Genomic DNA, 56,136 nt, shown 5'->3' on the forward strand with positions numbered 1-56,136 from the left:
TCACAGGAGCGGGTGGAGTCGTAGTGCTCGCCGGTCTCTGCGTGAGTGATGCCATCGGGGCTGATCTCCTCGTACAGCTCCACGCAGGCGGTGAAGGCTGCGTCGTACGGGTCAGCCGGTGTAGAGCCACAGCCGGTGAGGAGGGCAAGGAGGCTTAGCGGTACAGCGAGAGTCAGGATATTTTTCTTCACTGCTCCTCCTCCTCCTCACTCGGTGCGAGCGGGTCAGTGGCGTGCCAGTCCTCCAGGAGCTGGATGGCCTCATCGAGTGCAGATTCCAGGCGGGCCTTGGAGCCCAGTGCGGCGGTCATCGCTTGACCCCCGTCACAGCGGTCATGAGGCGAGGAATGCGCGGGTCATCCAGCTCGATCAGGTGGATGAGGAGAGCCAGCTCGATGGCCTCAGGCGTGTGAATGCTGAAGGCAAGATCGGAGATCATCCGCTTCAGTGTCTCTTCGGTGGTCAGAGCTTCTTCGTAGTCTGCGAACTCGTCCACGTCACACCTCCAGGAGGTCATCGAGATCGGCCATCAGGCGGGCGGCACCCTCGGCTTCACGCTGAGCGCGGAGGGCGTCCCCACCTCCGGACCACCACGGCTTGGACTGCGGGTCCAGTTCCTCGAAGACCCGCTCGATCTGCTCCTCGACAGGGGCGGTGGGCTCGGCATCGTCCTCGGGCGCAGAATCTTCTTTCTGTGCCTCTTCGGCCAGGCGTGCGTCGATCCACACCTGATCTGCGTCGAGCTGGCCGCGCTCTTCACGGCGACGACGGATGGTGCTCTTCGACACGTTCAAGGCTCGTGCGGCTTCAGCGTGCGAGAGGCCCTGTACGGAGACCAGCTGCTCGTCAGTGATCTGGATGGAGGCGGAGCCGCCCTTGGCTGCTCGGGTGTAGAAGCCAGGGTCATAAGCCGTCAGCGCCCAGCGTGCGGCACTGGTGACCTTCTCGGCCACGTCGTCGGCGTCGAAATGCTTCTGTGCGTGGGGATCGCAGGCTTCCAAAATCCACGCGGCGAGTTCGTCTTCAGAGGGGAAGGGCATCCCGTGAAGCTCGAACTGGCGAAGCTGACGAAGAGCATTTCGGCCCATCCACCGGATGACGCGAGTGCTGTGATTCCAGAACTGCTCAGGGTTCTTCACTCGGGCTTCGGGAGAGCCGGTGCGGCGGTAGTAGCCGGGCTGCGGGTAGGGAAAGAGTTTGATCGGATACATCGTGGCCAAGGTCCTGCGTTGAGTTCGGATGACTCCACGGGACCTGCTCAACGCATCTCAGCTCCCGGAGGGTTATTTCTCGTACGGGAGGCGACTGCGGAGCTACGCGCTGGTGCGTCTTGACCTTCAGCCCACTGTTTCAGGGCCTGTTGTGTTGTGACTCGAAGATTACATGAAGTCCCCGACATTGGCAACGAATTGTGACCGCGAGTTGTGCATACATTCGTGAGGCACTTGTCGGTACTAATGAGCTGCACACGGCTGCTCCATGATGACTGCCTGTTCTTCTTCCCTAGGGCTGGAATGATATCCGGAGGATACTTGTGAGCATAGGCAAAATCCTCTACTTGTGAGCACCCTGCTTAGCGGTTACAGATACCTGCTTAGTGGTAACAATGCACAGTTCTTGTCTACTTCTGAGCACCCTTAGAATGGACACAGGCATTAATGAAATGAGAGACTGAACTCGCTTGATACTGCCAAGGTCGAAGCATTCGAGAGGGCTCCGGTGATGACTCCGCTGGAGCCCTCTCGTCACGTCTAGGCGAAGATGTCGGGAGCATCCACGGGATCGAGCTGACGGCCTGAGAACACGTCGATCAGAAGCGGCTCCATGGACAGCGGGTCCTGGAGGAACGCGGCTTCTCCGTCTGCGATCAGCTGACGCAGGAACGCAGTGCGCTGAGCTGCGGTGCGGCGAGGACCAAGCGGAGGCAGCTTCGGGCGTCGCTGGTTAGTTCGGCAGGTGTCACACCGGCACCCTTCCCGATAGCTCGTCATCGTCGTCTTGCCCGAGATGGGGCACCGGGGCGTAGAAGCCACCAGGCGGGCCTGTACGCGGTCACCACGGCGTCGCCGCTGCTTGGCGCTGTGCTGGCTGTTCCAGGCCTTGCAGGCGCTACAGCGGCACCTGAGCGCGTTGTAGCTGGTGTTGCACGACCGGCCAGTCTCAGGGCATCGAGCGGTCACGCTGCGGCTTCCTCGTTCAAAGCCACGGCGACCAGGTGCTTGATGTCGATGCGGTCAGTGCCGCGACCAGGATGGACCTTAATGATGAGGTGCCCACGAACTAGCTCCCGCTGGTGATCCAGTGGCAGCTCATCGAAGCGCTGAGCAAGGGCCTTCTTCAGATCGACTGCCGCCTGGATCGACGCTCGGTGCTGCGCGTCGATGATTCTTTGACGGAGGTCAGCTAGCACCGACTCTTGGACCGACTGCGACAGCACCTCTGCTCGCTGGAGAGCGAGAGATTCTGACTCCTTCGCTACGGCGTCCAGCTCGTGCTGCACGGCCTTGTAGCCCACGCTTCGGACAGCCTTCACCAGCTCGGCCTTCTCCAGCTCCAGCTCGGCCATGCGCCGGTCGATGGTGGTGACGGTGTGCGACTCGTGCGTCTGGACAGAAGGCGCGAAGAAGAGGGCTTCCACAATGGCCTTCCGGATCGTGTCATCCAGGTACGCCTTCTTGATCGTGGGGTGACTCAGGTCCTGCAGGCAAAGATACGAGTTGCGGTAGGACAGCCTGCCGTCACAGACGCCACAGATGGCGATTCCAGAGGCCAGATGGCGGATGGTGGCCCCTGGAGAGGTGCGGCGACCCGGAGCGCTCAGAATCGCTTGAACCCCCTCGAAGAGATCGCGGTCCACGATGCGCGCGACGGACTCATGGGCTTCAAAGCGTTCGCCATTCCAGACCACCCACCCTGCGTAGCCAGGATTCGCCAGAGTCTCCCGAACTCGGAGCGTGCGCCATCCCAGATTCTTCGCCAGCGAGCGGATGCTGGAGCCGTCCAGGAAGTCCCGGAAAAGGTTCTGAACTGCCCTCGCCTCCTCCGGGCGGGCAGTGATGTTCCCCGGCTCGAAGCCGAAGCGGCGACGCCCCGGCACAGGCATGCCAGTGGCGGCGAGCTGTCTGTTCTTCGACAGCTGACGCAACGCCTTCTGTTCGCCCTCGTACTGTGAGAAGGCGGCGACGGTGCGCGCCATCATGCGGCCCTGGGGTGTTGCGAGATCCAAGATGCCGCCTGAGACAGAGTGGATGTTGACGTTCAGCGCGATGACCCGCTCCAGGTCCGTGCCCTTGCGGACAAGCCTGTCCTGATGCCAGACCACGATGGCCTTGGGCTTCGCCTTCAGCATCGCCTCGAAGTCCTTGCGAGTCTTGCCGGTGGTCGCGCTGATGTCGTTGTCAACCCAGACCTTGCGAACGGTGAGTTCCAGGCTGCGCGCAAGCTCGCGGCACTCCTCCTCCTGCCGCTCGACGGCCAGGCTGCGCCCGTCCTTGTCGATGCTTACGCGGCAGTAGATGTCGCAGTCAGTCATGATCATGACCCTTTCCACGGGGTTCTACGCCTCTGGGGCGTCGATCACAACCTCGCCTAAGTGCAGCGAAACCGACTGATCGCAGCGATCGCAGACGCCACGGTGGTCGTCGAAGCGGGCTGGCGAAGCGGGTCGTTGAACACGGCGGCCCACGCCGCCGCCCTCGGTCGGCCGCTCGGAGCGGTGCCGGGGCCGATCACCAGCACGGCGTCGGCGGGATGCCACCGGTTGCTGCGCGAGTACGACGCGCGGTGCATCACGTCCGCCGCTGACGTCCGGGAGCTCCTGGGATGGGAGGACGGCGCGCTCCTCTCCATCGAGGAGGACAGGCGCACCGATCGGACCACGCGTGTCCTGGACGCGCTCAGCGTGCGGACGGAGAGGGACCTGGTGCACATCGCCCGGTCGTCCGGTCTCGCGCCTGCCGACGTCGAGGCGGAGCTGGGCATCCTTGCGCTCACGGGCGGAGTGGAGCGCGGTCCGCGCGGATGGCGCAGGGTGGCTTCGGCGACGAGATGAGCTCGGCGCCGCGCGCCAGCAGGGGGATGCGGGCGTTTCGGGCATCCTGGGGTGATGCGGCTGTCCGCGGTCATCGAGCGCTACCTCGCGCACCTGCGCGACGTCCGGCGACTCTCTCCGGCGACCGTGCGCGCGTACCGGGCCGACCTGCGCGACCTCGCCGATGTGCTCCAGGATGCCGAGCTCGCTGAGATCTCGCGCGAGGATCTGCGCGAATGGCTCTGGCTCAGCCAGCAGAACGGCGCATCCCGGGCGACTCTCGCGCGCCGAGCGGCATCGGCGCGCGGCCTGTTCGCGTGGGCGGTGTCCGTCGATGACCTGCCGGCGGACCCCGCCGCCCGTCTGGTCACGCCCAAACGGGGGCGCTCGCTGCCCACGGTGGCCGCCGCCGATGCGCTCGACCGGATGCTCGCCGAACTCGGTGCCGCGGCCGCCGAGACGGGTGACCCGCTCGCCCTGCGCGACCACGCGATCCTCGAGATGCTGTACGGCGCGGGCATCCGGGTCTCAGAGCTCTGCGGCCTCGACCTCGACCACCTCGATCGGGAGCGACGTACGGTGCGGGTCTGGGGCAAGGGGTCCAAGGAGCGCGTCGTCCCCTTCGGCGCCCCGGCCGCGGGAGCGGTCGACGCCTGGATCGTCCGCGCGCGACCTGTCGTCCTGGCACGGCAGACGCAGCGAGACGCGGAGCAGCCGGCACTCTTCCTCGGTGCTCGCGGGGCCCGGCTCGGTCCGCGCACCGTCTACGGCATCGTCTCGCGGACGGTCGCTCCACTCGTGGGCAGACCCGTCGGTCCCCATGCGCTGCGCCACAGCGCCGCCACCCATCTCCTGGACGGCGGAGCGGATCTGCGGAGCGTGCAGGAGATCCTCGGCCACGAGAGCCTGGGTACCACGCAGATCTACACCCACGTCTCGCACGAGCGTCTCACCGCCTCGTACCGCCTCGCTCATCCGCGGGCCTGAGCCGGCGCCGTCAGCAGCAGGGGAGGAGGACGGCGCGGGGGATTCCGCCGAGCAGCAGCATCGGATTGATGTAGACGCCGTCACGGCGCACACCGAAGTGGAGCGTCCCGGGGTCGCTGTGGCCGCCCCGGGAGAGGGTGGCTACCACCTCCCCGCGGTCGACGGTCGTCCCAGGCTCGAGGAGGCCGGCGGCGGGTTCGAGCGTCGAGACGAGTCCCTCCCCGTGATCGATCGTCACGACCGGGCGTCCGGCCACCTGTCCACGGAAGGCCACGACTCCGCCCGTAGGCGCGACGATCTGCGCATCCGACGGCGAATCGATCGGGGCGATGTCGAGGCCTCGGTGACCGGGGGCGTACTCGTGCGCCGGGGCGAGGAAGGGATGGACGAGTCGGAACGGGTCCAGTGGCCATTCCCACCTCCCCGCGTCCGGAATCGACACGACGTTGCCCGGATCCGCCCCCGGCAGCGCGGCATCGGCCGGAGCGAGGCCGGCGACCGCCAGTGCGACCCCGACGACCACGGCCACCCGCATGCGTCCGCGGGGGGACGGCGGGGGAGAGCGCGGAGGTGACGACACAGTCGGTGACATGAGTCCCAGGCTCGCCCACCCACGGGCGCTTCGCCTGCGTCATCCCGGATCTGTGCACTTCGCCGAGCAGCGCCACCTGTGGGGAGGAGAGGACGCCGGCGCGTCGACGCTGATAGACTTCCTCCTGCACCCCGACATCGGGGTGACTACGCGTGCCCTCAGCGCGAGGCGACGACTCCGGTCCCGCAGCGCGCGGCATCCTTCCCACGGTCTCACACTCGGCTTCGTCGCGTGCGGGCGGAAGGCGGTCGGGTACCAGGCACACCGGTCCGATCGACCGGGACGAAACCGAAACGGCGCAGACGCGCCAGAGAAGGAGAACGGCCATGGCCGTCGTCACCATCCGCCAGCTGCTCGACAGCGGCGTTCACTTCGGACACCAGACACGCCGGTGGAATCCGAAGGTGAAGCGCTTCATCCTCACCGAGCGCAGCGGCATCCACATCATCGATCTCCAGCAGTCGCTGTCGTACATCGACAAGGCCTACGAGTTCGTCAAGGAGACCGTGGCCCACGGCGGCACGGTCCTCTTCGTCGGCACCAAGAAGCAGGCCCAGGAGGTCATCGCCGAGCAGGCGACCCGTGTCGGCCAGCCCTACGTCAACCAGCGCTGGCTCGGTGGTCTGCTGACGAACTTCCAGACCGTGTCCAAGCGCCTCGCCCGAATGAAGGAGCTCGAAGAGCTGGACTACGACGACCCGGCAGCCAGCGGCTTCACCAAGAAGGAACTGCTGCTGAAGAAGCGCGAGCTCGACAAGCTGCACAAGTCTCTCGGCGGTATCCGCAACATGTCCAAGACGCCGTCGGCGATCTGGGTCGTCGACGCCAAGCGCGAGCACCTCGCCGTCGACGAGGCGACGAAGCTCGGCATCCCGGTCATCGGCATCCTCGACACGAACGCCGACCCGGACGAGTTCCAGTACCCGATCCCCGGCAACGACGACGCCATCCGTTCGGTGTCGCTGCTCACACGCATCATCGCCGACGCCGCCGCGGAGGGCCTCATCCAGCGCCACCAGCCCTCTGACGAGGCCGAGGCCGCTGAGCCGCTCGCCGACTGGGAGCGCGAGCTCCTCGAGCAGGGCACCACGGTCACGGGTGATGCAGATGTCTCGGTCGCTGCGACCGAGACCGCAGCAGACGAGGCCGGTGCCGACGCCGCCGAGCAGGCCGTCGCCGCCGAGAACGCCGCCACCGCCGACGCTTCCGAGGCCGACGCCGCCGAGGCCACGGCCGACGAGGCGGAGAACACCGAGAAGTAAGCCGTCGTCGGTCGGGGCGGGGCCTCTTCGCAGGCCCCGCCCCGACCGACGCCCATGCACACGACAGCACCCGCCACATAAGGAGCCGCCACCCATGGCAAACTTCACCATCGCCGACATCAAGGCTCTTCGCGAGCAGCTCGGCACCGGAATGGTCGACACCAAGAAGGCCCTCGAGGAGGCCGACGGCGATGTCGAGAAGGCCGTCGAGATCCTGCGCCTGAAGGGCGCGAAGGGCAACGCCAAGCGCGCCGATCGCTCGACGAGCGAGGGCCTGATCGCTGCTCGCGAGGAGGCCGGCAAGGTCACCATGATCGAGCTCGCCTGCGAGACCGACTTCGTCGCCAAGAACGACCGCTTCGTCGCCCTCGCGGACAAGGTCGTCGAGGCCGCCGCGAACGCCGGGGCCGATTCCGTCGAGGCGGCGCTGGCGGCTCCCGCCGGGTCGCAGACCGTCGCCGAACTGATCTCGGACGAAGCCGCGATCATCGGCGAGAAGGTCGAGCTGCGTCGCGTGCGTACCCTCGCCGGCGAGCACTTCGAGGTCTACCTGCACAAGACCAACAAGGACCTGCCGCCGCAGGTCGGTGTCGTGCTGGCCTACTCGGGGGACGACGCCGAAACCGCCCGCAGCCTCGCCCAGCACATCTCCTTCGCCAACCCCTCGTACCTCTCACGCGACGAGGTTCCCGAGGAGGACGTGGAGAAGGAGCGTCAGATCGTCACGGAGATCTCCCGCAACGAAGGCAAGCCCGAAGCGGCGCTGCCCAAGATCGTCGAGGGGCGCGTGAACGCCTTCTTCAAGCAGGTGTCGCTCCTGGACCAGGACTACGCCCGCGACAACAAGCAGTCGGTGGCCCAGGTCGCGAAGGACGCCGGCCTGACCCTGACCGGGTTCGCCCGGTTCAAGGTCGGCGCCTGAGACGCCGCAAGGGCCCGCATCGATCCGCCGTCGATGCGGGCCCTTTCTCACGCTTCGATAGTCTGCGTTGGACGAGAGGATGACCTGTGATCGATGAGACGAGCCACCGCCGTCGAGTACTGCTGAAGCTGTCGGGGGAGGCGTTCGGCGGAGGGCAGCTCGGGGTCAACCCCGACATCGTCAGCCAGATCGCCCGCGAGATCGCCGCCGCGGTCGACCGGGTCGAGATCGCCGTGGTGGTCGGCGGCGGGAACTTCTTCCGCGGCGCCGAACTCAGCCAGCGCGGAATGGACCGCGGCCGTGCGGACTACATGGGCATGCTCGGCACGGTGATGAACGCCCTCGCATTGCAGGACTTCCTGGAGCAGGCCGGAGCCGCGACACGCGTGCAGTCGGCGATCTCGATGACCCAGGTCGCCGAGCCGTACATCCCGCGCCGGGCCGAGCGCCACATGGAGAAGGGTCGGGTCGTCATCTTCGGCGCCGGAGCCGGGCTCCCCTACTTCTCCACCGACACGGTTGCCGCCCAGCGTGCCCTGGAGATCGGTGCCGTCGAGGTCCTGGTGGCCAAGAACGGCGTGGACGGCGTCTACACCGCGGATCCGCGGAAGGATCCCACGGCGACGCGCATCGATCGCATCACCTACATCGATGCTCTCCAGCGCGGCCTGAAGGTGGTCGACTCGACGGCGTTCAGCCTGTGCATGGACAACGGCATGGACATGCGCGTGTTCGGAATGGAGCCGGAGGGCAACGTCACCCGCGCCCTGCTGGGCGAGTCCATCGGCACGCTGGTCACCGTCTGAGCGCGGCGGGCCCGCCACCGCGTGCTGCTCCGGCCCGGCCGGGGGCGCGCACTAGACTTCTGATGAGTTCGGAGAATGGAGTTCCTGTGATCGCCGACGTACTGGCAGATGCCGCTTCCCGCATGGATCGTGCGGTCGAGGCCGCGAAGGAGGACTTCGCGACCGTTCGCACGGGACGCGCCAACCCGCAGCTGTTCCAGAAGATCCTGGTCGACTACTACGGCTCGCCCACGCCGCTCGCGCAGCTGGCCTCGCTGAACAACACGGAGGCACGTACCCTCGTCGTCACTCCCTACGACAAGTCGGCGCTGAAGGCCATCGAGCAGGCGATCCGCGACACGCCGAACCTCGGGGCCAATCCCACCAACGACGGCAACATCGTCCGGGTGACTTTGCCCGAGCTCACCCAGGAGCGCCGCAAGGAGTTCGTCAAGATCGTGCGCTCCAAGGGTGAGGACGCCAAAGTGCACGTGCGCGGCATCCGCCGCAAGGCCAAGGACGACCTGGACGCCCTGAAGAGCGAGGTCGGCGAGGACGAGATCTCCCGCGGTGAGAAGGAGCTCGACGCTCTGACGCGCACGCACGTCGACGCCATCGATGACGCGCTCAAGCGCAAAGAGGCTGAGCTGCTCGAAGTGTGAGTCGGTCATGACAGACACCGCGGGCGGAGAGCGGGGCAGCGACGCCCCCGAGGCTCCCGCGACCCGTCGGGAGGCCGCCGCAGCGCGACGCGGACTGGCGGCCGGCGAGCCCGGATTCCAGACGCACGTGCGGGCCGCCCGGAGCGAACTGGAGACCCAGCTCGCGCATGCGCGAGCGGAGTTTGAGGAAGCCAACGCCCGGATCACCCAGCGCACCGGGCGGAACCTGATCCTGGCGATCCTCATCGGCCTCGCGATCGGCGTCGTCGTGCTGGCCTCCCTCATCTTCTTCAAGCAGCTGTTCGTCCTTTTCGCGCTGGCTGCCAGCACCCTGGGCACCTTCGAGTTCAGCCGCGCGCTGCGCACGTCGGGCCGAAAGGTCGACGTCGTCGCCCAGCTGATCGCGGGAACCCTCCTGGTGCTGGCCGGATTCTTCCTGCAGCCCTGGCTGCACTGGATCGGCGCCTTCGCCGCGGTGGCGCTCGTGGTGGTGTGGCGCCTCGTGGGTCAGCTGTTCGCCGACGACGGCAGATCGCACGGGCGTGTGCTCGGGGATGTCCTTGTCGCCGCCTTCGTACAGCTCTACGTCCCGTTCCTGGCGAGCCTGTGCGTCGCCCTGCTCGCCCAGGACGGCGGTCAGTGGTGGGTCCTCGCGTTCATCATCGTCGCCGTGGCCTCCGACACCGGCGCCTACGTCTCGGGACTCACGCTCGGGCGGAGCGGTCGGCACCCGATGGCCCCGCGTATCAGCCCGAAGAAGACATGGGAGGGCTTCGCCGGGGCGGCGGTGGCCGCGGTGATCGCGGGACTGCTCCTCGCCCCACTCATGCTGGGCCTGCCGATCTGGACGGGCGTCGTCATCGGATTGGTGATCCTCGGCACGGCGACGGCCGGCGACCTCGGCGAGTCCATGATCAAGCGCGATCTCGGCATCAAGGACATGAGTTCGTGGCTCCCGGGTCACGGGGGAGTCCTCGACCGCCTCGACTCGATCCTCCCGTCCACGACCGCCGCGCTGGCGCTGTACTACCTGCTCTCGCCGTTGGGAGTCGCATGACCGAGCTTCGATCGTCCGAGACCGCGGCGGGAGACTCCAGACCCCGCGCGGCATTCCCTGTCACTCACGGCCGCGAGAAGGGATACGACCGCGACGCCGTGGATGACTTCCTGCTGCGTGCCCGTGAGTCCTTCGAGGGGCGGGCGGCCGATCCCCTGAATTCGTGGGATGTCCGCCACGCCGCCTTCGCGCTGGTGCGCGGCGGCTACGTCATCGACGCGGTCGACTCGGCCCTCGGCCGGATCGAGGATGCCTTCGCGGCCCGCGAACGCGAAGCCGAGGTCGGGCGGCTCGGTGCCGCCGGCTGGGTCGGGCGGACGCGAGAACTCGCCCAGGAGGTGCTGGATCGACTCTCGCGCCCGGAGGGACGACGCTTCGACCGCGTCAGCGTCCTCCGTTTCGGCTACCGCATCGACGAGGTCGACCTGGTCGCAGACCGCATCTGCCGCTACTTGGAGTCCGGTCAGACCGTGACGGTCGAGCAGGTTCGCGCCGTCGCCTTCCGCATGCAGCGCGGCGGGTATCGCGAGCAGCAGGTCGATGCGGTGCTCGACGCGGTCGTGGAAGTCATGCTCGCGGTGTCGTGACGGCCCGCCGGCGGCTCGTGGCGGGATGGCAGCCGGATCGGTAGAATCGGCGGCACTGTGACTTCCGACGGCACCGCTGATCACGACCGGACGGCACCGAGCGAGGATGCCGCGGAGCCCCGCGCCGTCGTTCCCGCTCGCCGCCGTGACATCGCTGCGCGCCGTCATTCCACGGTGCAGAGCGCGGTGGCCCGGCCCTCGGGGCCGCGTCCGAGTGCTCGCTGGTCTCGCCGACGGAGCACGGTGGCCACGTTCGCAGCATTCGCGGCGGTCGCCTTCGCCGCAGCGTGGATCGGTCCGACCGGGGCCGCGCTGACACGGGCGAACGCCGAAGAGGTGCCGCCGATCTCGCTCTACGCGAGCACCCTCGGCGACGTTCAAGCGGTCACCGTGGACGCCGACGCCGAGGCCCGGGAGGACGCGCCGTCCCTCGATCGCAGCGGATACACCGTGTACGTCACCCCCACCCCGACGCCCACTCCCACCCCGACAGCGACACGGTCGGGATCCTCGGCGTCCTCGTCGGGATCCGGGGGATGGGCGCCGCCCTTCGTCACCCCCGATCCGGGAAGCGCTCAGGCGATCGCTTACGACATGGTTCTCGCGCGCGGGTGGGGCGATGATCAGTTCAGCTGCCTGGTGGCGCTGTGGAACAAGGAGTCCGGGTGGCGGGTGAACGCCTACAACGCCTCCAGCGGGGCGTACGGCATTCCGCAGTCGCTCCCCGGCAACAAGATGGCCTCGGCCGGCGCCGACTGGGAGACCAACCCCGCGACGCAGATCACCTGGGGCCTCGGGTACATCGCCGGGCGCTACGGGACGCCGTGCGGAGCGTGGGACCACTCGACCCGTACCGGGTGGTACTGACCCGATGCCCCGCTCGCACCGTCGTCGCCCCGATCCCGCTCGCGACGACTCCTTCGAACGGCTGCTCGCCGGGTGGAAGCGCACTGAGGACCGTCGCGGTGCGACCTGGACAGTCCAGCCCATCTCGGCGGCGCAGGCGGTGAAGACCTATTCCTGCCCGGGATGCGCGCAGGAGATCCCGCCGGGGACGGCGCATGTCGTGGTGTGGCGGGCCGACGGCATCCTGGGCGACGCCGCGGCACTCGCCGATCGGCGCCATTGGCACACGCACTGCTGGAGGATCGGCTGATGGAGATCCGCGGACCTGTTCTGCTGCCCGCACGCCGCGAGGACGTCGAGCTTCGCACAGTGGACGGACTGACCCTCGTCGGCGAACTCGCCACTCCGGAGCACGCGGCGCCTGTCGCCACGCTCGTGACGCTTCATCCCCTCCCCACCGCCGGCGGATTCATGGACTCCCACATCCTGCGGAAGGCCGCCGGCCGACTTCCGGCTCTGGCCGATCTCGCCGTTCTCCGTTTCAACACCCGGGGGACCACCTCGGTCCGCGGAACGAGCGAGGGCTCCTTCGACGGCGGCCGGAGCGAAGCCTTCGACGTCGCTGCCGCGATGGAGCTCGTCCGAGAGTGCGGCCTTCCCCGGCCCTGGCTGGTGGGATGGTCGTTCGGCACCGAGCTCGCGCTGAAGTACGGCCGCGATCACGACGTCGAGGGGATCATCCTGCTGTCGCCGCCGCTGCACCGGGCGACCGAGGCCGATCTCGCGGGCTGGGCCGGGGATCTGCGCCCTGTGATCGCCCTCATCCCCGAGTTCGACGACTATCTGCGTCCGGATGCCGCTCGGGAGCGGTTCGCGGCGATCCCGCACGCGACGCTCATCCCCGTCGAGGGCGGCAAGCACCTCTGGGTCGGCGAGAATCAGACGCGGCGCGTGCTCACCGAGATCGTGGCGGTGGTCAATCCCGATGCGCTGCCCCTGCCCGTCGAGTGGGACGGTCCGGTCGCCGACCCGGCATGAGCGCTCGGGGGCGTCACAGCTCGTTCTGCCGGGGGATGATCACCTGCCGGTAGATGATCAGGATGCTGGCGGCGACGGGGATCGCGACCAGCGCTCCGAGGAGTCCGAGCAGTGACCCGCCCGCGAGAGCCGCGATGACCACGACGGCGCCCGGGATCGAGACCGCGCGGTTCATGATGCGGGGGGAGATGACGTAGGCCTCGATCTGCATGTAGATCAGGTAGTAGATCGCGGCGACAAGCGCGGTCGTCGGCGAACCCAGCCCTGGGATGAGACACGTCAGGACGATGATCGCCGACCCGGTGAGGGTCCCCACGAGCGGGATCAGCGAGAAGAAGAAGGCGATGACGGCGAGGACGGCGGGGAAGGGGGCCCGGATGATGGAGAGGAAGATGAAGCTCAGGATGCCGTTGGTGACTCCGAGGCTCAGCTGGCCGATGACGTAAAAGCCCACGGACGCGGTGATCTGCTCGGCGAGGTCGATGAAGCGCGGCCGCTTGGAAGCGGGCACCAGCTGGTAGACGGCCTTCTTCAGGTTCGGGGTGGAGGCGGTGAAGTAGATGGTCAGGATGAGCACGATGAAGGCCCCGCCGAATCCGGCGATCACGGCGCCGACGGTCCCGAGGACGCCCTCGCCGATCGTGCTGCCGATGGACCCGAGGTCGAGAGAGGTGTACCAGTCCTCGATGTAGTTCCACACCTCATCGACGCGGATGCCCGGGAAGGTGTCCTGCGCCCAGCCGAGGATCCCTCCGATGAACTCCTCCCACGTCATCGTGGAGAACAGGTCCTGGATCGCGGCGATCAGTTGCGCGACCTGCGCGACGATGATGGGCACCACCATCAGGATGATGCCGGCGAAGATTCCGAGGACGCCCAGAATGGTGATGAGCACCGCCGCCCAGCGCGGCAGACCTCGCCGCTCGAGCCAGGAGATGATGGGATCGAGCCCGAGCGAGAGGAACAGGGCGGTGCCCACGTAGAGGAGGATCGTCGAGAGGGTCTGGATGCTCGCGAGAAGGAGCAGCCCCAGACCCACACCGAGGGTGGCGACCAGCGCCACGCGGAACGGATTGTGGATCTTCATCGGCAAGCGCCCTCTCTCGGCTGAACCGCCGCTCGCGCGTCCGGCCTTGTCAGGATACTGATAGGCGGTCGTCGCTCCCGCCATCACTCGCTCCCGGGCGACATCCAGGCGCCCTTCGGTAGTCTGGAACGTCGAGTTTTGCGCTCCACCGCGTCCTGATCGGTTTCGGAGCGAGGAGAGGTGAGGCTTTCGTGCGTTTCGTGTGGGCCGTCGCGGCCTTCGTCCTGGCCGCCCTGATGATCGGCGCGGGCATCGCCCAGCGGACGGTTTTCCAGGGGGCCGACACCGAGACCGCCGCCGTCTCCATCGAGGACGAGACGCCCTACGTACTCGTCGAGGGCGATGTGCTCAACAGCCGACCGGGCGCGCAGACTCTCCGTGCGCAGGGCGAGGGCACGATCTTCGCCGCGTACGGCCGGACCGCCGACCTCGAGGCGTGGCTGTCCGACACTGCGTACACGCGGGTCAGCGTCGACGAGGAGGGGGCACTGGAGGCCGACGAGGTCACGCCGAGCCTCGCCGTGACGGACGAATCGACGCAGAGCGCGACTCCGGCGCCGGAGGAGACCGCATCGGCGGAGGGCGAGGCAACCGACGACGGCGCGACGTCGGACGCGGTCCGGAGCCCCGTGGGGTCCGATCTGTGGCTCGACGAGTTCCAGCAGGAGGACGTGCTCATTGCGCCACTGCAGCTGCCGGAGGACATGAGCGTACTGGTCGCAGCAGACGGCGCCGCGCCGGCGCCGGCGGACATCACGGTCTCATGGCCGATCGCCAACGCCACACCCTGGGCCGGACCCCTCATCGTCGCCGGCGGCGTCATGATGGCTGTCGGCGTCTTCCTCTACATCCTCGCGATCCGCCACCTGCGGCGCTCGCGGGGACCTCGTCGCAAGGGTCTGCCCGTGCCCGTCACCGAGCCGATCGACCTCGCCGTCGAGGGGAAAGACAAGGGCGTGATCAGCGCCGGCGGTCGCCGCGCGCTCACGGGCGGCCGACGCCGCCTCATCGTCGTCCCCGCCGTCGCGGTGTCGGCGCTCCTTTTCGCCGGATGCTCCTCCGAGGCGTGGCCGCAGTTCGCCCCCTCACCGACCCCGTCGCCGTCGGCATCGGTGATCGTGCCCGAGGGGCAGCAGGCGCCGGCGGTGACGGAGGCGCAGGCCGACCGCATCTGGACGCGGATCGCGGAGACGGCCGCTGCCGCCGACGAGGCGGCGGACGAGACACTCGCGTCGACCCGCATGGATGGAGCGGTTCTGGCGGCACGATCGACCAACTACGCCCTGCGCGCGGCGATCGGCGACTATCCCGCCCCCGCTGCACTGCCGGCCGAGCCGCTCACACTGGTGCTCCCGCAGGCGTACGACGAGTGGCCGCGTTCGATCGTGGGCGTCGTCGACGACCCCGGCTCCAACACCTCCAGCATCATGATGCTCACCCAGCAGGACCAGTGGTCGCCGTACAGGCTGACGTACCTCGCCAGCCTCGAGGCGGCGACCGAGCTTCCCGTCGTCGCTCCGGCCTACATCGGCGCCGTCCAGCCTGCTCCCGATTCGCCGTTCCTCCTCATGCCGCCGGCGCAGCTCGCCGAGGCGTACGCCGACATCCTGAACAACGGCGAGCAGAGCCAGTACTTCGACATGTTCGACGCCGCCAGCGATCAGTTCCGTGTGAGCGTGGCCGGCGACCGGCAGAAGCGGTTGGACGAGTTCAATCAGACCGGCGCGTCCACGGGGGAGCTGACCTTCCAGGCGGCCCCAGGCGCCTACGAGCCGCGCGCACTGGCGACCCTCCAGAGCGGGGCGATCGTCGCGGTGAACATCGACGAGATCGACACCGTCAAGCCCACCAATCCCGATGCGGTGATCAAGCTCGACAACAACCCCACGGTGCGGACTCTCTCGGGCGCCGAGCAGTCGTCCACGGGGTTCACCACGACGTACACCGACCAACTGTTCTTCTATGTGCCCGGCCAGGGATCGACCGAGAAGATCCGCTTGCTCGGGTACGCATCCGACATCCTCAACGCGAAGGTGATCCCGTGACCGACGTCTCTCCCGGTGCGACGCTGCGTGGCGCCGTCGACCTCTCCTCGTTGCGCAACCGACCCACAGCGCCCGCGGCGGGCGCCGCCGCACCGCCGGCCGACGGAGGACCCCCGGCGCCCTCCGGACGTGTCGCGTCGCTGGTCATGGATGCCACCGACGCCACGTTCGGTCAGGTGCTCGAGCTGTCGCGGACCGTCCCGATCGTCGTGGATCTCTGGGCCGAGTGGTGCGGTCCCTGCAAGCAGCTGAGCCCGGCATTGGAGCGCGTCGTGCGCGAGCTGGACGGCCGCATCGTGCTCGCCAAGGTCGACGTCGACGCCAATCCGCAGCTCGCCCAGGCGTTCCGTGCCCAGTCGATCCCGATGGTCGTCGGAATCGTCGCGGGCCAGCCGGTGCCGCTGTTCACCGGCGCCGTCCCCGAGCAGCAGGTGCGTGAGGTCTTCGCCCAGTTCCTCCAGCTGGCTGCGCAGAACGGGGTCACTGGGACCGTGTCCGCCGACGGCGGAGACGTCGACGATGACGCGTCCTCCGAACCGGAACTGCCGCCGCTGCACGCCGAAGCGGCGGACGCGATCGAGGCGGGCGACTTCGCCCGGGCCGTCAGCGCCTACGAGCGGGCGCTGGCCGAGAACCCGCGGGACGCCGATGCCCGGGCCGCTCTCGGCCAGGTGCGCCTGCTCCAGCGCGTGCAGGGACTGGATCTCGTCGCCGCCCGCGACGCGGCGGCCGCCGCTCCACGGGATATCAGGGCGCAGTTCACGGTGGCGGACCTCGATGTCGCCGGCGGCCACGTGGATGACGCCTTCACGCGTCTCCTCGATCTCTTCGCCGTCCTCCCCGACGACGAGCGCGCCGACGTGCGCGAGCGTCTGGTGGAGCTGTTCGGGGTGGTCGGCGACACCGATCCCCGTGTCATCCGCGCCCGCGGACGACTGGCCTCGCTGCTCTTCTGACGATCCCGCGCGGACCTTCGGAGGGGGGGCGGGCACATGCCCGCCCCCCTCCGTCGTCTCAGCCCCGGGTCGGGGAGGGGATGTGCGCGGGGGTGCGGTGACGCAGCCAGAGCACGCCGAGCGGCGGGAGGACCATCGTCGCGCGGCCGTTGTCGTCAGCGTGGACGATCCCCATGTTCCCCACGCCCGAGCCGCCGTACTCGCCGGCGTCGGAGTTGAGGATCTCCTCCCACACGCCGGGCGCGGGCAGATCGAGGGTGAACGGCTGGAGGGGCACGCCGGAGAAGTTCGCGATCACGGCGACGGTGTTGCCGTGGTGGTCGCGGCGGGAGAAGGCGATGACGTTGGGATCCCACGAGGGCGCCCCCAGGCGGTGGAACGCCGACCCGTCGGCATCCCTGGACCACAGCGGCGAGTGGGCTCGGTACTGCCTGTTCAACTGGGCGACGAAATCCTGCAGCTGACGGTGCGGAGGCTGCTCGAGCAACCACCAGTCCAGTCCCCGGGACTCCGACCACTCCGACAGCTGGCCGAACTCCTGGCCCATGAACAGCAGCTGCTTGCCGGGGTGGCCCCACATGTAGGCCAGGTAGGCGCGGAGGTTCGCCAGCTTCTGCCAGTAATCGCCCGGCATGCGCTGGAAGAGACTTCCCTTGCCATGGACGACCTCGTCGTGGCTGATCGGAAGGATGTAGTTCTCGCTGAACGCGTAGACGAACGAGAACGACATCTCGCCCTCGTGGTGACCGCGGTACATCGGATCCCGGGCGATGTACTGCAGGGAGTCGTTCATCCACCCCATGTTCCATTTGAAGCCGAACCCGAGACCGGCGTGGTCGGTGGGTGCGGTCACACCGGGGAAGCTGGTGGACTCCTCGGCGATCATCGAGATGCCGGGATAGCGCCGATAGGCGGTGGCGTTGACCTCCTGGAGGAACGCGATCGCGTCCAGGTTCTCGCGCCCGCCGTAGACGTTGGGGAGCCACTCGCCCTCGTTCCGCGAGTAATCCAGGTAGAGCATCGAGGCGACGGCGTCGACCCGGAGGCCGTCGACGTGGAACTCCTGGAGCCAGTACAGGGCGTTGGCGACGAGGAAGTTGCGGACCTCGCGGCGGCCGTAGTCGAAGATGTACGTGCCCCAGTCCTTGTGCTCCCCCCGGCGCGGGTCGGCGTGCTCGTACAGCGGCTCGCCGTCGAACCGGGCCAGCGCCCAGTCATCCTTCGGGAAGTGACCGGGCACCCAGTCCATGATCACGCCGATGCCCGCCTGGTGCAGGCGATCGATGAGGTAGCGCAGGTCGTCGGGCGTGCCGAACCGCCCGGTGGGGGCGAAGTATCCGGTGACCTGGTAACCCCAGGATCCTCCGAAGGGATGCTCGGCGAGGGGCATGAACTCCACGTGGGTGAAGCCCTGGTCCGTCACGTACTCGATGAGCGGATCGGCAGCGTCGCGGTAGGACAGCCCCGGACGCCACGAGCCGAAGTGGAGCTCGTAGATCGACATCGCGCTCTCGGCGGGCCGGGATGCGGCGCGCTCCTTCATCCAGGCGTCGTCGCCCCATGAGAAGGAGGAGTCGTCGATGACCGAGGCGGTGCCCGGGGCGACTTCCGCGCGACGCGCCATCGGGTCCGCCTTCATCACCCAGGCACCGTGCCGAGAGAGGATCTCGAACTTGTACCGGTCGCCGGCGCGGAGGCCCGGGACGAACAGCTCCCAGACTCCGCTTCCACCCATCGACCGCATCGGGTGGCCGGTGCCGTCCCAGCTGTTGAAGTCGCCTACGACGCGAACGGCCTGCGCGTTCGGCGCCCACACGGCGAACGAGGCCCCGTCGACGCCGTCGTGCGTGCGCAGGTGCGCCCCGAGGGCGTTCCACAGTTCCTCGTGGCGGCCTTCGCCGACGAGGTGGAGGTCGAGCTCGCCGATCGTCGGACCGTGCCGGTACGGATCGTCGGCGGTGTACTCCGATCCGTCCGGGTAGGTCGCGGTGATGACGTACGAGGTCGGGCGGGACGTGAGGAGCCCCTCCCAGATCCCGGCGTGCCGATGCGTCAGGGGGACACGGACACCGTCGTCGAAGACCGCCACGACGGTGTCGGCCAGCGGCCGGCGGGTGCGGACGACCCAGTCCGTGCCACCGTCACCGTCACCGGTGGCGTGGAGACCGAGGACGGAGTGGGGATCGTGATGGGCGCCGTGGGCGACGGCGTCGAGGAGTCCGGCATCGAGGGGCGGGGGTGTGGCGGTCATGCGCGGTCCTTTGCGATGTGGAGGATGTGCACGGGCTCGGTGAAGGCATCGAGGCGCACGAAGTTGTGATCCGACCAGGTCCAGCGCGCCCCGGTCACGAGGTCCTCGACCTCGTAGGGCTCGCCGGGCGCGACGCCCCACACCCGGGTGTCGAGATGGACCATGGTCTGACGCGTGGAGTGAGGATCGACGTTGATGACGACGAGGATGGTGTCGGACTCTCCGGTCGGCGACAGCGCGGCATCCAGGTGCTTGGAGTAGACGAGGATCGCCTCGTCGTCGCTCCAGTGCACCGAGAGGTTGCGCAGCTGCCGCAGCGCCGGGTGGTCGCGCCGGATCTCGTTGAGACGGCGCAGCCACGGCGCAAGGGAGTCGCCGCGAGCCTCGGCGCCCTCCCAGTCTCGGAACTTGTACTCGTACTTCTCGTTGTCGATGTTCTCCTCCGAGCCCGGTCGGGCGACGTTCTCGAACAGCTCGTATCCGGCGTACACCCCCCAGGTCGGCGATGCCGTGGCGGCGAGGGCGGCGCGGATCCGGTACCCCGGCCGGCCCCCGTACTGGAGGTACTCGGTGAGGATGTCGTGGGTGTTGACGAAGAGGTTCGGCCGCATGAAGTCGGACGTCTCGTGCGAGATCGAGGTGAAGAACTCCTCGAGTTCGGCCTTGCTGTTGCGCCAGGTGAAGTAGGTGTAACTCTGCTGGAAGCCCGCCATCGCAAGCCCGCGCATCATGGCCGGGCGCGTGAAGGCCTCGGAGAGGAAGATGACGTCGGGGTCGGCCTGGTTGACGGTCGCGATCAGCCACTCCCAGAACTGCACAGGCTTGGTGTGGGGATTGTCGACGCGGAAGATCTTGACCCCGAGGCCCACCCAGTGCTGGACGACGCGCAGGATCTCGGCGTAGATCCCTGCGGGATCGTTGTCGAAGTTCAGCGGATAGATGTCCTGGTACTTCTTCGGAGGGTTCTCCGCGAAGGCGATCGAGCCATCGGGCAGGGTGGTGAACCACTCCGGATGCTCGGTGACCCACGGATGATCCGGAGAGGCGTTCAGCGCGAGGTCGAGGGCGACCTCGAGCCCGTGCGTGTGCGCCGCGTCGACGAACGCGACGAAATCGACCTCGGTTCCGAGGTCCGGGTGGATGGCGTCGTGCCCGCCGTCGGCAGATCCGATGGCATAGGGCGAGCCGGGGTCGCCGGGCTCGGAGGTGAGGCTGTTGTTGCGACCCTTGCGATTGGTGGTTCCGATCGGATGGATGGGCGGGAGGTAGATGACGTCGAAGCCCATGCCCGCCACACCGGGCAGCCGATCGATGGCCGTGCGGAGCGTGCCGCTGGTGACCGAGCCGTCGTCGTTGCGGCGGGCTCCCTCGGATCGGGGGAAGAACTCGTACCACGAGCCGACTCCGGCCCGCTCCCGCTCGACGAGCAGCTCCAACTCCTCGCCGGCGCTGACGATCGCCGAGGTGGGTCGAGCGGCGAACGACGCCGCGATCGCGGTGTCGCGGACGATGTCCAGAGCTTCGGCGTCGGAGACGTCGTCAGAGCGCAGACGCGCCGCCGCGGCGGTCAGGAGCTTGCGGTCGGCCGCGGGGCGGCCCTTCTCGGCGATGGCCGCATCGAACAGGCGAGCGCCGGATTCGCGCATCACGAAGGGGTCGAGCCCGGCCGCGAGCTTGATGTCCGCGGCGTGCTGCCAGGTCGCGAAATCGTCGCTGAAGGCCTCGAATCGGAAGCGCCACACGCCGGTCTCGAGGGGCGCCACGGTCGTGGTCCACCGGTCGAAGCCGTCGTTCAGCGGCGCCAGCCGGTGAAGGGATTCATCTCCTGAGGGGGAGAAGAGCCGGACTTGGACGCCGATCGCGTCGTGCCCTTCGCGGAAGGCGGTCACGGTGAACGGGACCGCGTCGCCGACATACGCCGAGGGGCGGTATCGCCCACCGGGGACGCTCGGGGAGGGGAGGGTGAGCGGGATGCGCGGTGTCACCGTGGGCGCGGGCGCGATGGTCGGGAGGACGGCGCGCATCGGGATCGCCGATGCCGAGCGCCAGGGACGGGGACGGAGGGAACGAGTCGTCGTGGCCACGACTCGAACCTACCGCCCCGCATCGGACGGCCGCAGGGCTTGCGCGTGGGCCGCGGATCACTCCACCCGGAACAGCCGCATGCTCGTCGAGGGGATCTCCAGCTCGTCACCGGGCTCGAAGAGGCCGTGGTGAGCGGCCGGGTTCTCGTCGGCGCTGGACCACAGCGACACCAACCGCTCGGCCTCGTCGAGCTCGGGGAGGGCGACCGTCGTCGGGTGTTCGACGCCGTGGACGATGAGGAGGACCCGGTTGAACGGCTCGTTCTCGGGTGTCGACGCGGCGACGTACTGCAGGGTGCGATGGCCGGGGTCGGTCCAGCGGTCAGGCGACATGGTGTGGCCGTTCTCGTCGTACCACTCCATCACCGAGGCCGAGGGAATCCGTTCGCCGAGCCTGGCGAACCGGATCGGGCGAAGCGCCGGGTTCTCGCGCCGCAGCCGGGTGAGGGTTTGCACGTGGGCGAGGAGGTCCTCCTGCCACGGAGCGTGCTCCCACGACAGCCAGGTGAGCGGCGAGTCGTGACAGTAGGCGTTGTTGTTGCCCCGCTGGGTGCGGCCGAACTCGTCGCCGGCTGTCAGCATCGGGATCCCGGCCGACAGCAGCAGGGTGCCCAGGAGGTTACGCATCGCGCGGCGGCGGGTGGCGAGGATCGCCTCATCGTCGGTGCGGCCCTCGGCGCCGTGGTTGAAGGAGCGGTTCGTGTCCGCGCCGTCGCGGTTCTGCTCTCCGTTTCCGAAGTTGTGCTTGACGTCGTAGGACACCAGGTCGCGCAGCGTGAATCCGTCGTGGGCGGTCACGAAGTTGACGCTGGCGAGAGGCCCGCGCTCTTCGCTGAAGGTGTTGGATGATCCTGCAAGCCGGGTCGCGAAGCCGCCGATGCCGACCGGCGGGGTGGAAGCGCGGCGCGCGTAGTCGATGTCGCTGAGCCAGAAGTTGCGCACGCGGTCGCGGTAGCGATCGTTCCACTCCTGCCAGCCGGGGGTGAAGTTGCCGGTCTGCCAACCGCCCATTCCGACATCCCACGGCTCGGCGATCTTCTTGACGTCCGCGAGCATCGGATCGTCGGTGATGGCCTGGAGCAGGGGGTGGTCCGGGGTGAAGGCATGTCCGGCATCGCGGCCCAGGGTCGCCGCGAGATCGAAGCGGAACCCGTCGATCTGCACCTCGCGCGCCCAGTAACGGAGGGAATCGAGGACGAGACGCGCCGCGGCGTCCGTCGAGGTGTTCACACTGTTCCCACAGCCGGTCACGTCGATGTACGTGCCGTCGTCCTGCTGGCGGTAGTACGACCGGTTGTCGATGCCGCGAAGGCTGGAGCGAGGACCACCGATGCCCTCCTCGGCGGTGTGGTTGTAGACGACGTCGAGAAGGACTTCGATCCCCGCCTCGTGCAGCAGGCGCACCATGCCCTTCACCTCCCGCAGCACCGCCTCAGGCCCCTGGCGCTGAGCCTCCGCCGTGGCGTAGGCCGCGTGCGGGCTGAAGAAGTTGACGGTGTTGTAGCCCCAGTAGTTCGACAATCCATGCTGGAGCAGGCGCGGCTCGGAGGCGAAGGCGTGGATCGGCAGGAGCTCGACGCTCGTGACGCCGAGGCTCAGTAGGTGCTCGATCATCGCCGGATGCGCGAGTCCGGCATAGGTGCCGTGAAGGGCGGTCGGGATCCTCGGATGACGCTTCGTCAGACCCTTGACGTGACCTTCGTAGATGACGGTGCCATCGAGCGGGATCCCCGGCTTGGTCACGCCGCCCCAGTCGAAGCCGCCGTCGATGACGACGCAGCGCCAGTCCTCCAGCCCGCTTCCGATGATGCCCCTGGCGTACGGATCGGTGAGAAGGGTGGCGCTGTTGAAGACGTTCCCGGGACCGGAGGGTCCGTCGACGCGGAGGGCGTATCGGGCCCCCGGGTGCAGTAGCGGGGTGGTCACCGCCCACACCCCTCCGCCTTCGGGCAGGAGCGAGGCGGTCGCGACGATCCAGTCGATGTCGTCGCGATCGAAGAGCACCAGCTCGATGGCCTCGGCGTGTGCCGACCAGACCCTGAGGGTTCCCCCGTCGGGGCCCTGCGTCACACCGAGATCGTCGAGGTGCGGGCTCAGAAGCGAGGGGGCGGGGGAGAGGGGGGCGAGGGGGTCGATGCTGACCATGCGAACTACGATAGTGAGCGCGTGTGTCCCGGAGATCACGGCTCATCCTGACGGGAGGAGGGACCGGCGATGACGGTGTACCTCGATCATGCGGCGACGACCCCCCTGCGTCCCGAAGCCCGGGAGGCGTGGGTGCGCGCCCACGAGGTCCTCGGCAACCCGTCGTCGATCCACGCGGCGGGCCAGACCGCGCGTCGTCTTCTGGAGGACGCCCGGGAGCGGGTCGCGGCGCTTCTGGACGCCGACCCCATCGAGATCGTGTTCACGTCGGGGGGGACGGAGGCGGTGAACCTGGCGCTCAAGGGACTGTGGTGGGCGAGGACCCCGGACTCGGTGGCGATCGTCCTGCCCGGTGGCGAGCACCACGCGACCCTCGACACGGTGGAATGGCTGACGCGTGTCGCCGGGGCGGAGGTGCGCGACGTGCCGTTGGACGAGGTCGGCCGGATCACCGTCTCGGACTTCGCCGACGCAGCCCCGGGCGCGGCACTGGCGACGGCTCTCGTGGCGAACAACGAGGTCGGCGCGCTGAACGACGTCGCCGCCCTCGCCGCCGCCGCCGCCGCGGCGGGTGTCCCCCTTCACGTCGACGCCATCGCCGCCCTCGGGCGTGTGCCGGTCGTGTTCCGCGGATGGCGCGGAGAGGCGTCCGGTCCCACGGGACTGGTGGCCCTGAGCGTCGCTGCCCACAAGGTCGGGGGTCCGGTGGGGGTGGGAGCGCTCGTGGTGTCGCGCCACGCGCGGATCGAACCCCTCCTCCACGGCGGCGGCCAACAGCGGGGCCTGCGTGCCGGCACGCAGGACGTCGCCGGGAGCGTCGCCTTCGCGGTCGCGCTGGAGGCCGCCGAGCTCGAGCGCCTCCGCGAGGTCGAGCGATTGCGCGAGCTGTCGGATCGACTGATCCGCGGCATCCTCGAGACCGTCCCCGATGCCCAGATCCTCGGCCCGCCGTCGGTCGGCGGGCCTGTCACGCGTCTTCCGGGGAACGTCCACGTGCTGTTCCCCGGAGCGGCGGGGGAGACGCTGCTGTTCCTGCTCGACCAGGCGGGAATTGCCGTGTCGACCGGGTCGGCCTGCCAGGCGGGGATCGCCGAGCCGTCGCACGTCGTCCTGGCGCTCGGCCGCACCCCGCTCGAGGCCCGCCAGGTGCTGCGGTTCTCTCTGGGACGGACCAGCACCCCGTCGGACGTCGACGCGGTGCTGGGACACCTGCCGGCGGCGGTCGAACGGGCGCGCGCGGCATCCGGAGTCCGCACAGCGACCCGTTCGTAGACTGGAGCGATGCGAGTACTGGCGGCGATGAGCGGCGGCGTGGATTCGGCCGTCGCCGCAGCGCGCATGGTCGATGCGGGTCACGACGTCGTGGGGGTGCACCTCGCGCTCTCCCGGGCGGGTGGCACCCTCCGCACCGGCAGCCGCGGCTGTTGCACTATCGAAGACGCGATGGACGCCCGTCGCGCAGCGGACCTGCTCGGATTCCCCTTCTACGTCTGGGACTTCTCCGAACGATTCCGCGACGACGTGATCGAGGACTTCGTGACGGAGTACCGGGCCGGCCGAACTCCCAACCCGTGCATGCGGTGCAACGAGCGCATCAAGTTCGCCGCGCTCCTCGAGCGGGCCGTCGAGCTCGGGTTCGACGCGGTGTGCACCGGGCACTACGCCCGGATGGTCGATACGCCGTCCGGTCGCGAGCTCCATCGGGCATCGGACGCCGCGAAGGATCAGTCCTACGTGCTCGGCGTCCTCACCCCCGATCAGCTGAAGCACTCGCTCTTCCCGCTGGGCGATACCCCCTCCAAGTCCGTCGTGCGCGCCGAAGCGGAGCGCCGCGGCCTCACCGTGGCGCAGAAGCCTGACAGCTACGACATCTGCTTCATCCCCGACGGCGATACCCGCGGCTGGCTCGCCGAACGCGTCGGAGCCGCTCACGGCGACATCGTCGACCGTGCGGGCGACGTGGTCGGCCGTCACGACGGCGCACACGCCTTCACGGTCGGACAGCGCCGGGGTCTGGCGCTCGGCGTCCCCGCTCCGGACGGCAAGCCCCGGTTCGTTCTCGAGGTCCGCCCTGTCACGAACACGGTCGTGGTGGGTCCGAAGGAGGCCCTCGCCACCGCCCGCATCGCCGGCGACCGCTTCAGCTGGACCACGCACCCGCCGTCGGCGGGGTCGTTCTCGTGCGATGTGCAGATACGCGCCCACGCCGATCCGGTCCCGGCGCGGGGTCGATTCGACGGCCGGGAGATCGAGATCACGCCGGACGAGCCGTTCGACGGGGTCGCCCCGGGTCAGACCGCCGTTCTTTACGAGGGGACGCGCGTGATCGGTCAGTTCACCATCGCGCGCACGGTCTCGACTGTTCCCGTGGACGCGATCGCCTCCTGACGAGGATCGTCTGAGGATCCAGGCGGTGTCGGAGGCACTGCCTAGACTGACGGCGTGACAGACCCGGTGAGCAGCTCGGCAGATCGTCTTCCCGTCCCGGATGACCGGGCGTCCCTGTCGCCCGCGGCGGCTCGCACGCGGGCCGGGGAACTGACCGATCATATCCTCCGCGCACGCGACGCCTACTACGGCGAGGACGCCGAGATCGTCGACGATGCCACCTACGACGCGTGGATGCACGAGCTCGAGCAGCTCGAGCGGCTGCATCCCGAACTCCAGGGTCAGGACTCGCCCACGCAGAGCGTCGGGGCCGCGTCGGCCACGCTGTTCGCCCCGGTCACGCACGCCGAACGCATGCTGAGCCTGGACAATGTGTTCAGCGAAGAGGAGTTCTTGGCTTGGGCAGCGCGGGTCGAGCGCGATGCTGGACGCCCGGTGCGGTATCTCTGCGAGCTGAAGATCGACGGACTCGCCCTGTCGCTCCGGTACGAGCGCGGCCGGTTGACCAGTGCGGCGACACGCGGTGACGGTCGGGTGGGCGAGGATGTCACCGAGAACGTCCGTCGGATCACCACGATCCCGACGACGCTTTCGGGCACGGGGCATCCCGATCTCGTGGAGGTCCGGGGCGAGGTTTTCTTCACGGTCGCCGACTTCACCGCCCTGAACGCCTTCCAGCAGGAGCAGGGCGATCGGCTGTTCGCCAACCCCCGCAATGCGGCGTCGGGATCGCTCCGGCAGAAGGCCGAGGGGAAGACCGAACGGCAGCTGCGGGCCATGACCGAGAGACTGAGCCGGCTGCGGATGACGGTGCACGGCGTCGGTGCCTGGGCCGACCCGCCGGTGGCGGCCCAGAGCGAGGTCTACGATCTGCTGAAGGGCTGGGGGCTTCCGGTCAGCAGCTATTTCCGCGTGGTGGAGGATGCGGCTGAGGCGGCCGAGTTCATCCGGCACTACGGCGAGCACCGCCACGACGTCGAGCACGAGATCGACGGGATCGTCATCAAGGTGGACGACCTGGCTCTGCACGACGAGTTGGGGGCCACCAGCCGAGCACCGCGATGGGCGATCGCCTACAAGTACCCGCCGGAGCAGGTCAACACCACGCTTCTAGACATCGTGGTGTCGGTCGGGCGCACCGGTCGCGCCACCCCCTTCGCCGTGATGGCGCCCGCTCAGGTGGCCGGCTCGGTCGTCCGGCAGGCGACGCTGCACAACCAGGACGTCGTCAAGGCCAAGGGCGTCCTGATCGGCGACACGGTCGTCCTGCGCAAAGCGGGCGACGTCATCCCCGAGGTCCTCGGGCCGGTGGTGGAGCTGCGCGACGGGAGCGAGCGCGCGTTCGTCATGCCGGTGCGATGCCCCGAGTGCGGGTCGCCACTGGCGCCCGCCAAGGAGGGAGACATCGACCTGCGCTGCCCGAACTCCCGCTCCTGCCCCGCGCAGGTGCGCGGACGCGTCGAGCACATCGGCTCACGGGGCGCTCTGGACATCGAGGGTCTGGGCGAGGTGTCCGCCGCGGCGCTCACTCAGCCGGTGCGGCCCGAGATCCCGCCGTTGGTCACCGAGGCCGGGCTGTTCGATCTCACCGCCGGCGATCTGTTCCCGATCGACGTCGTGGTGCGCGACGCCGAGACGGGATTGCCACGCCTGCTCGAGGACGGCACAGCCGACACCCGGTCCCCGTTCCGTCGTCAGCGCAAGAAGTCCGATCCGCCGTTCGACCCGGGCGGGGCGTTCGACGGTGATGCCACACACATCGTCTCCCGAGCGGCCCAGGAGCTTCTGGCCAACCTCGAGCGCGCGAAGACGAAGGAACTGTGGCGCTTCCTGGTCGCCCTCAGCATCCGTCATGTCGGCCCGGTCGCAGCCCGCGCCCTCGCGCAGTGGTTCGGTTCGATCCGAGCGATCCGCGACGCCTCGCGGGATGAGCTCGCCGCCGTCGACGGGGTCGGCGGCATCATCGCCGACGCGGTGACCGAGTGGTTCGAGATCGATTGGCATTGCGAGATCGTCGACCGCTGGGAGGCGGCGGGCGCGCAGCTCGCGACGCCGGGGCATCCCGGTCCGGGTGCCGCGGCTGCCGGCGGCGGTGTCCTCGACGGTGTCACCGTCGTCGCCACGGGAACGCTCGAGGGCTACACCCGGGAGGGTGCCCAGGAGGCGATCCTGCGGGCCGGCGGAAAGGCGGCGTCCTCGGTGTCGAAGAAGACCGACTTCGTGGCCGCAGGCCCCGGCGCCGGCTCGAAGCTGGCGAAGGCGGAGGAGCTCGGCGTGCCGATCATCGACGCGGCGCAGTTCCACCTGCTGGTGACCGAGGGGCCGTCCGCGCTGTCGGGACAGGGGCCCTCCTCGTCGTGATCACACCGCGTCCGGCTCGTCCGGGCCCGACGCATGGAGGAGCCGCGTCCGTACCTCGCGTCGCTGCACCTTGCCGATCAGCGATCTGGGGAGCTCGTCGACCACGACGACACGGCGCGGCACCTTGTACGCGGTGAGGATCCCCCGCGCGAAGGAACGCACGTCCTCGGGATCGAGCGGATCCTCTCCGGACACCACGACGGCGGCGACGACGTCCTCGCCGGAGTGGGACGAGGGGAGGCCCACGACGGCCGCATCGCTCACCCGAGGGTGCTGACGCAGCGCGTTCTCCACCTCGGTGGGAGCGACATTGAAGCCTCCGGTGATGACGAGCTCCTTTATCCGGTCGACGATCCGGACGAACCCGTCGTCGTCGATCGTGACGATGTCGCCGGTACGGAACCAGCCGTCGACGAAGACCTGCTCGGTCTCATCGGGGCGTCCGTGATAACCCTCGAAGACCTGCGGTCCCCGGACGACGAGCTCACCGGGACGACCGGGCGCCACGTCGCGACGGGGATCGTCGGGGTCGACCACCCGGCACTCGGTGCCCGGCAGGGGCAGACCGACCGTCCCGGGTTTGCGGTGGGCGGCGACGGGGTTCGCCATGAGCACCGGGGAGCATTCGCTCAGCCCATAGCCCTCGACGAGATAGCCCTTGCTCGCCCGCTCGAAGGGCACGACCAGCTCGTGCGGGAGCGCCATGGCACCCGAGATGGCCACCTCCGTACCCTCCAGGGAGATCCCCGCGTCCTGGGCTGCCGCGAGGAGTCGCTCGGCGATCGGCGGGACGAGGGGGAGGAAGGTCGCAGGCCGCTTCCTGGTCACCGCCAGCACGAGCTGAGGGTCGAATCGAGGGAACAGCACGAGCCGCGCGGCCATCGACATGGCGAACGTGAGGCACAGGGTCAGACCGTAGGCGTGGAACATCGGGAGCACGGCGTAGACGACGCATCCCTCGCCGAGGATCACCTCCGGAACCCACGCGCGAGCCTGCGCGGCATTGGCGAGGAGGTTGCGGTGGCTGAGCCGGACGCCCTTCGGCGACCCGGTCGTCCCACTGGTGTACTGCAGGATCGCGAGGTCATCGGTCGTCGGCCCGGGGTGGCCGGGATCCAGGGGGTCGGAGGCGGTCAGCTCCTCCCAACGGTCCGGCGCTCCCGCACCTCGGACGACGGTCGAATCCAGCGCCATCCTCGCTTGGCGCGCGCGCAGGATGGGCAGGCGGAGGGCTGCACGCGTGCGCCACGGCATGGCGCGGTGGATCTCGACCGACACGAGCGTCTGGACCCGAAGATCCTCGGGGAAGGCGCGGACGGTGTCGACGACTTTGCTCCAGACGATCGCGTGGCGGGCCCCGTGATCCTGGAACTGGGTGCGCAGCTCGCGGGCCGTGTAGAGCGGGTTGTGTTCGACGACCACGGCGCCGAGTCGGAGCACGGCGTAGAACGCGACGATGTGCTGCGGGCAGTTCGGCAGGACGATCGCCACGGCGTCGCCGGCCTTCACGCCCCGGGCACGAAGACCCTCCGCGACAGCGACGATCTGCGCCTGCAGCTGCCGGTAGGTCGTCTCGCGACCGAAGAACTCCAGCGCCGGCGCATCCGGATACTCGCGGGTGGCCGTGTCGATGATGTCGACGAGCGACCCCGTCACCGCGGGCAGATCGGCCGGCACCCCCTCGGCGTAGCTGGCGATCCAGGGACGGGGTGGGTCGTACGTCGTCACGCCCGACACTCTACGGGGGCGACGCGGGCTCGCCTCGCCCCTGGACCGGAGGGCGGTGGGGCGAGCACCTAAACTGATCGGGTGTCCGAAATCACACCCGACCTCGTGCGTCATCTCGGCGTTCTCGCCCGCATCCAGCTGAGCGACGAGGAGGTGGCGCGCCTCACCGGGCAACTCGATGTGATCGTCGACAACATCGCGAAGGTGTCGGAGGTCGCCACCGCCGACGTCCTGGCCACCAGCCACCCCATTCCGCTTCAGAACGTCTTCCGGGACGACGTCCCCGCCGACGTCCTCACCGTCGAGGAGGTTCTGCAGAACGCCCCCGAGGCTGCGGACGACCGCTTCCGCGTGACCGCCATCCTGGGGGAGGAGCAGTGAGCGCCGGGGACGACATCATCCGACTCACCGCCGCCGACCTGGCGTCGCGACTGCGCGCCGGCGAGATCTCGAGCGTCGAGGCGACCAGGGCGCATCTGGATCGCATCCGAGACGTCGACGGCGACGTCCACGCGTTCCTCCACGTCAACGACCAAGCCCTCGAGGTGGCCGCCGACATCGACCGCCGCCGCGTCGCCGGCGAGGAACTCGGTGCGCTCGCGGGGGTGCCGCTGGCCATCAAGGACGTCCTGGTCACGACGGATATGCCCTCCACGAGCGGATCACGCATCCTCGAGGGGTACATGTCCCCGTACGACGCCACCGTGGTCTCACGCTCCCGCGCGGCCGGTCTCGTCCCGCTCGGCAAGACGAACATGGACGAGTTCGCCATGGGGTCCTCCACCGAGCACTCCGCCTACGGCCCCACTCGCAACCCCTGGGACCTCGACCGGATCCCCGGCGGCTCGGGCGGTGGCTCCGCCGCCGCGGTCGCCGCGTTCGAGGCGCCGCTCGCGCTCGGCTCCGACACCGGCGGCTCCATTCGGCAGCCCGCGCACGTCACGGGAACCGTCGGCATGAAGCCCACCTACGGTGGGGTCTCGCGTTACGGCGCGATCGCCCTCGCCTCGAGTCTCGACCAGGTCGGTCCGGTGACGCGGACGGTGCTCGATGCCGGACTTCTCCACGACGTCATCGGCGGTCACGATCCGCACGACGCGACCTCGCTCGAGGACGTCTGGCCGTCGTTCGCCGACGCGGCCCGCGACGGCGCGACGGGGGACGTCCTTCGCGGTCTCCGGGTCGGTGTCATCGCCGAACTCCCCGACAGCGGGTTCCAGCCCGGGGTCTCCCTCCGCTTCCGCGCGGCCCTCGACGCGATGGCGGCGCAGGGCGCGGAGATCGTCGAGGTGAGCGCTCCGCACTTCGAGTACGGCGTCGCCGCCTATTACCTGATCCTCCCCGCGGAGGCATCGAGCAACCTCGCAAAATTCGACTCGGTCCGGTTCGGCATGCGGGTTATCCCGCACGCCGGTGCCACCGTCGAAGAGGTCATGGCTGCGACGCGCGAGGCCGGTTTCGGCGACGAGGTCAAGCGACGCGTCATCCTCGGCACCTATGCCCTGTCCGCCGGCTACTACGACGCCTATTACGGCAGCGCGCAGAAGGTCCGCACCCTCATCCAGTCCGATTTCGACGCGGCGTTCTCCCAGGTCGATGTTCTGGCCACCCCGTCGGCTCCCACCACGGCGTTCCGCTTGGGCGAGAAGCTCGATGATCCGCTGCAGATGTACCTCAACGACGTCACCACCATTCCCGCCAACCTCGCGGGGGTTCCGGGAATCTCGATTCCTGCGGGCCTCGCGCCGGAGGACGGGCTGCCGGTGGGGATCCAGTTCCTCGCTCCCGCGCGCCAGGACGCCCGTCTCTACCGGGTCGGAGCGGCGGTCGAGGCGCTGCTGGTCGAGGAATGGGGCGGTCCGCTGCTGGATCGCATGCCGCTGCAGGGAGGGGTGGCCTGATGGCCCGCGACACGCTGATGGACTTCGACGAGGCCCTCGAGCGCTTCGAGCCGGTGCTCGGGTTCGAGGTCCACGTCGAACTGAACACCCGCACGAAGATGTTCTCCGGCGCACCCAACCCCGCGAACAGCGCCAACCACGATGCGGCGCCGAATACGCTGGTCGCCCCGGTCGACATGGGTCTCCCGGGCGCGCTTCCCGTGGTGAACGAGGAGGCCGTCCGCGCCTCCATCAGCCTGGGGCTGGCGCTCGGATGCCGGATCGCGCCCTCGAGCCGATTCGCGCGCAAGAACTACTTCTACCCCGACCTCGGAAAGAACTACCAGATCTCACAGTACGACGAGCCCATCGCGTTCGAGGGTTCTGTCGAGGTGGAGCTGGAGGACGGGACGGTCGTGACTGTTCCGATCGAGCGCGCGCACATGGAGGAGGACGCCGGGAAACTCACGCACATCGGCGGGTCGACCGGCCGGATCCAGGGCGCGGAGTACTCCCTCGTGGACTACAACCGCGCGGGCGTGCCGCTGGTGGAGATCGTCACCAAACCGATCTTCGGAGCGGAGCATCGCGCACCGGACATCGCCAAGGCCTACGTCCAGACCATCCGCGACATCGTGCTCGCGCTGGGCATCTCCGACGCGCGGATGGAGCGCGGGAACCTCCGCTGCGACGCGAACGTCTCGCTGCGGCCGCGTGGCCAGGAGAAGCTCGGCACGCGAACCGAGACCAAGAACGTCAACTCGATGCGATCGGTCGAGCGCGCCGTCCGTTATGAGATCCAGCGGCAGGCGGCGATCCTCGCCGCCGGCGGCACCATCACCCAGGAGACCCGGCACTGGCACGAGGACACCGGCACGACCTCGCCGGGCCGGCCGAAGTCCGACGCGGACGATTACCGGTACTTCCCGGAGCCGGATCTCCTCCCCGTCGCCCCCCCGGAGTCGCTCATCGACCGGCTGCGCGAGGCCCTGCCGGAGCAGCCGGTGGTGCGACGCCGACGTCTGAAGTCGGACTGGGGGTTCGCCGACATCGAGTTCCGCGGCGTGGTCAACGCCGGTCTGCTCGCCGAGGTCGAGGCGACCGTTGCCGCGGGTGCGACGCCGGCGGCCGCTCGGAAGTGGTGGATGAGCGAGATCAGCCGCATCGCGAACGCCGACGGCCGGGAGCCGGGCGAGCTCGTGACCCCCAGGCAGGTCGCCGAGCTCCAGCGCCTCGTCGACGAGGGGACGCTCACCGACAAGCTCGCGCGCCAGGTGCTCGAGGGGGTCATCTCGGGCGAGGGCGACCCGACCGAGGTCGTCGCTTCGCGGGGCCTGGCGGTGGTCTCGGACGACACGGCCCTCATCGCCGCGATCGACGAGGCGTTGGCCGCACAACCCGACGTGATGGACAAGATCCGCGACGGGAAGGTCCAGGCCGCGGGCGCCGTGATCGGTGCGGTGATGAAGGCGATGCGCGGACAGGCCGATGCCGCGCGCGTCCGCGAGCTCATCCTCGAACGCGCCGCGCAGTGACCGGATGTCGGCGGCACCGTCGACAATGGACTCATGGGTCGCGGTGACGGCAGCGGCCGGCTCGTCTCACCGGAGGGCGCGGATGACACGGGAGCCGGCATCCTCCACGTCGACATGGATGCGTTCTACGCATCCGTCGAGGTGCTCGACGATCCGTCCCTGCGCGGCAAGCCGCTGATCATCGGCGCGCCCGAGAGCCGCTCGGTCGTCTCCAGCGCGTCGTACGAAGCGCGACGTTTCGGGGTGCGCTCGGCGATGCCGGTCTCGCAGGCGCTGCGGCTGTGCCCGACGGCGCTGGTCGTTCCCCCTCGGTTCCCGCGATACGCCGAGCTGTCGGCCGAGGTGATGGCCCTCTTCCGCGACATCACCCCGCTCGTCGAGCCGCTGTCGATCGACGAAGCCTTCCTCGACGTCCGCGGGGTCCGGCGTCTGTGGGGGAGCCCGGGGGACGTCGCGCGCCTCCTGCGCACGCGGGTTCGCGAGGAGGTCGGCCTGCCGTGCTCGGTCGGCGCGGCGGCGACCAAGCACGTGGCGAAGATGGCGTCGACGCTGAGCAAGCCGGACGGCCTCCTCATCGTTCCCGAAGCAGCGACTGGGCGGTTCCTCGCCGGCCGCCGGGCCAGCGATCTGTGGGGCGTGGGCCCGAAGGCCACCGACGCGCTGGGGGCGCGGGGCATCCGGACCGTGGCCGACATCATCGACACTCCGGCGGCGGTCATCGATCGCGTCCTCGGCGCGTCGCTGGGGCTCCGGGTTCGTCAGCTGGCCCGGGGAATCGACCCGCGCGAGGTCGAGACGACGAGAGTGGAGAAGAGCGTCGGGCACGAAGAGACCTTCGCCGCCGACATCGATGATCCGGTGGTCCTGCGAGTGGAGCTTCGTCGTCTCGCCGACCGCGTCGGAGCGCGCCTTCGGGAGCACGGCTGGGAAGCGGCGACGGTCTCGATCAAGGTGCGTTTCTCGGACTTCGGCACGGTGACCCGGGCGCAGACCCTCCCGGAGCCGACGGCGGTCGGTCAGCGGATCGGCGCCGCGGCGATCGAGCTGTTCGATGCCCTCGAGCGCCCTCTTCCGATCCGTCTCATCGGCGTCCGAGCCGAGAAGCTCTCCGCGTCGGCGAACGCGCTCCCCGCGCTCTGGGATGACGATGAGGACTGGCGGCGGGTCGAGGGAGTCCTGGACGGTGCGGCGGCGAGGTTCGGCCGGGGGAGCATCACGCGCGCAACACTTCTCGGCGGCCAGGTCAAGGGGCCGGGCAAGGCTGGGCAATGACGGTGCCGCCGGGTACCGTGGGGGCATGCCCAACATCGCACTCGACCTCGGCAAGCAGTCCGCGGACTTCGGCGTCACATCCGTCTACGGCGAGCAGCAGGACGTGGACGGCGTCCGGCTGGTCCCCGTCGCCCTGACGTGGACCGCCTTCGGCGGCGGCTCCGATGAGGCGGGCAACGGCGGGGGCGGAGGCGGCGGATACGCCGTTCCGCTCGGCGCCTACATCCGTCGTGGGGACGATCTGCGATTCGAGCCGAACGTCGTCTCGCTCCTCGCCGTCGGCATTCCCTTCGTCTGGGTGGCCGGTCGTGCGCTCAGCCGTGTCATCCGCGCCCTCAAGAAGTGAGTCCGACCCGGTCGGGCGGGCACTGAGAGCAGCGGTCGACCACACGCGCGACGCGGTCGTCTCGGTCGCCGCGGCCAACCCGGTCATCCTGATCGATGGTCGAAGCGGCGCGGGAAAGACCTCCTTCGCGCGAGAGCTCATCGCCGCCTGGCCACTTCACGGTCGTGTGCAATCCGTGGCGCTCGATGCGCTCTACCCGGGATGGGACGGGCTCGCCGAAGGCGTGCGCACCGCGCAGGAAGCCATCCTCCGGCCGCACGCCCGAGGACTGATCGGTGTGTGGCAGCGCTGGGACTGGGAGCGGGGAGAATACGCTGAAGCGCACGCCGTGGATCCCTCGCTGCCGCTCATCGTCGAGGGGTCGGGTCTGCTCACCGCGGGAACCGCGCCCCTCAGCGACATCCGCATCTGGCTGGAGTCCCCGGCGCGCGCTCGACGGACCCGCGCGCTGGCGCGAGATGGTGAGACCTACCGGCCCCACTGGGACAGATGGGCGCGGCAGGAGGAGCAGCACCTGGCCGATGACGGGCCTGCGCAGCGCGCCACGCACGTCTTCGTCATCCCGTGACGACTCAGTGCTCCGCGGATCTCGTGGCCTCGATCGCGCGGATGAGTCCTTCCAGTCGGTACCCCAGCCAGTCGTACACACCGAACCGCGGGTCGTCCCCGTCGTGCTGGTCCTCGTCGGTGATGCCGAGCCGGGAGGCGATGACCAGCCGCACCGCGGCCAGGGTGCGCATCCAAGCCTGCACGGATTCGGGGTCGAGGGCGAGGTCGACCTCCTCCCATCCTTCCGCTCCGGCGGTGGTGACGGAGGTAAGGGTGGCTGCGGGCGAGAGGCTGCGTCGGACGAGCTGCGCATCCCGGTGACGGCGGCGGAGGAGGTCGCGCTCGGTGACGTCCCGGAACTCCTGCGCAGCCTCAGCATCGTCGGCGTACGCGTCGGGGACGAGGCGGAGGACGGCCGGATCATCGCCCGGAGGGGATCCGTCTTGGACGAGTTCGATGAACTGGTCGATCAGGTCGACGAGGTGCGTCGCCTCCAGGCGGGTGATCTGCAGAGTGAGCGGGACGGTGTTCATGCCGCGGGAGCCCGTCTCACGGTCGCCCACAGGCCGTAGTCGTGCATGACCTGTGTGTGGAGTTCCATCTGCTCCCTGGCACCCTCTGCCACGACGGCATGTCCGTCGTGGTGGACGGCGAGCATGAGGCGCTCGGCGGTGGCGGCGGGGAATCCGAAATACTCCCGGAAGACGTGGGCGACATAACTCATCAGGTTCACAGGGTCGTTCCAGACCACGGTCTGCCACGGACCGTTCGCCGACTCCTCAAGTATCTGATCGAGGCGCTCCTGGGTCTGCATCATTCCCGCCATCACGCCCACCCGAGTTCGTGCAGCTTGTCGTCGTCGATGCCGTAGAAGTGCGCGATCTCGTGGACGAGGGTCGTGTGCACCTCATCTCGCAGAGACCCCTCGTCGGCGCACGCGGCCAGGTGCGGCTCGCGATAGAGCACGATGCGATCGGGGAGTTCGCCCATGCCGTATCGGTCGCGCTCGGTCAGCGCCCATCCCTCGTAGAGGCCGAACAGCTCCTGCGACGGGTCCTCGGGCCGGTCCTCGACCACGAAGACGACGTTGTCGAGGCCGTCGACCATGTCGTCGGGGAGAAGGTCCAGCTCCTCGATCACAAGACGCTCGAACGCCTCGGCATCCATCTCGAGCATGTCTCCACGATACGGGCACGCAGACCCTGGAGATTTGGGGTGGCTGACGGGACTTGAACCCGCGGCCCCCTGGACCACAACCAGGTGCTCTACCGACTGAGCTACAGCCACCGTGGGCCCCGCCTCGGCGGGACAACCCAACGATTCTCTCACACGCCGGGCGCGAACGCGGACACCACAGATGCGGCGGCGGCACGGGCGCCGTCACTGGTCGGTCCCGGCTCGGGAACGAAGACCGCCTGGCGGTAGTAGGCCAGTTCGGTGATGGACTCGCGGATGTCCGCGAGCGCGCGATGACCGCCGTTCTTGGCCGGGGCGTGGATGTAGGCGCGGGGATACCAGCGACGGGAGAGCTCCTTGATGCTCGACACGTCGACGTTGCGGTAGTGCAGCCACCGATCGACCCGGGGCATGTACTTGGCCAGGAACATCCTGTCCGTTCCGATCGTGTTGCCGGCCAGCGGTGCCTTCCCCTCCTGCGGCGCGAAGCGCTGGATGTATTCGAGGGCCTGGAACTCCGCCTCGGCGACCGTCACCCCCGCGGGGATCTCATCCAGGAGTCCGGAGGTCTCGTGCATGGTGCGCACGAAGTCGCTCATGTTCTCCATCGCCGAGGCATCGGGCTTGATCACCACCTGGAATCCGGGATCCAGTGGCCGCAGTTCGAAGTCCGTGATCACGATCGCGATCTCGACCAGCTCGTCGACCGCGAGGTCGAGGCCCGTCATCTCGCAGTCGATCCACACGAGCCGGTCGTTCTCGGAAGCTCCCACCATGGGCCCATCCTAATGACGGGCGCAGACCGTGGCCGCGACCTCCTCACTCGGTCCCCCAGGCACGATTCGAACGTGCGACCGGCGGATTAGAAGGCCGCTGCTCTATCCACTGAGCTACTGGGGGTCGCCAGACCAGGGTAGCGGCCGGGACGACGGGGTCGGGAATCGCCGCCTGCCATCTGGCGGCGAGTCCCGGCGAGGCGTAGCGTCGAAGCATCGGAGGGAGTTCGACGATGAGCACGACCGACACGCACTCGACCCTGTGGGTCGCTTACGGAACAGGCGGAGTGGTGGGCAGCATCCGCAAGGTGGCGGACGGCTACACCGTCACCATGGCCGGGGCGGATTCGACGGCCGGGACCTACCCGACCATGGATGTCGCGAAGAACGCGCTGCACGCGCGGATGCGACCGGGGAGCGAGTGGCCGACGTTCGAGGAGCACTGAACAACCCGCGCCGTCATCGCGCCGGGGCGTTCATCGTGTCGTCGATGACGAGGTCGCCGGCGCACGGCCTTCTCGCGCGGTGTCGAACAGGGGCAGCGTGATGTGCACCAGGGGTCCGATCGTCACGGCGAAGACCAGGGTGCCGACACCCACCGTTCCGCCGAGCACCCATCCGATCAGCAGCACGCTGAGTTCGACGCCGCCGCGACACGCCCAGATGGGCCAGCCGAAGCGCGCATGCATGCCGGTCATGAGACCGTCGCGGGGACCGGGACCGAACCGGGCGCCGATGTAGAGCCCGCACCCGACGGCGACGACAAGAATGCCGACGATGAGCAGGGCCGCCTGTACCCCGAGGTGGTTCGGGGCGGGCGGCATGATCCAGAGCGCGATCTGCATGCTTGTGCCGACGAGAAGGATGTTGGCGACCGTGCCGATCCCCGGTCGCTGGCGCAGGGGGATCCATAGGAGAAGCACACCGACACCGACGAGATTGGTCACCCAGCCGATGCCGATGCCGGACTGCCGCGAGAGGCCCTCCGCGAACACGGTCCAGGGATCCACGCCCAGACCGGCCTCGATCGTCAGAGCGCACCCCGCGCCGTAGAGGACGAGGCCGAGAAGCAGGCGGATGGCACGGTCGGTCACCCCGACATTCCACCATCTCATTGGACTGCACGTAGCAGGCCAATCCCCCTAAAGTGGTCGGATGGACTCCAGGATGTCGGCGCGCGCCCTCTCCCACGCCCTCGGGGGGTGGCGCACGCGCGAACCGACGTACGAGGCGCTGGCCGACGGCATCCGCCTGCTGTGCCTGGACAACAGGCTTGCACCGCGGACGACACTTCCGGCGGAGCGCGAGCTCGCCGCAGTCCTCGGTCTGAGTCGGAGCACGGTGGCGGCGGCCTACGCGAGCCTTCGTGGGACGGGACACATCCACAGCGTGCGCGGATCGGGGAGCATGACGCTTCCCGTCGCGCGGAGGGACCCGGGCATCACCTCCCGGGTCCACCGGGATGACATCGACCTCCAGCAGGCCAGCCCTGCGGCGTGGCCCGGCCTGGCAGGTCTCATGGCCGAGACGATCGCCGACGCCCCCTCGATCGTCGCGCGAAGCGGCTACGACATCGTCGGACGGCACCAGCTCCGTGTTCGCGTGGCCGAGCACTACACCGCTCGCGGCGTGACGACCTCGCCCGATGAGATCCTCATCACCACGGGCGCGCAGAGTGCGATCCACCTGCTGGCCCGCTCCCTCGTCACCCGCGGCGACCGCGTGCTGATCGAAACGCCCACGTACCCCCATGCGGCAGACGCGCTCCGGCAGGCCGGTGCGCGCCTCACCGCGGTTCCGGTGACCATCACGGACGGCTGGGATCTCGAGCGGGCCGAGCAGGTGTCGCAGCGTACTCTTCCGGTCGCGGCGTACGTGATGCCCGACTTCCACAATCCGACAGGTCGATCGATGAGCGCTCACGAGCGCGCCGCGCTGGCTCGGTCGTGCGAGCGTGCGGGGACCACGCTCATCCTCGACGAGACGACGGGAGATCTGGACATCGACCGGGGGCCGCTGGATCGTGGGTTCGACCGGATGGATCCGCGCCTGGTCGTCCGCATCGGCTCCCTGGGGAAGACCGTCTGGGGCGGACTCCGCATCGGATGGATCCGCGCGACGCCGGAGCTGATCCGCCGTCTTGTCGCGCTGCGCAGCGCGCAGGATCTCGGGACGCCTGAGCTCGAGCAGGTCATCGCGTCCGCCGTCCTCGGCCGGTTCGGCGACGTGGTCGACCAGCGTCGGCACATGCTGCGGGCAGGACGCGACGTCATGAGCGCCGCCCTGAACGAGCGCCTTCCGCGATGGACCGTTCCCCGGCCTTCGGGCGGAGTCTCGCTGTGGATCGAGATGGATGCACCTCTCAGTGCGGCGGTGGTCATGGATGCGCGCCATCGCGGACTGCTCCTGACCTCGGGGCCCCGCTTCTCGGTCGACGGCGGTCACGACAGGTATCTTCGGGTGCCCTTCACCGCGGCACCGGAGACGCTGGTGCGTGCGGCGGACATCTTGGCGGAGTCGTGGACGACGGTTTCGCGCGCTGCCCCTCCGACCCTCATGCTGCGCGAGGACGCGATGGTCTAGTGTGACCGCCGCGGTCTCATCGGCAGGGGCGTTGGCCGCATGACGTGCGGGGTCAGCGCACGTAGTGAAGGCACGAGACCGCGTCATCCAGACTCCAGAACCGACCCACCTCGAGGAAGCGTCTGATGCGCGCGGAGTACCGGAGCGCGTGGAATCGCAGGGCGTCCGCCTCCTCGCTGGTCTGGATGTGACCCACGACTCGACCGGCGCGGTCGACGACACGCCAGAGGCGCGTCCCCGCGCCGACGAGCCGCAGTCCGTGCGGCACCGCCGATGTCGTGGTGGGGATCGAGGGATGGGTGAGAGCGGTCATGTCTTCCTCCTGCATCGAAGATAGATACGACCTCCGACATCGCGTCGAAGGGTCGTCCTCTCCTGCACAATCCCGGCTCGTCGTCGATTCTCCACCGATCAATGCCGGGCCCATCCTGGGCGGACGCCCGGCCGTCACGATGGGGTCGTGCCGGTGCCCGCCGGGCACCCGGGCACCGGCACAACCGAACATCCGCACGGAGCAAGGAGAATCATGTCCGACACCATCACCCTCACCGGGAACATCGCCACCATCCCCGAGCACAAGAAGATCCTCGACGGGGTGGCGGTGACGTCCTTCCGCCTCGCCACGTCGCATCGGCGACTGGATCGGGCCACGGGGCAGTGGGTGGACGGCGATACGAGCTACTACACCGTCCAGCTGTTCCGACAGCTGGCCGAGAACGCCGTCCTCTCGCTGAGTCGGGGCGACCGCGTCATCGTCACGGGCCGCGTGAAAGTGCGCGAGTGGGACACCGGGACCCGACGGGGGACCACCGTCGAGGTCGAGGCGGACGCGATCGGGCACGATCTGAAGTTCGGGACGTCGCGCTTCACGCGCGGCACCGCGTCGCGGTCGACGGCCGAGGCGGCACCGGCCGATGCGTCCCCGGCGGACGCGTGGTCCACCCCCGGTGTGCCGGCCGACGACGCGGCCGAGGCCGTGTCCGAGGGGTGGGCGACGGATGCCCCCGGATCACGCGACGGATCGGGGGACGCCTCCGAGGATGCGGGTGAGCCGGGCCCACCCGTTCTCGTCGGAACAGGGGAGACGCCCTTCTGAGGGCGGTTGCAGGGGGCGTTCGCAGCCACGCCGTAGACTCGGCGCGTGCCTCTGCGGAAACCGGATCACCACGACCGTCGCCCGCTGTCTCCTCTGATCGCTCTCCGCGGCATCCTGATCGGCGGAGTCCTCGCTCTCCTGCTGGCCGGCTGCACTCCGACACCCTCTCCGTCGCCGACGCCCACGGTGCCGGTGCCGGAGTCCACGTCCTCGGTGGAGCCCCCCGCCCCGGCGGGACCGGCTCTCGTTCCGGACGGATCCGCCGAGGACAACCTCCCGTTCTTCACGCAGATCATCCAGGCGGTGTGGAACAGCGACGGACGCGGCGCCGGACGGGCGTACGTGGACGCCCTGGTGGCCGGCGGGTTCGACAAAGCCGCCATGCAGGTCACCGCCGACACCTCCACGGTCGGAAACCCCGCCGAGAGCATCCAGGTGTCGGTCCGCTGGGGAGAGCAGTGCTTGATCGGGCAGGTGGGCGACGCCACCGGGGAGCCGGTCGCCACCGTCCTCGCGGCCCTTCCCGACGGTGCCTGCCTCCTGGGGGAGACACGGCCGATCGACTGGTGAGAAGGGGCGGGGGCCAGGGGCGGGTGAACCGGTGACCGGGTCGCCGACCGACTAGGCTGGGACGCTGACGTCGGGACGTGAAGAGGAGCTGCGAACGGTATGGCTGAATACATCTACTCGATGGTCCGGGCCCGCAAGGCGGTCGGCGACAAGCTCATCCTCGACGACGTCACGATGGCCTTCCTCCCGGGAGCCAAGATCGGCATGGTCGGCCCCAACGGAGCGGGTAAGTCGACGATCCTGAAGATCATGGCGGGGCTCGACACCCCCTCCAACGGCGAGGCGAAGCTGAGCCCCGGATTCTCGGTGGGAATCCTCATGCAGGAGCCCGAGCTGGACGAGTCCAAGACGGTGCTGGAGAACATCCAGGACGGGATCGCGATCAAGGCCAAGCTCGATCGGTTCAATGAGATCTCCGCTCTGATGGCCGATCCCGACGCCGACTTCGACGCCCTGCTGGCCGAGATGGGAACCCTCCAGGAAGAGATCGACGCCGCGGACGCCTGGGACCTGGATTCCCAGCTCGAGCAGGCTATGGATGCCCTCCGCACTCCGCCCGGCGACGCTGCGATCGCCCCGCTGTCGGGTGGGGAGAAGCGCCGGGTCGCCCTGACGAAGCTGCTGCTGCAGAAGCCCGACCTGCTCCTGCTGGACGAGCCCACCAACCACCTCGACGCCGAGAGCGTGCTCTGGTTGGAGCAGCACCTGCAGAAGTATCCCGGCGCCGTCATCGCCATCACGCACGACCGGTACTTCCTCGACAACGTCGCCGAGTGGATCGCCGAGGTCGACCGCGGCCGCCTGATCGGATACGAGGGGAACTACTCCACCTACCTCGAGAAGAAGGGCGAGCGTCTGGAGGTGCAGGGCAAGAAGGACGCCAAGCTCGCCAAGCGCCTCAAGGAGGAGCTCGAGTGGGTCCGCTCCAACGCCAAGGGTCGCCAGGCCAAGTCCAAGGCCCGTCTCGCGCGCTACGAGGAGATGGCGGCCGAGGCCGATCGCACCCGCAAGCTGGACTTCGAGGAGATCCAGATCCCGCCGGGGCCGCGGCTGGGCGGCATCGTGATCGAAGCGAAGAACCTCCACAAGGGCTTCGGCGACCGGTCCCTCATCGACGGGCTCAGCTTCAGCCTGCCGCCGAACGGCATCGTCGGGGTCATCGGCCCCAACGGCGTAGGCAAGACCACCCTCTTCAAGACCATCGTCGGCCTGGAACCGCTGGACAGGGGGAACCTCAAGATCGGCGAGACGGTGAAGATCAGCTACGTCGACCAGTCGCGCGCGAACATCGACCCCGAGAAGACGCTGTGGGAGGTCGTCTCTGACGGCCTGGACATCATCACGGTGGGCAAGACCGAGATCCCCTCGCGAGCCTACGTGTCGAAGTTCGGGTTCAAGGGACCCGACCAGCAGAAGAAGGCCGGTGTGCTCTCGGGGGGCGAGCGCAACCGGCTCAACCTCGCGCTGACGCTCAAGGAGGGCGGCAACCTGCTGCTCCTGGACGAGCCGACGAACGACCTCGACGTCGAGACGTTGCAGTCGCTGGAGAACGCCCTCCTGGAGTTCCCCGGATGCGCCGTGGTCATCACCCACGACCGGTGGTTCCTCGACAGGATCGCCACCCACATCCTCGCCTATGAGGGCACCGAGGAGCACCCCGACAAGTGGTACTGGTTCGAGGGCAACTTCGACGCGTACGAGCAGAACAAGATCGAACGGCTCGGCCCCGATGCCGCGACGCCGCACCGTTCGGCCTACCGCAAGCTCACCCGTGACTGACCCCGTCGTCATCGCCGAGACGACGCCTCTCGGCCGCCGGCTCCACATTCCGATTCCGCTCCGCTGGGGCGATCTCGACGCGTTCAACCACGTCAACAACACCGCCATGCTGAAGCTGCTCGAAGAGGCGCGCGTGCGGGCGTTCTGGCTGCCGGATCCGGGCGAGACCGCCCCCGACACCGCGGTGCTGTCCTCGGGGATCTCCGCCGGCGTCCTCACCCTCATCGCCCGCCAGGAGATCGAGTACCTGGCGCCGGTTCCGTACCAGCGCCACCCTCTCGACGTTCAGATGTGGTTCGGCCGGCTGGGGGGTTCGAGCATCGAGGTCTGCTACGAGGTGTGCAGTCCCCGCGAGACCGCCGCACCCGACGGCACCCAGACGATCTACGCCCGCGCGACCACGGTGGTGGTCAAGGTCGACGCCCGCTCCGGCGCCCCGCTCCGGTTGAGCGCCGAGGAGCGCGCGGCCTGGGAGCCGTACGTCGGACCCCCGCTGGTGTACGCGCACCGTCGCTGAGAGCCGCGCCGCGTCATGCCCCGGCGGGCACCCGCACCATGACCTCTTGTGCGACGCTTGCGACCAGGACGCCCTCGCGCGAGAAGATCCGGCCCTGAGCCAGGCCCCGCCCGCCTCGTGCGCTCGGCGATTCCTGGACGTAGACCAGCCAGTCGTCGACTCGCGCCGGGCGATGCCACCACATCGCGTGATCGAGGCTCGCCACCTTCAGCCCGGGTGTCGCCCAGGCGACGCCGTGCGCGCGCAGGATCGATTCCTGGATCGTCAGGTCGCTGAGGTAGGCGAGCACCGCACGGTGCAGGGCCGGCTCGTCCGGGAGCGCGCGGCGGGTGCGCAGCCACACCGCCTGCCGCGGGACCCTGGCACCCTCGACGCTCACGTAGATCGACGACGGCACGTGCCGGACGTCGACGGGGCGATCGGTGAACAGCCGCTTGGACATCGGATGCAGCCCGGTCAACTGCTCCTCGACATCGGGCAGTTCCTCGGGCGCGGGGAGGTCGTCCGGAAAGCTCGCCTGATGCTCGAGTCCGGGGTCGTCGTCCTGGAACGACGCGATCGCCGAGAAGATGGGCACCCCCGCCTGAAACGCCTGGGTGCGTCGAGTGGCAAAGGATCGGCCGTCGTGGATGCGGTCCACTGAGAAGGTGATCCCCTGCTCGGCGTCACCGGGCCTGAGGAAGTATCCGTGCATGGAGTGCACCGTCCGGCCCTCGGGGATGGTGCGTTCGGCGGCGACGAGCGATTGCGCGAGCACCTGCCCCCCGTACACGCGTCCGAGCGGCATCCGCTGGGACACCCCGGTGAAGATGTCCTCCGTGGTCCGCGCCGACGAACCCTCCAGATCGAGGACCGCCAGCATCGACGCGACGGGGTCGGGGTCGGGGTCTCCGAGCTCGCGCAGTGGACCGGCGGAACGGTCGGAATCGGTCACGCGGCTCCTCCTGTCCGGGCGCGGCACCCGTTCGTTGGTAGTTTAGGTCGGATGTCCGAGCGCCTCCTTCTCGCCGATGGCCATGCCGTCACCGATGCCCTGACCTTCGCCGGCCGGGCCGCGCGACTCGGGGATGGTGCGGTGCGACTTCGCGCCGCCACGGGCACGCTCACGATGTGGGCGGCGGTGCTGGCGCCGCGAGGACTGTTCGACAGCACCCCGACGATCCTCGGGATGCGGGCCATTCGAGCGGATCCGGAACTCGAATGCGACTTCGTCGTCGACGCGACGACCCTGGCCGCCGACGAGACCGCCGCCGCCCTCACGCTGCCCGCGACGGCTCTGGCGCCCGCCTGGGCGGGGATCTCGCCGCCGCAGGGCGGCTGGGTGCCCGGTGGCCGCCTGGCGGCATCCGATCTCGCCTCGCGCGCCCAGTGGGGCATGGCGGCGGTGGCGAACAAGCTCCCGGCCGACGCCGGCGAGGACGTGGTGCGGGTGATCAGAGCGGATGTCTGGGGCGCGCAGGCGGAGGAGCTGGCCGACCTGCCGCTCGGCGTCGCCTTCGCGGCGTTCGGTCTGGGCTTCATCGGTGGCGAGGAGACGGTGCGGATCTTCACGGCACCGTCCTGGACGCGACTGAGCCTCCAGCGCGGACATGTGCTCGTGCGGCGTCCGCCGCGAGAGGGGCTCACCCCGGTCCGACCGACCGGTCGCGCCGACGGCTGAGCGAGCTCGGGTGCCGCGGGTCAGACCGCCGCGGCGGCACCACGGCCGGCGGCCCGGCCGCTGAAGAGGCATCCGCCGAGGAAGGTGCCCTCCAGCGTGCGGTAGCCGTGAACACCGCCGCCGCCGAAACCGCTGGCCTCGCCCGCGGCGAACAGCCCGGTCACGGCTCCGCCGCCCTCGCCGAGAGCGCGGCCGTCGAGATCCGTCTCGATCCCGCCGAGCGACTTCCGCGTGACGATCCCGAGACGCACGGCGATCAGGGGGCCGGCTTTGGGATCGAGCAGACGGTGGGGCGCTGCGGTGCGGATGAGCCGGTCGCCGCGGAACGCGCGCGCGGAACGCAGCAGCGCGATCTGCGCATCCTTCGTGAAGGCGTTCTCGACCTCGCGGTCGCGCGCCTCGACCTCACGGCGCACCTGGTCGCCGTCGAGCGCCTCGCCCCCGTCGAGAGCGCGCATCCCTGCGATGAGGTCATCGAGGGTCTCTCGCACCACCACATCCTCACCGCGGTCGAGGAACGCCTGCACCGGTGCGGCGGCGCCCTTTCCGAGCCGCGACCGGATGAGGAGGGGAAGGTTCTTGCCGGTCAGATCAGGGTTCTGCTCGCTTCCCGAGAGCGTGAACTCCTTCTCCACGATGCGGGACGACAGGACGAACCAGGAGTGGTCGAAACCGGTCTGCCGCAGGTGCGCGAGGGTCCCCAGCGTGTCGAAGCCGGGATAGAGCGGAACGGGGAGGCGCGTGCCGCGCGCGTCGAGCCACAGTGAGGAAGGCCCGGGTAGGATGCGGATGCCGTGGCCCGGCCAGACCGGATCGATGTTGTGCAGACCCTCGACGTAGTGCCACATCCGGTCGCCGTTGATGACCCGCGCCCCCGAGTCTGCGGCGGTCCGCATCATCGATCCGTCGACGTAGGCCGGTACCCCCGCGAGCATCCGCTCCGGCGGTGTCCCCAGTCGGTCCGGCCAGGCCTCACGGACCAGATCGTGGTTTCCGCCGATGCCTCCGGATGCGACGATGGTCGCGCCGGCGGAGATCTCGAAGTCGCCGATGACCTCTCGTGAGCTCGGGCGTCCGCGAGCAGCGCCGGACGGTGCGAGAATCTGGCCCTCCGCGCCGCGGATCGCGCCGTCGTTGCTGATGAGCCCGGTCACCCGGTGGCGGGGGAGGATGCTCACGCGTCCGGATGACTCCGCGAGTTCGACGTCACGGAGGAAGGGTGCCACCACCCCGGGACCGGTGCCCCAGGTGATGTGGAAGCGTGGAACGGAGTTGCCCGGGCCGGTCGCGCCGTATCCGCCCCGTTCGGCCCACCCGACGACCGGGAAGAACGACATCCCCTTGCCGCGCAGCCAGGCCCGCTTCTCGCCGGCGGCGAAATCGAGGTAGGCCTCGGCCCACCGCCGAGGCCACAGATCCTCGGGTCTGTCGAAGCAGGCTGTTCCCCACCAGTCCTGCTGGGCGAGGGGGAGCGAGTCCCGCACCCCCATGCGGCGCTGTTCGGGGGAGTCCACCAGGAAGAGTCCGCCGAAAGACCACCAGGCCTGACCCCCGAGATTGGTCCGCGGCTCCTGGTCGATCAGGATCACTTGCTTGCCCGCCGTCACCGCCTCGGCGGTCGCGACGAGGCCCGCCAGGCCCCAGCCGATCACGAGCACATCGGTCCGAAGGCGCCTCGTCGCGGCCATCACGACCCCTTCGTCGGCTCAAAGGTGTTCACCATCGCGAAGGCCGCGCGGTGGAGGTAGTCCCAGAGGGTCTCCTCGTGGAGGGGCGGGAGGTGCAGCTCGTCGACCGCCGTCCGCATATGACGCAGCCACCGATCCCGCGCGTCGGGGTTGACGTGGAAGGGAGCGTGGCGCATCCGGAGACGCGGATGGCCGCGGTTCTGGCTGTAGGTCGTCGGACCGCCCCAGTACTGCTCGAGGAAGAGCGTCAGGCGCTCCTTGGCCGGTCCCAGGTCCTCTTCGGGGTACATGGGGCGCAGAACGTCGTCGGCGGCCACCTCGCGATAGAAGACGTCCACCAGGCGGACGAAGGTGTCGTGACCGCCGACCTCGTCGTAGAACGACCGTGGCGATGTCTGGGCGTCACTCACCGGCTCGGCGCTCCTTCCGTGGGCATCGTCCCGCGACGCCGGTGTCCAATCTACGCGTCCGCATCGGGGGGCGTCGCGGGCCCGGCGGGCGGCGCGGTGTCGGGAGCGGGCGGGGTCTCCCGCGGGCGTCGGGGACGCAGCTTGGGTCGCCAGACCGGTCTCTCCGTGGCGATCGGCACGGGGGTGGGTTTCGTCTTGGGCGGGTTCGCGCCGCGCACGCGGTGGGCGCCGTCGTGCCCCTCGAGCCGCACCGTCGAGATGGTGGTGACACCGAGGCCGAGGTCGTCGGTCGCGCGCTTCAGTCGCATCCGGAGCTCCTTGGCGACATCGTCCTTGGCGTGCGCGCGCGTGCGGATCACCACCCGGAGCACAAGTGTCTCGCCGGTCACCGCCTCCAGTCCCCAGACCTCGGGGCGGTCGACGATCCGCGAGCGCCACTTGGGGTCCTTCGCCAGGCCCGCCGCGGCATCCTGCAGGGCGTGCTCGACCTCGTCGATGTCGGAGTCGGCGGGGACGCCGACGTCGACGATGACCCGAGACCATCCCTGCGACAGGTTGCCGATGCGGGTGATCTCACCGTTCCGGACGTACCAGAGGGTGCCGTTGACGTCGCGGACGTGCGTGACGCGGACGCTGACGTATTCCACGATGCCCGTGGCGAGCCCGAGATCGACCACGTCGCCGATCCCCACTTGATCCTCCGCGACGATGAAGATGCCGTTGAGGACGTCCTTGACGATGTTCTGGGCGCCGAAGCCGAGGCCGGCGCCGACGGCCGCGGTCAAGAGGGTGAGCGACCCGAGGATGTTCGGGTTGATCACCGAGACGATGAGCAGCAACGCCACGACGATGATCGTGACCCCGACGATGTTCTGCAGGATCGAGCCGAGCGTGCGGGTCCGCTGAACGACGCGCACCTGCGCGACGGGGGAGCGCTCCAGCGCCTGCGTGTCATCGACGCGCGCGCGGTTCTTGGCGCCCGAGACGATGCGATCGACGACCCTGCGGATCACGGCGCGGAGGATGATGGCGATGACCAGCGCCGCCACGACGATGATCGCGACCTGCAGGGCGCGCATCCCCACGTCCCGAAGGATCAGCAGGATCCCCTCCCACGTGAACATGTCTGCCGAGGCCCCTACTGCGCGTCGCGCTCCTGCACCGCCAACGCGCGCTCGACGCCGGCGAGGTTCTCCTGCACGAGACGCCGCAGGGCGGCCGGCGCGTCCGCGTGGGCGGCGAGCCAGGCCCGGGTCGCATCGCGCAGCGCCGTGTCCGCCAGCGGCGCCGGGTAGAGACCGGCGATGAGGTACTCGGCGATCTTGTACGTGCGCGACTCCCAGATCGGCAGCAGCATGTCGAAGTACGGCTGGACGTATCCGGCGAGCAGTTCGCGACCGGCGGGGTTGACGAATCCGAGCGAGGCGGACCGCACCACGGTGTTGGGGAGGTCGTCGCGGTCGACCAGCGACGCCCATGCGGCGCGCTTGGCCTCGGGGAAGGGCAGGGCGGCGCGCGCCTGCGCGGCGAACTCGCCGCCCTTGGCGGTGTTGTCCGCGGCGAGGGCGGTCTCGATGTCGCCGACCGAGGCGACCCCGCCGGCGGCGAGCGACACCAGCAGCTGCCAGGACAGATCGGTGTCGATCTCCAACCCGTCGAGGACGACCTCGCCGTCGCGGAGGCTCTTGACCGCCGCCCACTGCTCGTCGGTGGACGCGGCCGCGGCGAAGGCGGTCACGAACTGCAGCTGACTGTCGCTACCGGCCGGCGCGTTCTGGGCGAGCGCCCAGAGATGGCCGGCGACCCGGCGACGGGTGTCGTCACGCCGGTCGGGCGCGACGTAGGAGTTGGCCGCCAGCAGCAGCTGCGCCAGGGTCGTGCGCACCGTCGTCGACTCGGTCTCGGAGGCGATGTTGCGCAGCACGAGGTCGACGTAGTCGGTGGCCGAAGCCTCGGCATCCCGCGTCTGGTCCCACGCCGCGCCCCACACCAGGGAGCGGGCGAGGGGATCGGAGATCTTGGAGAGATGGTCGATGGCCGTCTGCAGGGAGCGCTCGTCCAACCGGATCTTCGCGTAGGCGAGGTCTCCGTCGTTGAGGAGCACCAGATCGGGGCGGACGAGCCCCGCGAGTTCCGGTACCTCGGTGCGGTCGCCGTCCACATCCAGCTCCACCGCGTGGGTGCGCTCCAGGGCGTCGCCCCGGAGGCTGTAGAACCCGACTCCGAGACGGTGCGGACGGATGGTGGGATAGTCGGCCGGCGCGGTCTGGATGATCGCGAAGCGACGGATCGTGCCATCGGGCGACTCGTCGATGACGGGGGAGAGGGTGTTCACCCCGGCGGTCTCGAGCCACTTCTTCGACCAGGTGGTGAGCTCGCGGCCGCTCGTGGTCTCGAGCTCGGTCAGCAGGTCCGACAGCTCGGTGTTGGACCACTCGTGCTTCCGGAAGTACGCCGAGACGCCCGCGAAGAACGCGTCGATCCCGACCCACGCGGCGAGCTGCTTGAGGACCGAGCCTCCCTTGGCGTAGGTGATGCCGTCGAAGTTGACCTGGACGTCCTCGAGGTCGTTGATCTCGGCGACGACGGGGTGGGTGGAGGGGAGCTGATCCTGACGGTAGGCCCAGGTCTTCTCCATCGCGTTGAACGTCGTCCACGCCTCGGTCCACTCCGTCGCCTCGGCGGTGGCGATCGTGGAGGCCCACTCGGCGAACGACTCGTTCAGCCAGAGGTCGTTCCACCACTTCATGGTGACGAGGTCGCCGAACCACATGTGGGCGAGCTCGTGGAGGATGGTGACCACGCGACGCTCCCGCACGGCGTCGGTCACCTTGCTGCGGAACACGTAGGTCTCGGTGAAGGTCACCGCTCCCGCGTTCTCCATCGCGCCGGCGTTGAATTCGGGCACGAACAGCTGGTCGTACTTGGCGAACGGGTAGGGGTAGTCGAACTTCTCCTCGAAGTAGGCGAATCCCTGGCGGGTCTTGTCGAAGACGTAGTCGGCGTCGAGGTGGGCCCACAGGCTCTTCCGGGCGTAGACACCGAGCGGGATGACCCGGCCCGACGCGCTCGTCAGCTCCGAGAAGGTCTTCTCGTACGGCCCGGCGATGAGCGCGGTGATGTAGGACGAGATGCGCGGCGTGGGCTCGAAGCGCCAGGTCGCCGTCCCGTCGCCGTGGCGGGCGGGCTCGGGGGTGGGGGAGTTGGAGACGACCTCCCAGGGCTCGGGAGCGGTCACGGTGAACCGGAACGTCGCCTTGAGGTCGGGCTGCTCGAAGACGGCGAACACGCGGCGGGAGTCGGGGACCTCGAACTGCGAGTAGAGATAGACCTCGCCGTCGACGGGATCGACGAAGCGGTGGAGGCCCTCGCCGGTGTTGGTGTAGAGGCAGTCGGCGTCGATGACCAGCTCGTTGTCCTCGGCGAGGTCATCCAGCGTGATGCGGGACTCGGCGAAGGCCGTGGCCGGATCGATCGAGCGGCCGTTGAGAGTGATCTCGCGCACCTCGCGCGCGATCAGGTCGATGAAGGTCGCGCTACCGGATCGGGCACGGAAGCGGACCACCGTCCGCGAACCGAAGATCTCGCTCCCCCGGGTGAGGTCGAGATCGACCTCGTAGGAGTCGGTGTCGACGACGGCACGACGCTCCTGCGCCTCGAGGCGGGTGAGGTTCTCTCCTGGCACGGCTGTTCTCCCGGGGTCTGGGGGTAGACGAAGCGGCGTGGCCCTGTGGCACCGGCACCGCTGACAACTGCACCAGCCTACGCCCGGCGCCAGCGCGCTCGTGCGATGCGAGGATGGCAGGGTGACCGATCTCGCCCCCCAGGACACCGCCTCCGACACGCCCACGGTTCTTTTCGCCTCCCCGGCCGCCGCCTCGGGATCGCCGCACGTCGAGACACCCGTGGCCTACGACGCCGTGCTGCTCGCCGGCTTCGGCGGCCCCGAGGGGCAGGACGACGTCATCCCGTTCCTGCGCAACGTCACGCGCGGTCGCGGCATCCCCGACGAGCGTCTCGAGGAGGTCGCTCACCACTACCGTCACTTCGGCGGCGTCAGTCCCATCAACGCCCAGAATCGGGCGCTGAAGGCCGCCCTCGAGGCAGAGCTCGCCTCGCGCGGCATCGATCTGCCCGTGTACTGGGGCAACCGGAACTGGGCGCCCTACCTCGACGAGGCGGTGCGCGAGGCCGTCGACGCCGGCCACACGACGCTGCTCGGCCTCGCCACAAGCGCCTACAGCTCGTTCTCCAGCTGCCGGCAGTACCGCGAGGACTTCGCGCGTGCGCTCAACGAGACGGGCCTGGGCGACACCGTGACCATCGACAAGGTGCGTCAGTTCTTCGACCACCCCGGGTTCGTCCGTCCCTTCGTCGACGGCGTCCACGCCGCGATCGCCGAGCTGCTGGGCGACGGCATCGCGCCCACGCGCATCCGGGTGCTCTTCTCCACCCACAGCATCCCGACGGCGGATGCCGAGCGGTCCGGCCCGCGAGACCGCGACTTCGGACCCGGCGGCGCCTACGAGGCGCAGCACCTCGCGGTCGCCGAGGTCGTGATGGCCGACATCGCCGCGGAGATCCCGGCGGCGGCGGACGTGCCCTGGCAGCTGGTCTACCAGTCCCGCTCGGGCCCGCCGACCCAGCCCTGGCTCGAGCCCGATGTCGTGGACGTCATCGAGGGGCTCCCCGACGCCGGCGCGGAGGCGGTCGTCATCGTTCCGCTCGGGTTCGTCAGCGACCACATGGAGGTCATGTGGGACCTCGACACCGAGGCGATGGAAGCCGCGGAGGAGGCCGGCCTGCGCGCCGTGCGGACGCAGACACCGGGAATCGACCGCGCGTACGTGTCGGGCCTGGTCGACCTCATCGAGGAGAGGCTGAAAGGCACGCCCGCCGCGGATCGGCCGCACCGCACCGACCTCGGACCGTGGTTCGACGTCTGCCGTCCGGGGTGCTGCGAGAACGTCCGAGCCGGATTCAAGCCGGCCGCATCGGGCATCGCCCCCTGAGCCCCGACCCCGTCGAGAACGCGCGGCTTCCCGCCCGTTCCGCCCCCTTCCGCCTCCCTAGGATGAAGGCCATGCGCATCCACATCGCCACCGATCACGCCGGTCTCGAGTTCTCCACGCAGCTGCAGCACCACCTCGCCGCTCAGGGGCACCAGGTCATCGACCACGGACCGATCGAGTACGACGCGCTCGACGACTACCCCGCGTTCTGCATCCGCGCCGCGCAGGCGGTCGTGCGCGACCAGTCCGCGGGGCTGGAGGCGCTCGGAGTCGTGTTCGGCGGATCGGGCAACGGCGAGCAGATCGCCGCGAACAAGGTCGACGGCATCCGCGCCGCACTGGTGTGGAGCATCGCCACCGCCGAACTGGCGCGCGAGCACAACGACGCGAACGTCATCGCCATCGGAGCGCGCCAGCACACCTTCGATGAGGCGTCGGCGTTCATCGACCGCTTCATCGCGACGCCGTTCTCGCGGGAGGAGCGACACGAACGACGGATCGCGCAGATCGCCGCCTTCGAGCGGGACGGAAGCCTCGAGCCCGACCCTCGCGCCGGCGAGGCGGGGACCACCGGCGACGTGCAGGCCGACGTGCTGGCCGACGAGACGAGCTCGTTCGACCCCGAGGCCGGCTGACCGCGGTGCCCGAGGGCCATTCCGTCCACCGCATCGCCCGGCAGATCGCGCAGAACTTCGTCGGACGCGAGGTGGCCGCCTCCAGTCCTCAGGGCCGTTTCGCCGAGGGAGCGGCGCTCATCGACGGACGCGAGGCCCTCGAATCCCGCGTGGTGGGCAAGCAGATGTTCGTCCGGTTCGACGGCGATCTTTGGCTTCGCGTGCACCTCGGTCTCTACGGCGCGTGGGATTTCGCGGGGGAGATCGTCAGCGATCCGGCGATCGCCGCCTCCAACGGCCGGATGGCGCGCACCGGTCGGCGCGGGATCGCGTCGGAGGCGATCCTCGATACCGCGGGCGAGAACTCGCTGACCTCGATCGGTGCGCCCCGGCGGACGCGCGGACGCGTGCGGATGTCGGAGCAGACCACGGGTCTGCCGGGCGAGGACGAGGCGGAATGGCCCCCGCCGGTGCGGGGCCAGGTGCGGCTGCGGCTCCTCACCGATCTCACCTGCGCAGACCTGCGCGGACCGACCGCGTGCGTGATCCAGACCCCCGAAGAGGTGGAGCAGTCCCTCGCCAAGCTCGGCCCCGATCCCCTCGTCGACGACGCCAACGAGGGGGAGGAGCGTGTCGTCGCCCGCGTGCGACGGACCGTCACGCCCATCGGGCTGCTCCTGATGGACCAGAGCGTCGTCAGCGGCATCGGGAATGTGTACCGGGCCGAGCTGCTCTTCCGTGCCAGGCTCAACCCGCACACCCCGGGCAGGGAGGTTCCCGTGCAGACGGTGCGCGAGATCTGGCAGGACTGGTCACGGCTTCTGCGCATCGGCGTCGAGACCGGACAGATGATGACGCGGGACGACCTGAGCGCGAAGGAGCGGCGCAGCGCCATGGCGCGCAGGGAGCACCGGCACTGGGTCTACGGTCGTGCGGGGCTTCCGTGCCGTGTCTGCGGCACCTCGGTCGTCGTGGAGGAGGCGGCGTCGCGGAAGCTCTACTGGTGCCCGTCCTGCCAGGCGTGAGCTGATCCTAGGCTGGGAGGATGCGTCAGAACCCGAGCTTCGCGATGACGGATGTGACGGAGCTGCGTCGCCTCGTCGATCTCCATCCCTGGGCGACGATCGTCAGTGCCACCGAACAGGGACTGGTCGCCTCCCACTACGTCGTGCTCCTCGACGACGACCGCGACGACCTCACGATCGTGGGCCACGTCGGCAAGCCGGATGACCTCATCCACGGTCTCGGCACGCGCGAGCTGCTCGTCGTGATCCAGGGCCCCCACGGCTACGTCTCACCGGGGTGGTACGGCGACGTGCCGGCGGTCCCGACGTGGAACTTCGCCGCCGTCCACCTCTCGGGGGTGCCCGAGATCCTTGACGCGCAGGAGAACCTGCGGGTCCTCGATCGCGTGGTGGCCCGCTTCGAGTCGGCGATGCCCGAGCCCCGCCTGATGTGGGAGCGGCCCAACGACGCCGCGTTCGTCGAACGGCTCGAGAGGGGGACGGTCGGGTTCCGCCTGACGCCCACCCGCATCGTGGCCAAGCGCAAGCTCAGCCAGAACAAGCCGGCCGACGTCGTCCGGGCCGTGATCGACGGCCTCGCCGAGGAGGGCCCCCACCACAACCCCGCCCTGGCAGCCGAGATGGAGAGGGCGCTGATCGCGAGGGCGGACGCGGGGAGCACCGCGTGAACGTCGGAGAGCACGTCGCCGTCATCCGGGGCGCTCGCGTCCGAGGCCCCGGCCGCGCACTCCTCCCGGTCGTCGACGACGGAGACCGGGTGGATGTGTTCCTCGCCGACGGCGCGATCGTCGACATCGCCCCCTCCGGCGTCGTCCGGCCGGTCGGGCCGGTGCTCGAGGCTGATGGACGATTCCTCATCCCGGGACTCTGGGACCACCATGTGCACGTGACGCAGTGGGCTCTCGCCGCCGAACGGGTCTCGGTCGTCGACGCGACGACGGCCGTCGAGGCGGCGCGGCGGCTGGCCCAGGCTCCCGTCCTCGGCGACGGGAGGCGGGTCGGCGTCGGTTTCCGAGACGCCCTGTGGCCCGACCGTCCGAGCGTGGCGCTGCTGGACGCGCACACCGGCGACGTCCCCACCTATCTCATCAACGCCGACGTCCACAGCGTGTGGCTGAACTCCGCCGCACTCCGGCGCGAATCGCTGTCGGCCGACGACAGCGGCATCCTGCGCGAAGCCCCCGCGTTCGAGGTGTCGCGCCGCCTCAACGCCGTCCCCGCCGCCCACGCCGATGACCTCGTCGAGAGGATGGCCCGCCGCGCGGCCGCCCGCGGGGTCGTGGGTCTGGTGGATCTCGACATGGCCTGGAACGAGGAGGCATGGACCCGCCGCGCAGAACGGGGATTCGACACGCTACGGGTGTCGTTCGGCATCTACCCGGAGCATCTCGATCGTGCGATCGCCCAAGGTCTTCGCACCGGGGATCCGCTTGGCGGGGATTCCGATCTCCTCCGCGTCGGACCGCTCAAAGTGATCACCGACGGCTCGCTCGGCACCCGGACCGCGGCCTGCTCCCACCCCTACGCAGGCTCCGCCGACGATCGGGGACTGCTCACGGTCCAGCCGGGTGAGCTGGTCGAGATGATGACACGGGCGACCGCGGCCGGGCTGTCGTGCGCCATCCACGCCATCGGAGATGTCGCGAACTCCCACGCCCTGGACGCGTTCGCGCTCACCGGCGCCACCGGCACGATCGAGCACGCGCAGCTGGTGGGCGCGTCGGACATCCCTCGATTCGCCCGTCTCGGCGTCGGTGCGAGCGTCCAGCCCGAGCACGCCGTCGATGATCGCGACATGACCGATGAGATCTGGGCCGCGCAGACCGCGACCCCCTA

Annotated in this window: 56 protein-coding genes and 2 tRNA genes (2 of these 58 cut by a window edge); 34 read left to right on the forward strand and 24 right to left on the reverse strand. The window is 69.3% G+C overall.

Annotation, left to right across the window (positions count from 1 at the left end; all coding sequences use genetic code 11):
- The 5 genes from T9R20_RS08510 to T9R20_RS08530 all read right to left on the reverse strand — a co-directional run.
- A protein-coding gene (locus tag T9R20_RS08510; protein WP_322412082.1) for a hypothetical protein crosses the window boundary here: on the reverse strand, positions 1-191 show its 5' portion. Its footprint begins 109 nt before the window's first position; 191 of the gene's 300 nt are visible here — the first part of the coding sequence; its start codon is at positions 189-191; the stop codon falls past the left edge of the window.
- Positions 188-310, reverse strand: coding sequence for a hypothetical protein (locus tag T9R20_RS08515; RefSeq protein WP_322412083.1), 123 nt, complete (start codon positions 308-310; stop codon positions 188-190). Before T9R20_RS08515 ends, T9R20_RS08510 begins: the two co-directional genes overlap by 4 nt.
- Complete coding sequence (locus tag T9R20_RS08520; protein ID WP_322412084.1) at positions 307-495, reverse strand: hypothetical protein; 189 nt, start codon at positions 493-495, stop codon at positions 307-309. Before T9R20_RS08520 ends, T9R20_RS08515 begins: the two co-directional genes overlap by 4 nt.
- Position 496: 1 nt before the next feature.
- Positions 497-1,219 carry a hypothetical protein gene (locus tag T9R20_RS08525; protein ID WP_322412085.1) on the reverse strand — a complete coding sequence of 241 codons (723 nt, stop codon included), beginning with the start codon at positions 1,217-1,219 and terminating at the stop codon, positions 497-499.
- Between the two features lie 956 nt (positions 1,220-2,175).
- Entirely contained in the window at positions 2,176-3,531 is a 1,356-nt protein-coding gene (locus T9R20_RS08530) for a recombinase family protein (RefSeq protein ID WP_322412086.1), read from the reverse strand.
- A gap of 60 nt (positions 3,532-3,591) precedes the next feature.
- Here T9R20_RS08530 and T9R20_RS08535 point away from each other — a divergent pair, with 60 nt between their 5' ends.
- Together T9R20_RS08535 and T9R20_RS08540 are read left to right on the forward strand one after the other, a co-directional pair.
- Entirely contained in the window at positions 3,592-4,050 is a 459-nt protein-coding gene (locus T9R20_RS08535; RefSeq protein WP_322412087.1) for a DNA-processing protein DprA, read from the forward strand.
- Between the two features lie 54 nt (positions 4,051-4,104).
- Entirely contained in the window at positions 4,105-5,016 is a 912-nt protein-coding gene (locus T9R20_RS08540; protein ID WP_322412088.1) for a tyrosine recombinase XerC, read from the forward strand.
- A gap of 10 nt (positions 5,017-5,026) precedes the next feature.
- Here the strand turns inward: T9R20_RS08540 and T9R20_RS08545 are convergent, their stop codons facing one another.
- Entirely contained in the window at positions 5,027-5,551 is a 525-nt protein-coding gene (locus T9R20_RS08545) for a M23 family metallopeptidase (RefSeq protein ID WP_322412089.1), read from the reverse strand.
- A gap of 383 nt (positions 5,552-5,934) precedes the next feature.
- Between T9R20_RS08545 and rpsB the strand changes: the two genes are divergently transcribed.
- The 9 genes from rpsB to T9R20_RS08590 all read left to right on the forward strand — a co-directional run bounded on the left by rpsB (position 5,935) and on the right by T9R20_RS08590 (position 12,767).
- Entirely contained in the window at positions 5,935-6,870 is a 936-nt protein-coding gene (gene rpsB / locus T9R20_RS08550; protein ID WP_322412090.1) for a 30S ribosomal protein S2, read from the forward strand.
- A 94-nt stretch (positions 6,871-6,964) separates the two neighbouring features.
- Complete coding sequence (gene tsf / locus T9R20_RS08555) at positions 6,965-7,792, forward strand: translation elongation factor Ts (protein WP_322412091.1); 828 nt, start codon at positions 6,965-6,967, stop codon at positions 7,790-7,792.
- Positions 7,793-7,878: 86 nt separating this feature from the next.
- On the forward strand, positions 7,879-8,598 hold the full coding sequence (gene pyrH / locus T9R20_RS08560; protein ID WP_322408874.1) for a UMP kinase: 720 nt from the start codon (positions 7,879-7,881) through the stop codon (positions 8,596-8,598).
- Between the two features lie 86 nt (positions 8,599-8,684).
- The gene (gene frr, locus T9R20_RS08565; protein ID WP_322408876.1) at positions 8,685-9,239 is read left to right on the forward strand and encodes a ribosome recycling factor; all 555 of its coding nucleotides are present in this window, start codon (positions 8,685-8,687) and stop codon (positions 9,237-9,239) included.
- Positions 9,240-9,246: 7 nt separating this feature from the next.
- Positions 9,247-10,296, forward strand: a complete 1,050-nt coding sequence (locus T9R20_RS08570; protein WP_322408878.1) for a phosphatidate cytidylyltransferase — start codon at positions 9,247-9,249, stop codon at positions 10,294-10,296.
- Positions 10,293-10,883, forward strand: coding sequence for a DivIVA domain-containing protein (locus T9R20_RS08575; protein ID WP_322408880.1), 591 nt, complete (start codon positions 10,293-10,295; stop codon positions 10,881-10,883). Before T9R20_RS08570 ends, T9R20_RS08575 begins: the two co-directional genes overlap by 4 nt.
- A gap of 243 nt (positions 10,884-11,126) precedes the next feature.
- Complete coding sequence (locus tag T9R20_RS08580; protein WP_322408882.1) at positions 11,127-11,750, forward strand: lytic transglycosylase domain-containing protein; 624 nt, start codon at positions 11,127-11,129, stop codon at positions 11,748-11,750.
- A 4-nt stretch (positions 11,751-11,754) separates the two neighbouring features.
- Positions 11,755-12,039 (forward strand): hypothetical protein, encoded by a 285-nt coding sequence (locus T9R20_RS08585; protein ID WP_322408884.1) that lies wholly within the window; start codon positions 11,755-11,757, stop codon positions 12,037-12,039.
- Entirely contained in the window at positions 12,039-12,767 is a 729-nt protein-coding gene (locus T9R20_RS08590) for an alpha/beta fold hydrolase (RefSeq protein ID WP_322408886.1), read from the forward strand. The genes T9R20_RS08585 and T9R20_RS08590 overlap by 1 nt, the downstream gene beginning before the upstream one ends.
- Positions 12,768-12,780: 13 nt before the next feature.
- On the opposite strand, the gene T9R20_RS08595 is transcribed toward T9R20_RS08590, so the two are convergent.
- Positions 12,781-13,854: an AI-2E family transporter gene (locus T9R20_RS08595; protein WP_322412144.1), complete on the reverse strand. Its 1,074-nt coding sequence runs from the start codon at positions 13,852-13,854 to the stop codon at positions 12,781-12,783.
- Positions 13,855-14,045: 191 nt separating this feature from the next.
- Between T9R20_RS08595 and T9R20_RS08600 the strand changes: the two genes are divergently transcribed.
- Together T9R20_RS08600 and T9R20_RS08605 are read left to right on the forward strand one after the other, a co-directional pair.
- Complete coding sequence (locus T9R20_RS08600; RefSeq protein ID WP_322408888.1) at positions 14,046-15,899, forward strand: glycosyl transferase; 1,854 nt, start codon at positions 14,046-14,048, stop codon at positions 15,897-15,899.
- On the forward strand, positions 15,896-16,855 hold the full coding sequence (locus T9R20_RS08605; protein WP_322408889.1) for a tetratricopeptide repeat protein: 960 nt from the start codon (positions 15,896-15,898) through the stop codon (positions 16,853-16,855). The genes T9R20_RS08600 and T9R20_RS08605 overlap by 4 nt, the downstream gene beginning before the upstream one ends.
- Positions 16,856-16,913: 58 nt before the next feature.
- Here T9R20_RS08605 and glgB read toward each other — a convergent pair whose 3' ends face one another.
- The 3 genes from glgB to glgX form a co-directional block, all read right to left on the reverse strand.
- Entirely contained in the window at positions 16,914-19,106 is a 2,193-nt protein-coding gene (gene glgB, locus T9R20_RS08610; RefSeq protein ID WP_322408890.1) for a 1,4-alpha-glucan branching protein GlgB, read from the reverse strand.
- Positions 19,103-21,130, reverse strand: a complete 2,028-nt coding sequence (locus tag T9R20_RS08615; RefSeq protein ID WP_322412145.1) for an alpha-1,4-glucan--maltose-1-phosphate maltosyltransferase — start codon at positions 21,128-21,130, stop codon at positions 19,103-19,105. Before T9R20_RS08615 ends, glgB begins: the two co-directional genes overlap by 4 nt.
- Before the next feature lie 117 nt (positions 21,131-21,247).
- Positions 21,248-23,335, reverse strand: coding sequence for a glycogen debranching protein GlgX (gene glgX / locus T9R20_RS08620; protein ID WP_322408891.1), 2,088 nt, complete (start codon positions 23,333-23,335; stop codon positions 21,248-21,250).
- A gap of 69 nt (positions 23,336-23,404) precedes the next feature.
- Between glgX and T9R20_RS08625 the strand changes: the two genes are divergently transcribed.
- From T9R20_RS08625 to ligA, 3 genes are all read left to right on the forward strand, one after another.
- Positions 23,405-24,607 (forward strand): cysteine desulfurase family protein, encoded by a 1,203-nt coding sequence (locus T9R20_RS08625; protein WP_322408892.1) that lies wholly within the window; start codon positions 23,405-23,407, stop codon positions 24,605-24,607.
- A 9-nt stretch (positions 24,608-24,616) separates the two neighbouring features.
- Complete coding sequence (gene mnmA, locus T9R20_RS08630) at positions 24,617-25,723, forward strand: tRNA 2-thiouridine(34) synthase MnmA (protein ID WP_322408893.1); 1,107 nt, start codon at positions 24,617-24,619, stop codon at positions 25,721-25,723.
- A gap of 66 nt (positions 25,724-25,789) precedes the next feature.
- Positions 25,790-28,084 carry an NAD-dependent DNA ligase LigA gene (gene ligA / locus T9R20_RS08635; RefSeq protein WP_416182974.1) on the forward strand — a complete coding sequence of 765 codons (2,295 nt, stop codon included), beginning with the start codon at positions 25,790-25,792 and terminating at the stop codon, positions 28,082-28,084.
- Here ligA and T9R20_RS08640 read toward each other — a convergent pair whose 3' ends face one another.
- Entirely contained in the window at positions 28,085-29,812 is a 1,728-nt protein-coding gene (locus tag T9R20_RS08640) for a long-chain-fatty-acid--CoA ligase (protein ID WP_322408894.1), read from the reverse strand.
- Between the two features lie 81 nt (positions 29,813-29,893).
- Between T9R20_RS08640 and gatC the strand changes: the two genes are divergently transcribed.
- From gatC to T9R20_RS08670, 6 genes are read left to right on the forward strand one after another with little or no spacing between them, the layout of a single operon-like run.
- On the forward strand, positions 29,894-30,193 hold the full coding sequence (gatC, locus tag T9R20_RS08645) for an Asp-tRNA(Asn)/Glu-tRNA(Gln) amidotransferase subunit GatC (protein ID WP_322408895.1): 300 nt from the start codon (positions 29,894-29,896) through the stop codon (positions 30,191-30,193).
- Positions 30,190-31,713 (forward strand): Asp-tRNA(Asn)/Glu-tRNA(Gln) amidotransferase subunit GatA, encoded by a 1,524-nt coding sequence (gene gatA, locus T9R20_RS08650; protein WP_322408896.1) that lies wholly within the window; start codon positions 30,190-30,192, stop codon positions 31,711-31,713. The genes gatC and gatA overlap by 4 nt, the downstream gene beginning before the upstream one ends.
- Positions 31,713-33,227 carry an Asp-tRNA(Asn)/Glu-tRNA(Gln) amidotransferase subunit GatB gene (gene gatB / locus T9R20_RS08655; RefSeq protein WP_322408897.1) on the forward strand — a complete coding sequence of 505 codons (1,515 nt, stop codon included), beginning with the start codon at positions 31,713-31,715 and terminating at the stop codon, positions 33,225-33,227. Before gatA ends, gatB begins: the two co-directional genes overlap by 1 nt.
- 33 nt (positions 33,228-33,260) lie before the next feature.
- A complete protein-coding gene (gene dinB, locus T9R20_RS08660) occupies positions 33,261-34,499 on the forward strand; it encodes a DNA polymerase IV (protein ID WP_322408898.1) in 1,239 nt (412 codons plus the stop codon).
- Positions 34,500-34,524: 25 nt separating this feature from the next.
- On the forward strand, positions 34,525-34,845 hold the full coding sequence (locus tag T9R20_RS08665) for a hypothetical protein (protein ID WP_248243013.1): 321 nt from the start codon (positions 34,525-34,527) through the stop codon (positions 34,843-34,845).
- Complete coding sequence (locus T9R20_RS08670) at positions 34,808-35,413, forward strand: hypothetical protein (RefSeq protein WP_322408899.1); 606 nt, start codon at positions 34,808-34,810, stop codon at positions 35,411-35,413. The genes T9R20_RS08665 and T9R20_RS08670 overlap by 38 nt, the downstream gene beginning before the upstream one ends.
- A gap of 4 nt (positions 35,414-35,417) precedes the next feature.
- Here T9R20_RS08670 and T9R20_RS08675 read toward each other — a convergent pair whose 3' ends face one another.
- From T9R20_RS08675 to T9R20_RS08700, 6 genes are all read right to left on the reverse strand, one after another.
- Positions 35,418-35,927: a DUF2017 family protein gene (locus tag T9R20_RS08675; protein WP_322408901.1), complete on the reverse strand. Its 510-nt coding sequence runs from the start codon at positions 35,925-35,927 to the stop codon at positions 35,418-35,420.
- Positions 35,924-36,211 carry an ATP-dependent Clp protease adapter ClpS gene (gene clpS, locus T9R20_RS08680; RefSeq protein ID WP_322408902.1) on the reverse strand — a complete coding sequence of 96 codons (288 nt, stop codon included), beginning with the start codon at positions 36,209-36,211 and terminating at the stop codon, positions 35,924-35,926. Before clpS ends, T9R20_RS08675 begins: the two co-directional genes overlap by 4 nt.
- Before the next feature lie 8 nt (positions 36,212-36,219).
- On the reverse strand, positions 36,220-36,570 hold the full coding sequence (locus tag T9R20_RS08685) for a metallopeptidase family protein (RefSeq protein ID WP_322408903.1): 351 nt from the start codon (positions 36,568-36,570) through the stop codon (positions 36,220-36,222).
- A 35-nt stretch (positions 36,571-36,605) separates the two neighbouring features.
- A tRNA-His gene (locus T9R20_RS08690) sits at positions 36,606-36,681 on the reverse strand.
- A gap of 38 nt (positions 36,682-36,719) precedes the next feature.
- The gene (orn, locus tag T9R20_RS08695) at positions 36,720-37,346 is read right to left on the reverse strand and encodes an oligoribonuclease (RefSeq protein ID WP_322408904.1); all 627 of its coding nucleotides are present in this window, start codon (positions 37,344-37,346) and stop codon (positions 36,720-36,722) included.
- Between the two features lie 51 nt (positions 37,347-37,397).
- Positions 37,398-37,470: transfer RNA gene (locus T9R20_RS08700), tRNA-Arg, on the reverse strand.
- A 109-nt stretch (positions 37,471-37,579) separates the two neighbouring features.
- Here T9R20_RS08700 and T9R20_RS08705 point away from each other — a divergent pair.
- Positions 37,580-37,792 carry a methyltransferase gene (locus T9R20_RS08705; protein ID WP_322408905.1) on the forward strand — a complete coding sequence of 71 codons (213 nt, stop codon included), beginning with the start codon at positions 37,580-37,582 and terminating at the stop codon, positions 37,790-37,792.
- Between the two features lie 30 nt (positions 37,793-37,822).
- On the opposite strand, the gene T9R20_RS08710 is transcribed toward T9R20_RS08705, so the two are convergent.
- Positions 37,823-38,440 (reverse strand): hypothetical protein, encoded by a 618-nt coding sequence (locus T9R20_RS08710; protein ID WP_322408906.1) that lies wholly within the window; start codon positions 38,438-38,440, stop codon positions 37,823-37,825.
- A 61-nt stretch (positions 38,441-38,501) separates the two neighbouring features.
- Between T9R20_RS08710 and T9R20_RS08715 the strand changes: the two genes are divergently transcribed.
- Positions 38,502-39,929 (forward strand): PLP-dependent aminotransferase family protein, encoded by a 1,428-nt coding sequence (locus tag T9R20_RS08715; protein ID WP_322408907.1) that lies wholly within the window; start codon positions 38,502-38,504, stop codon positions 39,927-39,929.
- Positions 39,930-39,981: 52 nt separating this feature from the next.
- Here T9R20_RS08715 and T9R20_RS08720 read toward each other — a convergent pair whose 3' ends face one another.
- Positions 39,982-40,242 (reverse strand): hypothetical protein, encoded by a 261-nt coding sequence (locus tag T9R20_RS08720; protein WP_322408908.1) that lies wholly within the window; start codon positions 40,240-40,242, stop codon positions 39,982-39,984.
- 213 nt (positions 40,243-40,455) lie between these two features.
- Between T9R20_RS08720 and ssb the strand changes: the two genes are divergently transcribed.
- The 4 genes from ssb (at position 40,456) to T9R20_RS08740 (ending at position 43,891) form a co-directional block, all read left to right on the forward strand.
- Positions 40,456-41,025, forward strand: a complete 570-nt coding sequence (gene ssb, locus T9R20_RS08725; RefSeq protein WP_322408909.1) for a single-stranded DNA-binding protein — start codon at positions 40,456-40,458, stop codon at positions 41,023-41,025.
- Between the two features lie 45 nt (positions 41,026-41,070).
- Entirely contained in the window at positions 41,071-41,595 is a 525-nt protein-coding gene (locus tag T9R20_RS08730) for a DUF6993 domain-containing protein (protein ID WP_322408910.1), read from the forward strand.
- Between the two features lie 99 nt (positions 41,596-41,694).
- Positions 41,695-43,374, forward strand: coding sequence for an energy-dependent translational throttle protein EttA (gene ettA / locus T9R20_RS08735; protein WP_322408911.1), 1,680 nt, complete (start codon positions 41,695-41,697; stop codon positions 43,372-43,374).
- Positions 43,367-43,891, forward strand: a complete 525-nt coding sequence (locus T9R20_RS08740; RefSeq protein ID WP_322408912.1) for a thioesterase family protein — start codon at positions 43,367-43,369, stop codon at positions 43,889-43,891. The genes ettA and T9R20_RS08740 overlap by 8 nt, the downstream gene beginning before the upstream one ends.
- Positions 43,892-43,904: 13 nt before the next feature.
- Here T9R20_RS08740 and T9R20_RS08745 read toward each other — a convergent pair whose 3' ends face one another.
- The gene (locus T9R20_RS08745) at positions 43,905-44,753 is read right to left on the reverse strand and encodes an acyl-CoA thioesterase II (RefSeq protein ID WP_322412147.1); all 849 of its coding nucleotides are present in this window, start codon (positions 44,751-44,753) and stop codon (positions 43,905-43,907) included.
- 123 nt (positions 44,754-44,876) lie between these two features.
- Between T9R20_RS08745 and T9R20_RS08750 the strand changes: the two genes are divergently transcribed.
- On the forward strand, positions 44,877-45,551 hold the full coding sequence (locus T9R20_RS08750) for a hypothetical protein (RefSeq protein ID WP_322408913.1): 675 nt from the start codon (positions 44,877-44,879) through the stop codon (positions 45,549-45,551).
- A gap of 20 nt (positions 45,552-45,571) precedes the next feature.
- On the opposite strand, the gene T9R20_RS08755 is transcribed toward T9R20_RS08750, so the two are convergent.
- The 4 genes from T9R20_RS08755 to pepN are packed head-to-tail and all read right to left on the reverse strand — an operon-like array spanning position 45,572 to position 51,334.
- Positions 45,572-47,239 carry an FAD-binding dehydrogenase gene (locus T9R20_RS08755; protein ID WP_322408914.1) on the reverse strand — a complete coding sequence of 556 codons (1,668 nt, stop codon included), beginning with the start codon at positions 47,237-47,239 and terminating at the stop codon, positions 45,572-45,574.
- Positions 47,239-47,649 carry a globin gene (locus T9R20_RS08760; RefSeq protein ID WP_322408915.1) on the reverse strand — a complete coding sequence of 137 codons (411 nt, stop codon included), beginning with the start codon at positions 47,647-47,649 and terminating at the stop codon, positions 47,239-47,241. Before T9R20_RS08760 ends, T9R20_RS08755 begins: the two co-directional genes overlap by 1 nt.
- 50 nt (positions 47,650-47,699) lie before the next feature.
- On the reverse strand, positions 47,700-48,773 hold the full coding sequence (locus T9R20_RS08765) for a mechanosensitive ion channel family protein (RefSeq protein WP_322408916.1): 1,074 nt from the start codon (positions 48,771-48,773) through the stop codon (positions 47,700-47,702).
- 14 nt (positions 48,774-48,787) lie between these two features.
- Entirely contained in the window at positions 48,788-51,334 is a 2,547-nt protein-coding gene (gene pepN, locus T9R20_RS08770) for an aminopeptidase N (protein WP_322408917.1), read from the reverse strand.
- Between the two features lie 121 nt (positions 51,335-51,455).
- On the opposite strand from pepN, the gene T9R20_RS08775 reads away from it, so the two are divergent.
- The 5 genes from T9R20_RS08775 to T9R20_RS08795 form a co-directional block, all read left to right on the forward strand.
- The gene (locus T9R20_RS08775) at positions 51,456-52,661 is read left to right on the forward strand and encodes a ferrochelatase (protein ID WP_322408918.1); all 1,206 of its coding nucleotides are present in this window, start codon (positions 51,456-51,458) and stop codon (positions 52,659-52,661) included.
- A gap of 71 nt (positions 52,662-52,732) precedes the next feature.
- Entirely contained in the window at positions 52,733-53,296 is a 564-nt protein-coding gene (locus T9R20_RS08780) for a ribose-5-phosphate isomerase (protein ID WP_322408919.1), read from the forward strand.
- Positions 53,297-53,301: 5 nt separating this feature from the next.
- On the forward strand, positions 53,302-54,300 hold the full coding sequence (locus T9R20_RS08785) for an Fpg/Nei family DNA glycosylase (RefSeq protein ID WP_322408920.1): 999 nt from the start codon (positions 53,302-53,304) through the stop codon (positions 54,298-54,300).
- 20 nt (positions 54,301-54,320) lie between these two features.
- The gene (locus T9R20_RS08790; RefSeq protein ID WP_322408921.1) at positions 54,321-54,968 is read left to right on the forward strand and encodes an FMN-binding negative transcriptional regulator; all 648 of its coding nucleotides are present in this window, start codon (positions 54,321-54,323) and stop codon (positions 54,966-54,968) included.
- Positions 54,965-56,136 carry the 5' portion of an amidohydrolase gene (locus T9R20_RS08795; protein WP_322408922.1) on the forward strand. The gene runs 334 nt beyond the window's last position, so only the first 1,172 of its 1,506 coding nucleotides appear in the window; the start codon lies at positions 54,965-54,967; the stop codon falls past the right edge of the window. Before T9R20_RS08790 ends, T9R20_RS08795 begins: the two co-directional genes overlap by 4 nt.

This window comes from Microbacterium invictum (genome assembly GCF_034421375.1).
GTDB lineage: Bacteria > Actinomycetota > Actinomycetes > Actinomycetales > Microbacteriaceae > Microbacterium > Microbacterium invictum_A.

Excerpts from the sequence above, each read along its gene's own strand:
- T9R20_RS08515 (WP_322412083.1), bottom strand. The coding sequence starts at position 310 with ATGACCGCCGCACTGGGCTCCAAGGCCCGCCTGGAATCTGCACTCGAT.
- T9R20_RS08530 (WP_322412086.1), bottom strand. The coding sequence starts at position 3,531 with ATGACTGACTGCGACATCTACTGCCGCGTAAGCATCGACAAGGACGGG.
- T9R20_RS08540 (WP_322412088.1), top strand. The coding sequence starts at position 4,105 with ATGCGGCTGTCCGCGGTCATCGAGCGCTACCTCGCGCACCTGCGCGAC.
- T9R20_RS08545 (WP_322412089.1), bottom strand. The coding sequence starts at position 5,551 with ATGCGGGTGGCCGTGGTCGTCGGGGTCGCACTGGCGGTCGCCGGCCTC.
- rpsB (WP_322412090.1), top strand. The coding sequence starts at position 5,935 with ATGGCCGTCGTCACCATCCGCCAGCTGCTCGACAGCGGCGTTCACTTC.
- tsf (WP_322412091.1), top strand. The coding sequence starts at position 6,965 with ATGGCAAACTTCACCATCGCCGACATCAAGGCTCTTCGCGAGCAGCTC.
- T9R20_RS08570 (WP_322408878.1), top strand. The coding sequence starts at position 9,247 with ATGACAGACACCGCGGGCGGAGAGCGGGGCAGCGACGCCCCCGAGGCT.
- T9R20_RS08575 (WP_322408880.1), top strand. The coding sequence starts at position 10,293 with ATGACCGAGCTTCGATCGTCCGAGACCGCGGCGGGAGACTCCAGACCC.
- T9R20_RS08585 (WP_322408884.1), top strand. The coding sequence starts at position 11,755 with ATGCCCCGCTCGCACCGTCGTCGCCCCGATCCCGCTCGCGACGACTCC.
- T9R20_RS08590 (WP_322408886.1), top strand. The coding sequence starts at position 12,039 with ATGGAGATCCGCGGACCTGTTCTGCTGCCCGCACGCCGCGAGGACGTC.
- T9R20_RS08595 (WP_322412144.1), bottom strand. The coding sequence starts at position 13,854 with ATGAAGATCCACAATCCGTTCCGCGTGGCGCTGGTCGCCACCCTCGGT.
- glgB (WP_322408890.1), bottom strand. The coding sequence starts at position 19,106 with ATGACCGCCACACCCCCGCCCCTCGATGCCGGACTCCTCGACGCCGTC.
- T9R20_RS08615 (WP_322412145.1), bottom strand. The coding sequence starts at position 21,130 with ATGCGCGCCGTCCTCCCGACCATCGCGCCCGCGCCCACGGTGACACCG.
- glgX (WP_322408891.1), bottom strand. The coding sequence starts at position 23,335 with ATGGTCAGCATCGACCCCCTCGCCCCCCTCTCCCCCGCCCCCTCGCTT.
- T9R20_RS08625 (WP_322408892.1), top strand. The coding sequence starts at position 23,405 with ATGACGGTGTACCTCGATCATGCGGCGACGACCCCCCTGCGTCCCGAA.
- mnmA (WP_322408893.1), top strand. The coding sequence starts at position 24,617 with ATGCGAGTACTGGCGGCGATGAGCGGCGGCGTGGATTCGGCCGTCGCC.
- gatB (WP_322408897.1), top strand. The coding sequence starts at position 31,713 with ATGGCCCGCGACACGCTGATGGACTTCGACGAGGCCCTCGAGCGCTTC.
- dinB (WP_322408898.1), top strand. The coding sequence starts at position 33,261 with ATGGGTCGCGGTGACGGCAGCGGCCGGCTCGTCTCACCGGAGGGCGCG.
- T9R20_RS08665 (WP_248243013.1), top strand. The coding sequence starts at position 34,525 with ATGCCCAACATCGCACTCGACCTCGGCAAGCAGTCCGCGGACTTCGGC.
- T9R20_RS08675 (WP_322408901.1), bottom strand. The coding sequence starts at position 35,927 with ATGAACACCGTCCCGCTCACTCTGCAGATCACCCGCCTGGAGGCGACG.
- clpS (WP_322408902.1), bottom strand. The coding sequence starts at position 36,211 with ATGATGCAGACCCAGGAGCGCCTCGATCAGATACTTGAGGAGTCGGCG.
- T9R20_RS08685 (WP_322408903.1), bottom strand. The coding sequence starts at position 36,570 with ATGCTCGAGATGGATGCCGAGGCGTTCGAGCGTCTTGTGATCGAGGAG.
- orn (WP_322408904.1), bottom strand. The coding sequence starts at position 37,346 with ATGGTGGGAGCTTCCGAGAACGACCGGCTCGTGTGGATCGACTGCGAG.
- T9R20_RS08705 (WP_322408905.1), top strand. The coding sequence starts at position 37,580 with ATGAGCACGACCGACACGCACTCGACCCTGTGGGTCGCTTACGGAACA.
- T9R20_RS08715 (WP_322408907.1), top strand. The coding sequence starts at position 38,502 with ATGGACTCCAGGATGTCGGCGCGCGCCCTCTCCCACGCCCTCGGGGGG.
- T9R20_RS08720 (WP_322408908.1), bottom strand. The coding sequence starts at position 40,242 with ATGACCGCTCTCACCCATCCCTCGATCCCCACCACGACATCGGCGGTG.
- ssb (WP_322408909.1), top strand. The coding sequence starts at position 40,456 with ATGTCCGACACCATCACCCTCACCGGGAACATCGCCACCATCCCCGAG.
- ettA (WP_322408911.1), top strand. The coding sequence starts at position 41,695 with ATGGCTGAATACATCTACTCGATGGTCCGGGCCCGCAAGGCGGTCGGC.
- T9R20_RS08745 (WP_322412147.1), bottom strand. The coding sequence starts at position 44,753 with ATGCTGGCGGTCCTCGATCTGGAGGGTTCGTCGGCGCGGACCACGGAG.
- T9R20_RS08750 (WP_322408913.1), top strand. The coding sequence starts at position 44,877 with ATGTCCGAGCGCCTCCTTCTCGCCGATGGCCATGCCGTCACCGATGCC.
- T9R20_RS08755 (WP_322408914.1), bottom strand. The coding sequence starts at position 47,239 with ATGGCCGCGACGAGGCGCCTTCGGACCGATGTGCTCGTGATCGGCTGG.
- T9R20_RS08765 (WP_322408916.1), bottom strand. The coding sequence starts at position 48,773 with ATGTTCACGTGGGAGGGGATCCTGCTGATCCTTCGGGACGTGGGGATG.
- T9R20_RS08780 (WP_322408919.1), top strand. The coding sequence starts at position 52,733 with ATGCGCATCCACATCGCCACCGATCACGCCGGTCTCGAGTTCTCCACG.
- T9R20_RS08790 (WP_322408921.1), top strand. The coding sequence starts at position 54,321 with ATGCGTCAGAACCCGAGCTTCGCGATGACGGATGTGACGGAGCTGCGT.